This window comes from Geomicrobium sp. JCM 19055 (assembly GCF_000698185.1).
Taxonomy (GTDB): domain Bacteria; phylum Bacillota; class Bacilli; order Bacillales; family Marinococcaceae; genus Geomicrobium_A; species Geomicrobium_A sediminis.
In genome coordinates, this window is record NZ_BAXL01000010.1 from 57,672 (window position 1) to 115,342 (window position 57,671).

The window sequence follows — 57,671 nt, forward strand, 5'->3', positions numbered from 1 at the left end:
ACGTATGACTGCTGTTACCAGATAAAACCGTCGCGCGCACCATAATTTCTACAAGATCAACGTGAAGTGAACACGATCATCCTACTATATTGTATTCAATTGTTCCCTCGTCCAATTTGACATTATTAGACAGTTCTTACCGTATGTTACTATGGTGGTCGTGATTTCTCCGGTTTTTTCAACATCCTCTATTATAAACGTGATTCGTCTTTTTGTGAACGAAAACGCACAAATCTTTTTTTCCAATGTTTTTTTGTATACAATGAAAGATTGCTGGAAAACCCTTATGAAATCAAGACTTTCCCTTTTACGTATACATGATTCTTTTAAAAATTACCAGAAAAAACACCCCTCTTAGAACACCATCTAAGAGGGGAACTTTATCTTCGTATAACGATGAATCGGCCACTCGCAACCATTTTTTGAAAAAAAATGTCGTAAGAACCCTTTAATGTAAGCTCTTGAAAACGGGATGAGTAGAATAAATCCTATAAGGTCCGTCAAAAACCCTGGAGCTAATAACAACAACCCTGCGAGTAAGATACAAACCCCGTCGATTGCTGAACTTGTCGGAACTTCATGATTGTTCAGCTGCAGGTTAAATACTTGCCAAGCTTGTCTTCCTTCTCGTCTAGCCATCCATAAGCCGATTAAACTCGTTGCTAACATTAAACCGAGAGTTGGCCAGAATCCGAGCCAGCGACCAACAAGCCAAATTCCAGCGATCTCTATAATTGGTACGAGTAGCAAACCGACAAGCAGGAATCGTGCCATAATCACTCCCAACCCCTTCCATCAATTACAATACTCGAGCGTGACCTTTATATATGTCGCCTCTTGAACTGTCAACGGTTAGTTCTTCACCATCTTTAAAGATCTTAACCGCATCATGAACACCGACAATGACTGGAACGCTAAGTGAAATTCCTACCACTGCAGCATGACATGTTAAGCCACCTTCTTCGGTGATGACAGCCGCTGCTTTTTCAAATGCAGGCATCATCTCTTTGTCTGTTCCTGTCGTAATCAGGATGTTGCCTTCTTCCATCCTAGCATTTGCTTCTGCAGCATCTTTCACAACGACCGCTTTACCACTTGCAGTTGTGCGACCAATTCCTTGACCTTTCGCTGCGACTTCACCGATCACATGGACTTTCATCATGTTCGTTGTACCAATCTCACCGACCGGTACCCCTGCTGTTATAACGACAAGATCGCCGTGCTTGACTTGATTACTCTTGAGCGCAGCACTAACCGTTTCATCGAACATTTCATCTGTCGTCTCTACAGTGTTCCCAAGTAACGGGTGAACTCCCCAAACGAGAGTTAAACGTCGTTGCGCGCGAATGTTACTCGTCACGGCAACAATGGTCGCTTTCGGACGATATTTTGATACGAGTCTAGCTGTATAGCCACTTTCTGTAGCCGTCAAAATCGCAGGTGTATTTAACGTTAGCGCTGTTCTAGCTACTGCTTGACTGATCGAATTCGTAATCGTCGTCTGGCTTTCTTCTGTACGGATGTTAAGCAAACGATCAAAATCTAGTGCAGATTCAGCACGCTTTGCAATGTTACTCATCGTCTCAACAGCTTCAAACGGATAGTCACCTGCTGCTGTTTCACCTGAAAGCATAATCGCATCTGTACCATCAAAAATCGCATTGGCAACGTCACTAGCTTCTGCACGAGTAGGTCTAGGGTTACGCTGCATGCTATCTAACATTTGCGTTGCAGTAATGACCGGTTTAGCAAGATCATTACAACGTTGAATGAGTTTCTTTTGAACGAGTGGAACTTCTTCAGGTGGAATTTCTACACCTAAGTCCCCTCGTGCGACCATAAGCCCGTCAGACACTTCGAGAATTTCTGCGATATTCTCGACACCTTCTTCGTTTTCGATCTTCGGGATAATATACGTATCACCTGCGCCATGCGCTTCCAAAAGCTCGCGAATTTCGAGAACATCTGAAGCACGACGAACGAATGAAGCTGCAATAAAATCAACTTCTTCTTCAATTCCAAAACGAATATCGGCTGCATCTTTGTCTGTCATGCCTGGTAGATTTACTTTTACTTTCGGAAGGTTAACTCCCTTTTTGTTCTTTAACACACCATTGTTCATTACGGTTGTAACGACGTCTTTGCCTTCAATACGATCAACATGAAGCCCAATAAGACCGTCATCTAACAAAATTGTATTACCAACTGAAAGGTCTTCTGACAAATTCTGATACGTTACACCGATTCGATCCGTCGTACCGACCACTTCTTCACCAGTTACGATGAGTGGCTGACCTTTTTCAAGTGTAATTGCGTCATTTTCCATTGTATACGTGCGAATTTCTGGACCTTTCGTATCTAACAGAATCGAGACGGTCGTTTCAAGTTCTGCCGCTGCTTCTCGAATCGTTTTAATACGACTGCGATGTTCTTCATGTGACCCGTGCGAGAAATTTAGACGTGCCACGTTCATACCTGCTGAAATCAGGCGTTTAAGCATGTCTTTTTCTTCAGATGCAGGTCCGATCGTCGCGACTATTTTAGTTTTTCTCATCGAAAGATTCCTCCTTGTGTTGACTAAATGGACAGCTCTTGAGAGAGCTTGTACATGTTTTGATCTATCTTGTGTTTTTCTTCAAGCGCTGTTTGAATCGGCTTATGGACGACTTGATTGTTTACGAGCCCTACCATCTTACCTGATTCGCCTTCCAATAGAAGTTCAACAGCTCTTGATGCAAGTCGACTTGCCAACACACGGTCAAAGGCCGTAGGAGAACCCCCTCTTTGAATATGGCCAAGGACTGTCACTCTCGTCTCAAGTCCTGTTTCATCTTGAATTTCCCGAGCGACATCCACACCGCTACCGACACCTTCTGCAACGATGATAATACTATGCTTCTTCCCTCTGCGATGGCCTCTTAATAAACGTTCAACGATGTCCTCAGTCTCTTGAGGTTGCTCTGGGATCATGATCGTTTCGGCTCCATCAGCAAGACCAGACCAGAGCGCTAGATCGCCTGCATCTCTACCCATTACTTCAATGACATACGTTCGTTCATGAGAAGTAGCTGTATCTCGGATTTTGTCAATGGCATTAATGACAGTGTTTAATGCAGTGTCAAAACCAATCGTAAAATCGGTACCTGGTACATCGTTATCAATCGTTCCCGGAACACCGATTGTTGGTACCCGAGTGACGTCAATGCTTCCGCGCCGCGGAATGAACCATCCCCACCTACGACAACGAGCCTTCAATGCCCGCTTTGTTGAGGTTTTCAATGGCTTGTTGTTGACCTTCTTTTGTTTTAAACTCTTCACAGCGCGCTGTATAGAGCATCGTTCCCCCACGGTGAATGATGTCGCCAACGTCGCCAACTTCCATTTTCTCTATATGGTTGTTAATGAGTCCCGAATAGCCGTAGTAAATCCCGAAAACCTCAACGTCGTGATAGATCGCCTTACGTACAACTGCTCGGATCGCGGCATTCATCCCCGGGGAATCTCCACCGCTCGTAAGTACTCCGATTCGCTTCATGTTGATCACTCCTACCCTTTAACCTGCATGTCTTACATACCAATTTTACTGAACTTTTCGTAGCGTTGGTTTCTTATCTCTTCTTTGGATAGTTGCGTTAATTCGTCCATTTGTTGCTTTAAAACCGAGTCAATATACTCAGCTTGTTGCTTCACATTATGATGTGCCCCGCCTCGAACTTCACGAATCACGCCTTCAATAACACCTAATTCATACAAATCAGGTGCCGTAATTTTCATCGTCTCCGCTGCACGCTGAGCCTGCGTTGCATCTTTCCAGAGAATTGCGGCTGCGCCTTCTGGTGAAATTACAGAGTATGTGGAGTTCTCAAGCATAAACATGCGATTCACTACGCCAAGAGCCAATGCTCCACCACTTCCTCCTTCACCGATGACAATACCAATTGACGGCACAGTAAAGCTTGCCATTTCTAACAAGTTGCGCGCAATTGCTTCACTTTGTCCGCGTTCTTCTGCCGCTTTACCAGGGAATGCACCTTTTGTATCAATGAGCGTAATAATTGGGCGATTAAACTTATTTGCTTGATGCATCAAGCGTAACGCTTTACGATACCCTTCTGGATGCGGCATCCCGAAGTTCCGTTGAATATTCTCTTTCGTATTCCGTCCACGTTGGTGACCAATAACCGTGACCGGTTGCCCTTTATAAAACGCAACTCCACCGACAATTGCATCATCGTCTCCATAATAACGATCACCATGAAGTTCAATGAAATCGGTGAATAAATGCTCAATGTAGTCCAACGTTGTTGGTCGCTCGGCGTGTCTTGCGATTTGCACGCGCTCCCAAGGCTTTAAATTATCATAGATTTGAGATTCAACTTGTTGTAAACGTCCCTCAAGATGAGCGATTTCTTCTTCAAGATTAATATCTTTGTCTTGCGTGAAGTTTTTCAATTCATCTATTTTATTTTGGAGTTCTACAACAGGCTTTTCGAATGGTAACTTATGGGTCATGACGAAAGCTCGCCTCCTCGTTGATGCGAAGCTTGATGCATCTTCAAGATCGTTGTTAGTGTTGATTTCATCTCAGAGCGATGGATGACTTTGTCGAGTTGACCGTGTTCAAGTAGAAACTCTGCAGTCTGAAAATCTTCAGGTAAGTCTTCACGAATCGTCTGCTCAATAATTCTTCTACCTGCAAATCCAATTAACGCTCGTGGTTCTGCAAAATTGTAATCACCAAGCGACGCAAAGCTTGCGGAAACACCACCTGTTGTAGGGTGTGTCATGATTGAGATAAACGGCAACTGTTCTTCGTGAAGTCTTTGCAAAGCAACAGATGTTTTAGCCATCTGCATGAGACTAAGAACCCTTCTTGCATTCTTGCACCACCGGAGGCACTAAACATAATGAATGGCACCCGATCCTCTAGTGCTGTCTCAATTGCACGCTTAATTTTCTCGCCAACGACTGTCCCCATGCTCGCCATACGAAAACGTGGATCCATGACACCGATCACGACCGGCAAGCCTTCCATCTGCCACGTCCTGTAATGATCGCTTCATTCAAGCCTGTCTTTTGTTGATCACTCGCTAACTTTTCTTCGTAGTCGGGGAAATCAAGTGGATTCCCTGACAGAAGGCTTACATCAAGCTCTTCAAATGAGCCGACATCGATTACGCTATTAATTCGGTCTCTTGCAGTCAACCGGAAATGATGATCACACTTCGTACAAACATAATCATGCTTCTTTAATTCCCTTGAATACATAATCGTTTTACACGTTGGACATTTCGTCATCACACCGTCGTTCATCTTCGTCGGTTGTGTACGTTCAGAAGGGATCGTTGCATACTTTCTTTTCTTTGAAAATAAGTCTTTGAACACCTTATTCACCTCTCGTACCACACTAAAGGCGGCTTTCTCCAATAGGAAATAATAGGGAAAAACGATCGTCCAAAGAGACGATCGCTCCTTATCTTCTTATTCCTCGATCATAGCCATTTTTCTTGTTCGTGAAGCAACCTCTTCTGGATCAGCTTCCTTACGGGCAACACCAGTTCCATCGCTGTTTTTGCTACCGCAGCAGCAACAGCTGGTGCTACTCTTGTATCGAATGGTGCTGGAATGACGTAATCTCTCGTTAATTCTGATTCAGAAATAAGTTCAGCAATCGCAAAAACGGCTGCTTGTTTCATCTCTTCATTGATATGCGTCGCATTCACATCCAATGCCCCTCTGAAAATACCAGGGAATGCAAGAACATTATTCACTTGGTTAGGGAAGTCAGAACGACCAGTACCAATGACTGCCGCCCCTGCTGCTTTTGCATCTTCAGGCATAATTTCTGGGTTCGGGTTCGCCATCGCAAAGATGATTGCATCGTCATTCATGCTCTCGATCATCTCTTTTGTAAGTGCGCCTTCAACAGAAACTCCGATAAACACGTCCGTGTCTTGAATTACGTCTTTAAGAGCGCCTTCTTTCTTCTGGCTGTTCGTTACTTTAGCAATCTCATCTTTAATTGGGTTCATACCAGCTGTACGACCTTCAAAGATTGCTCCCTTACTATCACAAAGGATAATTTCTTTGACACCCATGCTTAGAAGCAGTTTCACGATTGCAATACCAGCCGCTCCAGCGCCGTTTAATACTACGCGCACGTCAGATAGCTGTTTGTTCGTTACTTTGAGTGCATTGATCAACCCAGCAAGAGTAACGATTGCTGTACCATGTTGGTCATCATGGAAAATTGGAATGTTTGTTTCTTTCTTTAAACGTTCCTCGATGATAAAGCAATTCGGGGCTGCAATATCCTCTAAGTTCACACCACCGAAAGTAGGTTGCATTAATTTAACTGTTTCAACGATCTTATCAGGATCAGAAGTGTCTAGACAGATTGGAAATGCATCCACACCTGCAAATGATTTGAACAGAACAGCTTTTCCTTCCATAACAGGCAATGATGCTTCTGGACCGATGTTACCGAGGCCAAGAACTGCACTACCGTCACTAACAACCGCAACCATGTTGCCTTTCATCGTATATTCAAATACCTTTTGCTTGTCGTTAAAAATCTCTTTACACGGTTCTGCAACACCTGGAGAATATGCAAGACTTAAATCTTTACTGTTTCTTACGGGAATCTTAGATTTCGATTCTAGCTTTCCTTGCTTCATTCTATGGATGTGTAGTGCTTCTTCTCTAGTCGTTGGCATTATTCCTGCACACTCCTTAACAAGTGGATCTCATCTTATATTTGATGAATCTTATGTTTGCGACCTATAGGACGCTGTTCGAACTATGAATGAATAAAAAAGGACAAACTGTATTAACTGTACATGTGCAATCTATTATAACAAAGTGTTCTCTTGCATTCACCCTTTTGCGTTCAAAAAGACGATCTCATTTTTTTGACAACGTTTTCTTCACCTACAATAAGGGTTAGACGTTCTAGCAATTCTTTTTTTGATGTGAACATGGTAACTCGCATCTAACTCATACAGCTTATGTTTTGATTCATGGTACACCTTCACACCGGCAAACCCAGAATGGTTGCGGAGCTGTCGTTTAATTGCGCTTAACGTCTTCGTAGAATTTAAGTGTTCAGGTATTTTGAGGTAGAGAGACGACGTCGATTCAGTCTTAGCATGGTCTGCTAGTTGAGTAAGCTGAGCGAGTATCTTTATTCGATTCGCATTGCTTTCCACTCTTCCAAAGACAACGAGAAGTTCTCCTTCAATAAGTTCATCTTTCATGTCACGATAAACATCTGGAAAAACGACAACTTCAATTCGACCTGTATCATCGCTAAGGTTCAAAAAAAGCCATTGATTGCCCATTTTTCGTTCGTATAGGCTTTATTGTTTCTAAAGTTCCAGCAATCCAAACGTATTGATCATGATGTTCTCCAGCAACTTCTCCAATGTCTATTGCTTTTGCGCTTGGAATAAGTGTAAATATTCATCAAGCGGGTGGCCACTTAAATAAAACCCAGTCGCTTCTTTCTCTTGTAGCAGTTTGTCGTGATGGGTATACGGTTCGCGTTCTGCATAACGAAAATCTTCATCGCGGCTTTTGAAAAGGGCACCAACATCATCTTCGAAATCAATGTACTCTCTCGCTCGATCAATTGATGCGAGCAAGACTGCGCGATGTTGCTCCCACTCGTCTAGTGCCCCTGAGCGGATGAGGCTGATCAGTTGATTTCTTTGCAAGCGAACAGGCTTCATTCGACGACAAAAATCTATAAAGTTACGAAACCTTCCATTTTCCTTTCGTTCAGAAACAATCGCTTTTGCTATGTTTCCTCCAACGTGTGCCACACTTTGAAGTGGGAAACGCACGCCCCGTTCATCTGCTGCATACGTGTAATCACTGTTATTGACAGACGGTCCAAGTATAGACAGCTCTTCGCGCTTCATCTCGGCTGCCGCGCGCTTCATCCGTTCTAGATCACCACTGATCATCGAAAAATACGCGGCATAGAATATCCCAGGAAAATGTGCTTTAAAGTAAGCAATTCGATACGCAATTAAACTATAGGCAACCGCATGACTTCGATTAAATCCGTAGTTTGCAAATTGTAAGATCCAATCAAACAACTGCTTGGCTACTGATTGAGCGTATCCGCTCGTGACTGCGCCTGCTAGAAAACGCTCTTCCTCTTGCATGAGTACGTCTTTGTCTTTCTTACTAATCACGCGTCGAAGAAGATCTGCATCTGCCAATGAATAGTTAGCCACTTGCACGGCCACTTGCATAACTTGCTCTTGATAAACCATAACGCCGTACGTTAGTGATAATGTCTGACGTAGCGATTCATGCAAATACGTGATGTTCTCTGGTGAACGCTTTCCGCGTATAAACGTATCGATATTGTCCATTGGACCTGGTCGATACAAGGCATTCACCGCAACAATATCTTCGAATTGACTCGGCTTTAACTTTCTTAAAACCGATTGCATGCCCGCCGACTCAAACTGAAACACTCCTGCGGTTTGACCACTTGCAAGCATTTGCATCGTTTTTTTATCATCTTTTGGCAACTGGTCGAATAATAGGTGTTGTCCTGTTTTTGAGAAGGTATCTTTTTGGAGGCGGTCTAAAAGTGTTAAGTTCCGTAATCCTAATAAATCAAATTTCAAGAGTCCGAAAGCATCAAGATCTTCCATCGGCAACTGCGTATACGCGAGCGCCCCTCTTTCACGCACAATCGGTACGACCGATGTTAACGGACGTTTACTAAGAACGATTCCTGCTGCATGCAGCGACGTATGCCTTGGCAACCCTTCAATGGCCAGCGCTCGATTAAACCATTCATGCACCTCATCGTTTTCTTTGTACAACCGTTGAAGTTCAGATGTATTGTTAATGACGGTGTTTAGTTCACCTGCTGTGCTCGGGATGAACTTTAGCACTCGTTGTAAAAGTGCATCACGAATGCCTTGAACTTTCGCTGTTTCACGTAATGAAGAACGGACGCCAAATGTTCCAAATGTAATAATTTGCGCAACATGCTCACTGCCGTATCGTTTAGCTAAATAATGGAACATTTCATCTCGACGATCATCAGGGAAATCAAGATCAATATCAGGCAATGATTTTCGTTCTGGATTTAGAAAGCGTTCAAAGAGCAACCCATATTCAAGTGGGTTCACATCGGTAATAAATAGGCAGTATGCTACGAGAGAACCTGCAGCGGAACCACGACCCGGACCTGTTAACATCCCTTGTTTTCTGGCATAACGCATATAGTCCCACACGATCAAAAAGTAATTGGAGAATCCCATGTTCTTAATCGTTTGCATTTCTTTTGCGAGGCGCTCTTTTACTTCAGTCGTTAGCTCAGGAAAGCGCACAGCTGCACCTTTTCTCACGAGTTGTTGCAAGTGCGTGGTTTCCTCCTCATCACTAACGCTTGGCAATGTCGTTGTTAGCGACTTTAAAGAAACGTCAACGAGACTTGCCACGTTCAAGGTCTCGTGTAGTGCTCTTCGTTCAAAGTCATTTTGCCACGTTGCCATCGCTTCTTCCTCTGACAACAAATGTGACTCAGCACGCCATTCAAATTGATTGACCTCTGCAACTGGAACATCGTCTCGAATGGCGTGTAAGCATTGCTTCACCCAATCATCACCTTGATTTAACATCGTAACGTTAGCAAGTGCTAGTGGCGTCAAATTCTGCTCGGTGAGAAACGTTACCCATGCATTGTGCTCATGAAAGTCCGTATGTGTACTCGGCAAAAGTCCACACCAATAATTGTCGTTTGGCAAAACGTGCTGCCATTGGCGAAGCTCTTTTATCGCACGCTCATATTGTTCGAGATTGATCAGCTTAGCGATTGGGTGTGTTTGCTCTGGAAAGATAAAAATAACGTCATCCGTTTGAATTTGAGCAAGTTGCTCAACATCCATTCGCTCGTCATTTGAAGTCGCAACAGTGGAGAGTGAGAGGAGTGTTTGGTACCCTTGTGCATTCTTTGCGTAGACGAGTACATTGCCTTCCACTCCGTTGCTAACGACATCAAGTTCAAGCCCGATAATCGGTTTTATACCTACGTTATGACACGCATCGATGAACTTTTTCACGCCATACATGACGTTGCGATCCGTAAGAGCTAACGTCTCATAGCCTAGCGATTTTGCTCTAGCAATAAGCGCATCAATCCGACAAGTACTTGTCAAAAACGAATACTCACTTTTCACTTGTAAATGTACAAAATTAGCCATGACTCTGTTCACTCCGATCGTTTTTAGATTGACTAGTCATAACTTGGACAAAGACTCGATATAAATGAAAGATAAGAGACTAGGTGATTCGTTTCAAAGAGAGGGGCATGCACCATGTTTAGCAGAGACTTTGCCGCTACACTCGTCATTGATTTTTTTTGTTGCCTTTGGCGTCGTTCTAGGTGGAGCACTGATCGGTGGAATTGGCGCTTTTATTATCGGAAAGCCACCACTTACGACCATTCAAGAACTTGCGAGCAGTTTAAAGATTTGGGCACTCGTTGCAGCCATTGGCGGGACATTTGATGCAATCACAAGTCTAGAGCGGGGATTGTTTGCAGGTACACACATTGACGTTTATAAGACCATCTTTATGATATTAAGTGCCCTCTCGGGTGCAAATGCAGGTGCACTCATTATTCAGTGGATTACTCAGGAACAGATGTATCCATGAGAATTCCACCTATTATAAGCGACCGGGTGGCAACGTTTTTTAGCAGGTCTATTTATCGGTGTTGTCATCGGTTGGGGGCTTTTCATCTTTCAATATGGTCAAGTCTATGAGCGAACCATTATAGAACTTAGAAAAAACGAACTCACCATTAATCAACTTGAAAGTCAAATAGAACTTTTGCTCGCACGAGAGCAAGAACAAGAAGATCTTGATGAAGATCAAAAACGTGTGGAAGTAGAGACCATTGAAATTCACTTTACAAATGAAAGAGAGAGCAGGCTCAGTGAACTTGCCCTCTATGACTTACGCCAACAAGCCGTCGATGAGTTAGAGCCTTTGCTTCATCAGAACTTAGAAAGTGTCGCTGAACAACAAGAGCTCGTCATTCGAACACTTGAAAACAAACGATTTGATGTGAACGAACAACAATTCAGCCTTGAAGTGACACGCGCCATCTTCTATAAAAAAATCGACCTTCATACGGAAATTGTTATTGAGTCCTCGAGCTAAACTGTTTTGCAGCTTCATTTAATTGTGAAATGATCGTGTCGATCTCTTCTTCACTATTCGCAGAAGCACCCGCAGCTAGCGGATGGCCACCACCGTTATGCTTCTCTGCAATCTTGTTCACAATAGGACCTTTAGAACGGAGACGTACGCGATACGTGCCATCCTCTTGTTCGACAAACATCCCCCACGTAAGCAAACCTTCAAGGTCGCTAATTGCGTTTACAAGCGCAGAAGATTCATTGACGCTTACTTCATATTGCTTTAGTTGTTCGTCAGACACACGGATCGCTGCAACACCGTACTCGCTTAAGCTCACCGTACGTAACAGCTCACCTTCAAGGCGTAAAAGTGGCAACGGCTTACGATATAGATTGCGAAACAGTTCAGGCAAATCAATGCCTTGTTCCATCAACACTCCTGCCGCTCTAAACGTATGTTCAGTTGTATTTGGATGACGAAAACGTCCGGTATCTCCGACAATTCCTGCATATAAAACCCTTGCACTCGTTTGGTTCATCTTCCATCCGTTTGGCTTTGCTGTTTCCTCAAACCATCTTGTTATCATTTCAGACGTTGAGCTATAGCTCGTATCGACCCATGATGCATCTGCATAATCATCAATTTCTGGATGATGATCGACTTTAAATGTTTCTTTGGCTAATGCGTACCGCTCTTCATCGATTCGTCCGCGGTTCGCTGTATCACAAATAATAACGAGGGCGTCTTTGAACGTCTCAGTATCCACTTCATCCATTGTCGCTAGAAACGAAAGGGATTTTTCGTCTTCTCCAACTGTGTACACCGTCTTCGTTGTGTTTTCTCGAATTAATTCTGCTAAGCCAAGCTGCGAACCAAACGCATCTGGGTCTGGTCGCACGTGACGACAAATGATAATTGTATCAAAGCGCTCAATTGTTTCTAATAGTTTTTCTTGCACTGTCACTTCTCCTCTGTTGTACATCGAACCCTTATCCTGTAAACTAATAACGAATGAAAAAAAGGGGGATATTCGATGGGATTTATTTCAATTGTCGTTACGTTGATTCTAACCCTAGCTCTTGCATTGTATGTTTATTATAAATATAAACGTTTCCGCGTAAAAGGCGAACGTTTAAAAGAATGGTATCAAACGAAAGCAATGACTGCTCTTGGGATCTTCATTCTATCACCAGGTCTATTGTTTATGTTCTCGTACCGAAGTTGGGTCGATATCGTTGTCGGACTCGTTTTTGCAATTCTCGGAGCTGTGTTCGTCTACTATGGAATTAAAGCAAATCGCATCATCACACCATTTGCAAAAGAAGAGTTACGCTCTCAAGAGAGTTAATGAAACAGCTGCCATTGGCAGCTGTTTTTTTTAACGTTCGAGCAGTTGAGCAGTCATGAGACCTTTGCCAACAAGTTCATCACTTGAGTACAATTCAACATCGACTTTACCACTCTTACGACTAACTTCAAGGATCTTACCCTTCATCTCAATCTTGCTTTCAATTTGAACTGGCTTTAGGAAATAGAGTGATAAGTTCTCAACAACCACATCTCCGCGTTTATGACGCCTTAACAATCGACTACCGACTTCGGTAATCAACGTGGACAAGACTCCGTACGAAATCATTCCAATTGGGTTTGTCATTTGTGGCGTTAAATGACAAACATAATCATAAACTGTACCTGTTGGCGCTTCTTCCACTTGTCTCGTGACAACATCATCAAGTGTGTCTCCAACATGTGGTTGACGTTGCGCCATTTGCAATGCCTTTAACACATCTTGGCGGCTAATGACCCCAACAAGTCTAGCCTCATCATCAACGACCGGTAATAACTCAATGCCTTCCCAAACCATAACGTGAGCAGCGGATGCAAGTGACATCGTCGCATGAACGGTAATCGGCTCTTTCGTCATCACCTTTTCAACGGGTGTACTTTCTTTCATTGAAAGAATGTCTTTCGCCGCCACCATACCTTGAACTTTCATTTCATGATTAACGACAGGATATCGACTATGGCTCGTTTTTGCATTTAGTTGATGCCACCGTTCAACCATATTGTCTGTCGTTAGAAAGTACGTTTCATTAAGTGGAATAAGAATGTCCTCTACGATGACGATTTCTTTCTTAATCAATTGATCATAGATTGCCCGGTTAATCATACTTGCAACCGTAAACGTATCATAACTCGTCGTTATGATCGGTAGCGATTGTTCATTGGCATACTGAATGATTTCTTCATTCGTACCGAAGCCACCCGTAATTAATACGGCTGCCCCGGCTTCAAGTGCCAAGCGGTGAACTTGATAGCGATTTCCGACGATTAATAAGTTTCCCGGTTCTACGTATCGCATCATCGCTTCCATCTTCATTGCGCCAATAACAAACCGTTGAAGCGTTTTATGTAAGCCACTTCTTCCACCAAGAACTTGTCCATCTACGATGTTGACGACTTCAGCAAATGTTAAATGGTCAATATTTTCTTTAAGCTTCTGTTCAACACGGATCGTCCCTACTCGTTCAATCGTCGTAACGAGACCTTGGTTCTCCGCTTCCTTAATGGCTCTATATGCTGTCCCTTCACTTACGTGTAGGGCTTTGGCAATTTGACGTACAGAGATTTTCTCTCCAACGCTCAATTGAGCTATGTAATCTAATATTTGTTCGTGCTTCGTACTCATTCAGGTCACTCCTTTTAGAAAAAGGATAATTACGATACAAAAAACTTGGCATAAAGCCAAGTTTTCGACTAAAGTCTCTTTAATTATATCGGTGTCGTTCGCGGACTTCAAGCTCGAAGACGAGCTGCCTTACGTTCAAGTTCCCGCTTGTTGATCTGTCGTGATGGGTGTTCTTCACCTTCATATACTCGAGTTCGGTTGTAAGCAAGCACTGCAAGGTTCCCCCCGATAACGAGGAAACAAAAACAAAAACCACGCAACAGAAAACCAACCATGAAGCCCAACGGTACCGATTGTAAATTGCTGTAAACCAAGATACAAAAGGAACGCAGCAACTATAAAAGAAATCCAAATTCTTAACCGGCGCATTTTATAACCTCCCAAATAAACCATACCTTGCAAACAGTTTATTCAAAAGGACGAGCCAATATGACTTGTCTACCTCTTCAGTTACGCCACAAAAAAAGATACCAGGTGATCTCGATGACCTCACCTGGCTCTTTATACATCACACTTCTGTAGACTCCCCTGGCTTTAAAGCATTTCCTTTAAGTGGCGCGATTGAATCTACAAAAGCATCTCCATCTTGTTCGATTAATGGGAATGTGTTGTAGTGAATCGGAATGACAACTCAGCTTGCAACCATTCAGCAGCAACCTTCGCATCGTCTGGCCCCATCGTAAAATTGTCTCCGATTGGAAGTAAAGCAACTTCCAGATCATGACGCTCTGCAATCAGCTTCATATCCGAGAATAACGATGTGTCTCCGGCGTGATAAATCGTTTTCCCTTCAGCCGTGAACAAAATTCCGTTCGGCATGCCAAGATAGATGATTTGTCCATCTTCTTCTTGGAATGAAGAACTATGAAACGCTTGCGTTAATCGCACATGACCAAATGGAAACTCATAGCCTCCACCAGTATTTAACGGGTGAGTCTCAAGTCCTTTTCCACCTAAATAGGTGGCAAGTTCATGAGTGGCTACGACGAGTGCGCCGCTACGCTTTGCAATCGCTTCTGTGTCTCCAAGATGATCCGCATGTCCATGCGTTAATAGAATCGCATCAGGGTTTACGTCTTCAGGTTTAATTGTGCACGTATCGTTTCCAGTAATGAACGGATCAATTAATACGGAATACCCGTTCGTTTCAATTTCAATAAACGATTGTCCATGGAATGTTAGCTTCATTGTTTATCCACCCTTCATCGACTTTCGATTCACTAAACCTATTACCGATTTTGACTAACGTTAAACGTTTTCTGAAGGTAAAACGGCTTCAATTGGCGTAAATGGTAAGTCCATTGCAACGGCAACTGCCTCATACGTTAATTTACCATCAATCGTATTTAATCCCTTTTTAAGGTTCAGATCTTGCTGAAGCGCCGGTACTAAACCTTTGTTCGCAATCGCTGACACGTAAGGCATCGTTACGTTTGTTAAAGCGATTGTTGATGTTCTAGGAACAGCACCTGGCATGTTCGCTACGGCATAATGCAACACATCATGCTTTGTATAAACTGGATCATCATGTGTCGTAATGCGATCTGTCGTCTCGAAGATTCCGCCTTGGTCGATTGCAATATCGACAATCACCGAACCTGGTTGCATCTTCTTTATCGTTTCTTCTTTTACGAGCTTAGGCGCTTTCGCCCCTGGAATGAGGACCGCCCCAATTACAACATCCGCTTCAATAACCGATTGTTCAATCGTAACCGGATTAGAAACGAGTAAGTTCACAGAAGAACCGAACAGATCATCAAGTTCACGTAGTCGTTGTGGACTTAGATCCAAGATCGTTACATTCGCCCCAAGTCCTAATGCAATCTTGGCAGCGTTCGTTCCTGCAACACCCCCGCCGATAATCGTTACTTTTCCACGACTAACTCCAGGTACACCTGCAAGTAAAATTCCTTTTCCACCTTTAGTTTTCTCAAGGTATTGAACGCCCATTTGCGTTGACATTCTTCCAGCCACTTCACTCATCGGTGTAAGTAGTGGCAATGAGCGGTCCGGTAACTGTACCGTTTCATAGGCAACTGCTGTCACTTTGCTTTCAAGTAACGCCTTCGTTAGCTCTTCTTCTGCAGCCAAGTGCAAGTATGTAAACAACTGTTGGCCTTCTTTGAAATAGCCATACTCCGATTGAACAGGCTCTTTCACTTTCACGATTAATTCTTGATTCCACGCTTCTTGAGCAGAATCAACGATTACAGCACCTGCTTCGACGTACTGTTCATCCGTAAATCCTGATCCAATCCCTGCAGACGTCTCAATAAACACTTGATGCCCGTCACGCTTTAAAAGCACAACGCCTGTTGGTGTCATTGCGACACGATTTTCTTGGTTCTTAATCTCTTTGGGTACGCCAATATTCATAAGCCCCACGCCCCTATTCTAGTTATGGTATAAAATAAAAAATTAGTCTACCTCAAAGATAGACTAACAGTAGTGATTAATCAACCAACACTTGCTCACTTTTCCACCGCCACGTATAAAGCTCACCTTCTCCGTTCTTCCAACGAACGTCCATCTTGCGTAGCTTTGGAAAATGTTGCTTAATTCTTTCTGCTAATTGATCTGCTGTTACCTTTTCATTCACATGCAATTGTTTACTCATATTCTCGACATGTTCTTTCGCATCTTCTGAGCGCAGCACCCGATCACCATCTTGAAATTCATAAAGATCTGGACTATCAAATCTCCATTGATATCCCCCATCTTTCGTTTCAATGGTCACACGAAGCCCAAAGCTTTCCATTAATTCATCCGCTTCTGCTCTCTCCAATGTCCCTACACTTACCATCATAACTAGCGCCAACACAGCTATAAGTACCTTTCTGATGACCGATCACCTCACCCATAGCATGGCTTTGAAATGACTTCCTATTCGTGTCGGTTTTGGTGTAGAACATCAACGCCACCAGTCACTTCAATAATAGCACCTGTCACAAGGTCTGCGTGTTCATCCGCAAGAAACATAACCGTACGTGCAATGTCGCCACCAGTCCCAGGTCTACCGACCGGAGTCTCGTCATCTTGATGCGTTTTGCCAGTCTCTATTGAAGCTTCTTTCATGTCACCAACGATCTTTCCAGGGCAAACCATGTTCGCTGTAATGCCGTATTCTGCTTCTTCAACGGCTACTGACTTAATTAAGGACGCAAGCCCTGCTTTTGCAGCGCCATATGCGCTCCGGTACAACCATGCAGGTGCATTTCCTACATCTTGAAAACCGTAAGCAATAATTCGACCATAGCGTTGTTTACGCATGATTGGCAAAGCTTCTTTTAATAAATAGAACATACTTGAAAGATTTCCTTCAATCATCGCATGCCATTCGGATGGCTCGTAATCATAAAGCTTCTTTCGTTCAAAAATATATGGACCTGCGTTATTGACGAGTACATCAAGACGGCCAAATCTCTCAATCGCCTGTTGAATAAGTGAGATCACATCTTCACGGTTCGTCACATCCGCTTGAACGGCAAACAATTGCTTTTCATCAATGCCCAACTCTTCACGCAACCTCAGAACAGATGCATAATCACTTCGATAACTAACCGTGACAGAGTAGCCCTTTTTTATGAAGGCTTCAGTTACTTGTTTCCCTAATCCTTTTGATCCCGCTGTAATAAGTGCGTGTTTCATACAGAAAACCTCCAGGTCCTGTTCGTCTATTTGATCTTACTATTTTTTTTGAAAGACGAAAAGCAAGTCGCTCATTTGTTTCGTTAGACCCATACTTAACTTTCGACAAATTCGTTAACACAGGGTAAAATGGACTCAAATGAGGTTTAGAATATCCCTTTAAAGGAAACAGCTATTCTGAAGAGATATTCAATTGCTTTTATCGATTTATACTTATGTACGAACCATTTGAATAAAGGAGGAGACCATTATGCGTCGTTACCAGAAAATTCTAGTTGGGGTAGATGGTTCAACCGAATCCAACTACACATTTGACCAAGCTTGTGAATTTGCAATTGATCAAGGAGCCAAGCTTTTTATCGTGACTGTAATTGACACGAAATCGTTCGCTACGATTGAACGTTTTGACCGCCAAATCGTAAAGCGTGCAGAAGAACAAGGAAAACAAACGCTTGAGAACTACAAACAACAAGCGTTGGATAAAGGTGTCGAAGAAGTCGAGACAATTCTTGATTTTGGATCACCTAAAGTTCGCATTACACGATATATCGCACCAAAATATGAAATTGACTTAATCATGGCTGGTGCAACAGGCGCCAATAAAGTAGAACGTATCGTGATCGGTAGTGTTTCTGAAGCGATCGTACGCCAAGCGACTTGTGACGTTCTGATCGTTCGTCGTAAGTAAAGAAGAAGTTCTTAAAAGCGTCCTGCAAAGTTTTTACTTTGCAGGACGCTTTTTGACTTAATGCCACCTCAATACAATAAGAGAAAATGACATAACTCCATCACGAGTCATGCCATTTTCCGATCTATAGTGCTTTTATTGTAACTTTGCTTTTTGGAAAGCAATACTCTCTTTCACTTTTGTAAAGCCAGTACACCTGCGCTCAACCTTCTTGCAACTGCTTCATAAGGGTCTAACGCAGTATAGATGTCCTCTTCGAAATAGTGACTCGCATCCTTGAACGTGTCAAGCGAGAGCCCACTTAACACTTTGTTTTCTTGAATGCACTGAAGAACAAGCTTTCCGACAACTTCATGCGCCTCACGGAACGGCATTCCTTTTGTTGCTAGGTAATCCGCAAGCTCTGTTGCATTCGAAAAGTCGGACTTTGTCGCTTTTTCAGTTTCTTCTTTTTTGGCAGTCATCGATTCGATCATACCGATAAAGATCTTTAATGATCCTTTAACAGTCGTTACAGCATCAAAAATTCCTTCTTTGTCTTCTTGCATATCTTTGTTATACGCAAGGGGAAGGCCTTTTAACGTTGTGAGCAACCCGACCAAACTGCCGTATACACGTCCTGTTTTTCCTCGAACGAGTTCAGCCATGTCTGGGTTTTTCTTTTGTGGCATAATGCTACTTCCCGTTGCAAATGCATCATCCAACTCAATAAAGTTAAACTCATGACTTGACCATAAAATGAGCTCTTCAGAGAATCTAGAAAGGTGCATCATAATTGTTGACGCAACACTTAGAAATTCAATGAGAAAGTCCCGGTCACTGACCGCATCCATACTGTTCATATAAATGTCGTCAAACCCGAGCGCTTCAGCTGTTTCGTAGCGATTAATTGGGAAAGTTGTCCCTGCTAAAGCACCAGCTCCAAGCGGCGAAAGGTTTACACGTTTCAAACTGTCTTGTAGCTTGTCATAGTCACGATCAAACATCGACACATAAGCGAGCATATGATGTGCAAAAGAAATTGGTTGAGCACGTTGCAAATGAGTGTAACCAGGTAAGAGCGTTTCAACATGCTCTTCGGCTTGCTCTAATAAAACGAGCTTTAAATTGTTCAAAAGTGTCATCAACTCATGCGTTTCTTTTCTCATGAACAGATGGATGTCCGTTGCGACTTGGTCGTTACGACTACGCGCCGTATGCAACTTTCCAGCTACGTCTCCAATCTCGTCTTTTAGAAGCTTCTCTAGATTCATATGAATGTCTTCGTACTTCACGTCAAAAACGAGTTCATTACGTTTTGCTTTTTCTAAAAGGGACTTTAAGCCTTTTTGAATGAGTGATTCATCTTCGGCTGATATAATGCCACAATTCGCAAGCATAGCTGCATGAGCCATGCTACCTTCGAGATCTTCAAAGACGAGCTGTTGATCAAAGCCGATGGATGCACCAAATGCATCCACCCACTCTTCTGCTTCTTTTGTAAATCTGCCGCCCCAAAGCTTGGTCATAGTTTCACACCGTTCTTCATTACTTGGCTATGCACCTTCGTTGGAAGTCCCCAAAGTTGCGTAAACCCAACTGCTGCATTGTGATCAAACTCATCTTCTTTCGTATACGTAGCAAGCTTCTCATCATAAAGAGAGAATGGTGATTTACGTCCTTCTACAATCGCATGACCTTTAAAGAGCTTCACACGAACTGTTCCTGTTACGGACTTTTGTGATTCCTTCAAAAACGCTTCTAGCGCTGGACGAAGCGCAGAGAACCATAGGCCTTGATAAATGAGTTCCGTTAATTGCTTAGAGACAATCGGTTTAAAGTGCGCAAGTTCTCTTGGAAGTGTTAAGTCTTCTAGTTCCTTATGCGCTTTAATTAACGTTGTTGCGCCTGGTGTCTCATACACTTCACGTGATTTAATCCCAACGAGACGATTCTCAACGTGGTCAATTCTTCCGATGCCATGTGCACCCGCGATTTTGTTTAGATGCATGATCAATTCATCTAATTCATAATGAACGCCATCAACTGCAACTGGCTTGCCTTGTTCGAATTCAATTTCAATCGTATCTGGAGTATCTGGTGTTTCTTCAAGTGGCTTCGTCAGATCATACGCACCTTCTGGTGGTGTCGCCCACGGATCTTCAAGAATGCCACACTCATTACTTCTCCCCCACAAGTTCTGGTCAATCGAATACGGGTTATCCAAATCAACCGGGATCGGAATGTTATGCTCTTTTGCATATTCAATCTCTTCATCACGGGACCAACCCCACTCACGAACAGGTGCTAATACTTCGAGATCTGGATTTAGCGCTTGAATTGACACTTCAAAACGAACTTGGTCGTTTCCTTTACCAGTACACCCGTGCGCGACTGATCCTGCACCCGTTTGTTCAGCAATCTCAACGAGCTTCTTTGCGATGAGTGGTCTTGATAACGCTGATACGAGTGGATATTTATCTTCATACATTGTACGCGCTTGAAGTGCAGGCAATACGAACTCTTCTGCAAATTCTTTCTTTGCGTCAATTGTATACGACTGGCTTGCGCCGACGTTAATCGCTTTTTGTTTTACTGTTTCTAAATCTTTACCTTCACCAACATCTAAGCCAACTGCAATGACTTCATATCCTTGATCCATTAACCATCTAACTGCAACTGACGTATCTAAACCACCTGAATAGGCTAAAACGACTTTTTGTTTGTTCATATTGATTGAAAGGGATCTTTTCCCTTTCATTCACCTCCGTGTATAAAATTTCGGTACGAATAAACATGCTATCGATATTATTATTATGCATTAATTAGTAAAAAAATATAAGAGGATCGCCCTCTCTCAATGTCTAAATATACTGTAACACCATCTTTAATGAACATCAATAGTTATACATACATTTTATAAAAATGTAATAACGTGACGTTCGCGATTCAACGATTTGTTTAAAAAAAGACCAAGTACTTGATTTATACAATGAATAAACTCCATTACTGGCGGTTGCTTCCACGCTTCGCACTAGAGCAACACGGTTCAACGTGTTTTCATTATCACTGGTGACAACCCTAAAATCTTCGGTCAATTACATAGTCATGTAGAGTTGCTAACATAACTAACCTATGCAAAACAAAAGCGGCTGCTGTGGCAAAGACGCCTGCGAGAGTATAGTTAGCTGAAGATCATCAGCTGACAACACCCTTGGCAAGCGTAACCACATAAGCCGCTTCATCCATTTATGAGTACTTCATTTATTAACAGCCTGAAGCGACGTATGATAGCTACTTTCTTCTATTGTAAGATTTCTTCTAAATAACGTCGCTCATAATAATGTCCGGCAATCGTTGACACTTGCCTTGCCAATTGATAATTGCTGTACGCCCCCACTGCAATTCCAGCAATAGGAATGCCTTGAACCATCTTCTTTCTTAAAACAGAAATTATCATTAACTTCGCAATTTGGCGCAATGGTTGTTGGAACCACTCTGCAGATGTAACTTCCTCATTGCCACCATAAAAACAGGAAAGCGCCCCATCCATATTTCTTTTTCTGCTTGTAGCTCAGTCCAACCTTCATATTGCGCTTTTCTCGGAAGCGTAGCAACGTGGAAGGCTTTTAAGGCAATCATCATTTCTCTTGGATGTCTAAGGTCATTGCCAAACGACATTGCTGCCAATTGAACCGTGCGTAAGTTAGTAGCAAGCATTAGCGGTAAGTCTGCTGCTAATAAAAACGGTCCACCAAGACCCGTCAAGCCACCTTGTCCAAACGACAATAAGCGTTGTTTGGCCGTTTGTTGTTCAAGGATGAACTTGTTCTGTTCAAACGAAAGTTGATTCAACTCAGAAATGTGTTCAATGCGATGATTAAACACTTTTGCAGTGGATAAGATACGTTGCTCCGCTTCAACTTGTGCACTCGAGTTCAAGATGAGTGTTTGTGTATAAAACATAAAGCGATCAACAAGTTCTACGAGCTTTTTTTTCATAACGCTTTGGTAACACATCTTGACTGTTCGTTAACTTACGATGTCGAATCTCTTCAGGGAAATATACATCTTCCCATTCATACAACTCACGAAGTCTCTCGTGAAGCTTTGCTTCATCCATGCCATCACCTTCAGTTATAAATGTGATCAAACCATTCGTTAATTTTAGCCATCATGTCTGTCATCGCTTCTGCACGCGTAAACGATGGAAGTTCTGCGAATAAAGCTTGTTGTGGTGCCACAACATCTGGGCCTTGCTTTTGTAGCATCCAAATGCTCTTACCATGCCGTTCAGCTTTAAACATCGTATCAGGAAGTTGCAACATTCCAAGTGTAATCGTCTCTTTTCTCATGAATGTACGGAACGCTTCCGAATGTTCTCTTGTAAACATATCATTTGGAATTAATAAAAGCATAACTCCACCTGGCTTTAATGCACGTAAGCTGTTTTCAATGATTGCATATTCTGCCGGCATTCTTCCTTCACTAGGTTTCGTATTGAACGACTCCACGACCTCATCGTTCGTATAAATCCCATTTGGAAGGTCTGATACAATCACATCAACCGTTGGTATACCTTCTTCTTTCACACTGTCCATATTGTACAGTTCTAGTTCATATTGCTGTAAGTTCGACATAACGAACGCAAGGCGGATTAGTGACTCATCCACGTCCGCTCCAATTGCACGTTCGATGCCTTCTGTATGGTTCATCATAGCAGTAAGCATGTTTCCTGTTCCTACAGCAGGGTCGTAAACACTCACCCCTAATTGATCTTTTAATAAACGCTTTAACAAATACGACATAAAAATAGCAATACCATCAGGTGTCATCGCATGATGGGGTTGCACGGCTTGCTTCATCCCTTTAATGATCGCAAGTTGAAATGCCTTTCGAACGGTTTCGCGTTCCATTGTCATTTGATCAATCTTTTTAAATTGCTCTTCCATTTTCTTAAAGGCAACATCGGAGAGCGGTTGTTGCATAATGCTTCCTTGGAATAAATTATCTCCAGCAAGCGCAAGTGTCTCCAAATAACTGCCATGCCCTTCATTACTTAGCGTTTCAGCCATTTCATCCAGTACGTGAAACAACTGATCTGTATCTATTTGACGTTCCATCTTTTCACCTCGTAATACAATCTTGTTCCAGTTTATCACGTTCGTTCCCTACATCTCTACCTTCAGTAGAGGAGCACACAAAATAATCCATTTTCATACAATGATTACGCATTGCATGAAATGACATTCTGTGACAAGATAAAGGTCTGACTGTCCACATGTAAAATGACGTAACGAGGTGCTTCCATGTTGAAATCTAATAAAGTCCGCCATTTAATGCTCGGCACAATGAAATCTGCGAAATCTGCTCATTTATTGATGCACGGGTATCAATTAGATGAACAAGGGAAGAAGTTTTAACGTTAAAACCAGAAACAGACCTTCGAGACGGCGCTTTCGTTTCTTCACGTGCACTACATACGAAACGCCCCGCACACATTATCCCAAAGTACGATGATGGATCTTATGTACAATCGATTATTGAGACTGAACGGCCTGAAGTGATTCTTGTGGATGAATTACAATTTTTCACAGATGAACAAGTTGAAGCGTTAGCGAAAGCTTCCATTCGCTTTGACGTAGCGATTCAAGCGTACGGGCTCATGATTTCATATACAGGTGAAATGTTCTCTCCGATTAAGCGCGCGATGGAATGTGGATTTACGATCCACCACCTTTCCATGCCATGTGCTCACTGTTCTCAAGATGCGACTCACCACCTTCTCTATTTAGATGGTGTTTTGCAAACGTCTGGTTCACCCATTAATGTTGAAGATTATGCGGATGCAACCCAAATCTATGAATCTGTTTGTTATGACTGTTATACAACGGCCATTCAAGCAGCTTATGCTTAACAACCACTGAACTGTTCTTCAGTGGTTTTTTCGTTATGAATTCTTTCCGCTAGAAAAAAAACGGACTTTTGTGTCATAGTAAATAAACTTACATTATTTCATGAACGGTGATCTTGACTTTATTTGCAGAGGAGATGGGCGTGTTGGTTCGTATTCAAAAAGGTACAGTTATCGTATTACACCGAATGCAGCCAGATACGTACAGAATTGAAACAACGTACGGGGAAGTTCTCATTGAAGAAAGTCAGAATTATACGATTTATCTAACCGATGCGAAACTCTATCGCAATGGAAGCATTCGCGGGGTCTATTTAGGTCAAGGTGGGAAAGAGCTTATACGTGGGTCTAGTCGAACGCTTTTCTATGACCCTGTCTATGGGTATACGCTTCGAAACCGAACGGTCGTCCATAAAGGCCGTCTGCTTACGGTTGAGAACAAGCAACTTGCTGTGATGATCTTGCAAGATCCACCGACGAACAATTTCGCTTATGTCCTTCCTTATGACCTACCGACCATTACACGGTTCCGCGTAGGTGATCAAGTAACTGTCCGGTCGAACCTCGTCGTTGGATGTGACTATTACAATGAAGATTCCAATACGTATGATACGTTCACTTCTCACATGGAACCTTTTAAAGGCCAACCTGGAAACGTAACTGAAGTCGATCGTAATGGGAAGTACCGACTCACACTTTCAAGTATGTACCAATTTACAGATGAGATGCTCGTTGATGCTCTTGCGACGAAAACGTACACACAAAACGTCGAAGTGGAAGAAACCATTCATACGGTTCAATCAGACATGATTAACGCAAAAATTGACCAAGCACTTGATGAGCGTCTTTACCTTACTGACCCAAGCGCTTTTCAGAAACTCGTTGACGAAAAAAAAGGGCTCACTTAAACATAACCAACATAGGGAGATAAGGAAATGAAAAACGTAGCATCCTTTAATCTTAGGCAGATAACGTTTTCTGTAGTTCTGACGTGAAAACGTTAAGATTCTTTATCGTTACGTTGCTATTATTGCTTGTATTCGTGGCTTATATTAATTCTAATGCTGATCCAACAGATCACGACGAGACGCTTTTGTATATCGAGGGTGTAACCTCAGACATCAATAGAATGGGCTTTTCCTTCACGATTGATATTGAAGAAGATCCTCATTTATCAGACACTGTCATCGTGCGAATTCCAGCGAGTCATGTTTTTAGATTCGCTCAAGTTAAAAAGGGCGCTTCGATTAGAGTAGGGTATGATGGTTAATGATGGAAAGTTATCCTGTTCAAATTACTGCAACAACTTTTGAAGTCATTGATCATTAGCATAAATTATATAGGAGCAACGCCTCTAGATCTGTTTTCAAATAATAAGGCTGTTTACTTATGACAATGCATTGTCATAGTCGGGATGCAATATTCTCAAGTAGCGGTAACTCTTTGATCGTACTGAACCGACTCTTTTAGCGACTAAATTTTTCCTAATGAATATACAGCTGTATTCAACATCTCGTCCATCTCTTTTGCCATTAATAGAACTTAGGTTTATTACTTTATTTATCTTTATTGATTAAAAGTGGCTTATGACTTACGATTATACACACCTAAGTTACTGCTTAATATTACTATTTTTTCACTTGAATTTTCTTTTATACTATCACAGAAAGAGGAGAAAATATTTGCATACTGTTGAATCTGTTAAGCACCGTTTTAAAGAAGTAGGAATCAGCGATACCTTCGGAACTAAAAAAAAGAAATAAAAGAGCTTCCTAAAATTCTTCATGATAATGAGGTTGTTAATTACGCTACCAGTGGATTTTTAGAAGGGAACACTTGGCTAGTCGTCTCAACGAACCAAAGGGTTATTTTTATAGATAAAGGTATGGTTTATGGCATTAAACAAAAAGAAATATTATTAGAAAAAAATTAATTCTATCGCTCAAAAAAAGAGGGATGGTGTTCGGCGAAATTCACATTTGGGATGGAGCAGATAAATTTATAATTAAACAGTGCATGAAAGCCACTGTACAACCATTTATTGATGCGACAAACGAAGCTATTAAAAAAAGTTAAAAGGGCAACTATAAATTCTACTCATGAAATAGAATTAAGTAATTACGCTAAAATAAAAGAATTGAAAGAGCTATTGGATATTGGGGCAATTTCAGATGAAGAGTTCCAAACGGAAAAAAAGAAACTATTAGGATAATTAATATACAAATACATAACTTTTCTTAACATCCTTTAAGACGTAAGAAAAACGACACATACAAGTATACGTCATCAGAATGTCAAAATAGTGTTGTTCTAGTATAAATAAGAAGTGGAAAGTTAATGAACTTGTAGAGTTTAAAGCATCAAAGTAATACATTTTAATTTAGCATTTGTAAAACTTCAACATGTCATAGTAAAGCGGCTGTCGTGGCGAAGACGCCTGCGGGAGAAGCGTTAGCAGAAGATCATCGTGCGTAGCACGATAGCTGAGGCAACGCCCGCGGCAAGCGTAGCCACAGAAGCCGCTTACTCATTTACGAGAACATTTTCTAAACAGCCTCTGGCTCATCATTAGATGATGAGCCAGTTTATTGTGTTCTATTACTTAATAAGACTATTCACTTGTGCCAATGCATTGTCATAATCAGGGTGATTAGTTGCCTCTTCAACATACTCAGCGTGTTGAATTGTTCCTTTATCATCAATGACGAAGACAGCGCGAGCGAGTAAGCGGAGTTCTTTCATACCTAGACCGAAGCTTTGTGCAAATGAGAAGTCGCGGTGGTCTGAGAGCATTTCAAGATTGTCGACGCCTTCCGCTGCACACCAGCGCTTTTGTGCAAATGGAAGATCTGCGCTAATTGTGAGGACTTGAACGTTATCTAATTTAGCAGCTTCTTCATTAAAACGTTTCGTCTGTTGTTCACAAACGCCTGTGTCGATGCTTGGAATAACACTAATTACGATCGTTTTGCCTTCGTAATCTGCAAGTGTTTTCTCTTGTAGACCTGAATCAAGTACGGTAAAATTCGGCGCTTGTTCGCCTACTTTAACTTCATTTCCTACTAGCGTCATTGGGTTACCTTTAAATGTTACTTTTGCCATGTATAATCCTCCTAGATAGATCCTTTACATCTAGTCTAATCGGAATTGGCAATGTCTGCAAATTTAAAAAGGCGGAGTTTCCTTTTTCGTTACATCAATTGGCGATAAACTTTGGTCTTCAACGTGCTCATTCCCTTGAATGAGATCCTTGATTTTCTCTACGACTTGAGGAGTAAGTTCAAGTAATTTCTCATAAAAGTGTGTTCCGTTATTTAAATGAATCATCTTAACCCCATGCGTTCCAACAATTAAAAAGGCAACTGGCGTAATGGACACACCGCCACCACTACCTCCCCCAAATGGATGACGTTCTTCTTCATCCATCGCATGTCCAACATTCATTTCTGTACCACCTGCTGCAAACCCAAAGCCTACTTTGGAAACAGGGATGATGACATTGCCATCTGGTGACTCAACGGGATCACCAATAATCGTATTCACATCGACCATTTCTTTAATGTTTTCCATTGCTGTTTTCATTAAACCTTGAATAGGATGTTCTGCCACGGCACGTTATGCCCCTTTCGTTACATGTTCCGTACGTTCATTCCGAGAGGATGTTTTTTGTAGCTTTTTGCTATGCATCCACATTTTAAGTAATGCTCGTATAGCGTGTCCGATTTGGAAAGTAACTATGCAACGAACATCCATATAAAAGACAGGCGCCTGATAAAAGGGCGTCACTTGAAAATGTGGTCTCTCTCGTAACTGTGTATACGACGAAACGAGTTGAAGCATAAAGGCTTTCAACGTCCAAGCAACTCCAGCAGCAATGCCTGTTGCTGCCGCATCCCCTGTTCCAAATGTTGTTGCCCATTTCCACTGTTCGACTTGAACGGTTGCTAAAAACTTACGTAGAATCGTCCCTAGGTGGGAAATACCCTCAATAAGTTCTTTAGAATCCTTCAGCCTATTCTCGATATCCCTCGGGGTCTCTTCTTTGACTTTTTTTTTGTTTACGTTTTGAAAACAGCTTTGTCTCATCTTCCACATATACAAAAGAGAGGTTCTTTTCATCAAAACGGATTGCGGGTACGTCCCACGTTTTTTTTAGTAAGCCGCGTAACAGTTTCACTTGCAGTTCGCCGTTAGTATGTAAATTGGCTTGGAGTACATGAATATGGCATGACACACGAAGGAAGTACGTCACTACCCCGATCCCTAACAAAATGAGCGTTACGGCACATATGATAAGCCAAACCATCATTTCCCTCATTCCTTAAACACTAATGATGATAGTATCGACAAAACGCTAAGCGTATAAACGAAAAAAACCGATGCAACATCATTGCACCGGCTTTAAAACTATTCGTCGTCTTCTTCATCTTCTTTGTCAGCAGGAATTTTCGTATCACGAATCACTCTCGTATCAGCAAGTAAATCATGAACGCCAGCCTTTTCAGGATGCACACCTACGACGATGTACATTAAGTTCGTAATTCCAAGTACTCGGTGAATCATTCGCCCCGGTACTTCACGGAAAAACACATCTGACCAACTGAGCTTTGTTCCGTCTGCTCGAACGACCCTTAACCCAAACACCATCTTTCCAAGCGTTTGACCGAGGTATCTCGTCATAATTGCAAAGTATACATAAGCCATTATCGCCGTTAATAATCCTTGGATCGTAAAGACGCTTAACAACGTAGGGTTTGAATCCATAAACATAAAGATTGGTGTAATGAGTATCCCATTTACTGCACCAACAATGAGCAAGTCTAATAAATACGCCCAAAGACGAATCCAAAAACCTGCATAAATGCTCTCTTCAACCGTTTTTTGCATTGCCTCTTGCCTAGGAGGTTCATGATCGGTTTGATGAGGCTGTCGATCGTATCGATTTTCTTCATCGTATGTGTAATCCATCATTCCACTCCTTTAGTCTTGATAGAGATACATTAAGCGTGGTGCATTCGAATGTGTAATCAGCTGCTCGAGTTGATTCATTGTCACTCGCTCACTCGCAAGCGTTTCAGCCGCAAGGCCCCAAATGGATCCAACGCCAAAATCATTCGTATAGTGTACGACTGTCGCATTAATGCCTAAGTTCTCTTGCATATGATCAATCGTATGCTCAAGATCACCAATGCCATCAATCAAGCCATTTTCTAATGCTTGGTTCCCTGTAAACAGTTGACCTTGAGCGAGCTCTTGTACTTCACTTTCTGATAGATCGCGACCATTGACGACAACCTCAGTAAATTCTTCGAACATGTCATCGACCATGTCTTGTAATAATTGCTCTTCTTCTGACGTCATTTCACGAGTCGGACTCATAATGTCTTTGTACTCGCCAGATTTAATGACGTTGTGGCTAATTCCCCACTCTTCAGCAAGCTCGGCAAAGTTGATGCTGTCCATAATAACACCGATTGAGCCGGTAATCGTGCCGAATGTGCCGAGATGTAGTCTGCAGGTGCAGCGATGTAATAACCGCCAGATGCAGCCATACTACCCATTGATACATATACTTCTGTATCAAATTCTTCTTGTGCACGTACAATTCGATCGTGGATCGCCGCACTTTCAACGACACCTCCACCAGGGGTGTTCACATTAATAACAATGCCATCGACGCTAGCGTCTTCGGCAGCAACTTCTAACATTTGCATAAATACACGGTGGTCATAGCCTCCACCTGCAAAAAGGCCTCCTTGAGAACCTGTATCCATAATCATTCCATCTAAATCAATAACGGCAATTTGACCGTCTGTTCCTGTTTCCAAAATCTCTTGACGAAAATCACCTCCGTCAAGATCGAACATGTCAGAAAAGTTCGTTGAAGCAATTGCACTAAAAAAACTGAAACCCTGCTGAAACAAACAGTACAATTGCTGCAACAGCAAGAGCAATCCAACGTTTTACTGTCACAGTATTTCCTCCTCTAAGTTAAACCTCTTTTGCAAACACGACTTTGTCGTTAACGATCGTATAAGCGACCTTAAGATCTAAAAGCTCATCGTACTGATCCTCCGTAAATTGAAAAGGATCTTCATGAAACACGGTAAAATCACTTGCATACCCAGGCGCTAATTGTCCAAACTGCTCTTCTTTCCCAATTGCAGACGCACTACCGGACGTATAAAGGCGAAACGATTCGTAAATGGATAAGCACTGTTCAGGCTTAAAACGGGCACTCGATTCTCCTCTTGCTCTCCTAGTCACAGCAGCGTGAATGCCAATTCTAGGGTCTGGAATTTCAATTGGTGCATCAGAACCCCCTGCACAAGCAATTTTATTCACTAGTAGCGTTTTCCATGCATACGCGTGCTCAAGCAACGCTTCATCGACAATCGTACGGACCCACGGAAAATCAGAAACTGTAAATTGTGGTTGAAGATCAAGCACAACTGGCATTGCTTTTAATTCTTCCATAAGGTCGGCTCGAACGATTTGTAAATGAATCAGTCGATCTTTTTCCGGGTATTTCGGTGGATGCTTTTTAAGTATACGAATCGTTTGGTCAAGTGCTTGATCTCCAATTACATGTACGGCGATCGTCATTGATAAGTTTCGCGCTTTTACAATTAGCGCTTCTAATTCATCATCTCGATGAATGGGCACTCCTACATTGCTTTCTTCTCCAACGTAAGGCACTGATAGCCACGCCGAGTGTCCCCCAAGAGAGCCGTCCGCAAAAATCTTCATGCTCCCAAATGTTTGGTATTCATTTGCGAGTTTCGTTCCCCGTTTTAATTCAAGCCACTCATCCACCGCATCATGATGCACGAGGTGGTGAACACGGAATCTGCGAGTGTCTCCTTCAATGACCTCACGATAAGTGTCAATGACAGACGCAGGAGAATTGTAATAAGCTAAGTCTTCAGTATGTACCCCAGTTAGGCCCATTGTAACCATCTGCTCATACGCTGCTGTTAACGCACGTTTCATCGTGTCGTTCGTATACCTTGGTCGCACAGCATGTATTATATCTTGCGCCTCTTCAAGAAGCAAACCATTAAGCCCATCTTCATCACGACCGATAACCCCACCACTTGGATTCGGAGATTCGTTGGTTAATCCAGCAAGCTCTAACGCTTTTGAATTAACAATCATCGCATGACGACAAATGCGAGTGAGCATAACTGGCCGATCTGGAAATCGTTCATCGAGTTCTCGTCGGTGAATAACCGTACGAACTTCCCACTCGTTCTCATTCCAGCCTTCAGCAATTAACCAGTCGCCTGATTGTAACGTTCGTGCCTTCTCCTCTAACTTCAAAAACACTTCCTCACGACTTTTCACTTGAGAAAGATCAAGGCGTAGCTGTTGAAAGCCATACCCTAACATATGTGCATGGCTGTCTACGAGACCCGGAATAATCGTTTTCCCTTTATAGTCGAAGTACTCGGTCACTCTGTCATAATATTTCGCTTGAAGGTCTTCTTTCGTTCCGAGTTCTACAATCGTCCCGTCTTCTGAGAACAACGCATCAAATCTAGAATGTTCTGACGTTAATGAATAGAATTTACCATTAAAATACAGCGTACCCATCATTTCCTCCTCAATGTAAGGTGCTTGGCAACCAAAAAGGTCGCCAAGCTACTCACCCTTTATAACAAATCATCAAACTCATCCGTGCTGTCTTGATGTTTAATGAGCATCGTCTCTTTTCCTGCAAGCGATTGACTTACTAAATCTTCAATATCAAGGTTCGTCTCGAACATTTTTGCTTTTTCAAGCTTCGGCTTTGTTTTCGATTCTTGAGGTAAGAAAATTGTACAACAATCTTCATACGGTAAAATCGACGTTTCATACGTGCCGATTTCCATCGCGATGTCCATCACTTCGGTTTTGTCCATTGTAACGAGTGGACGCAACACCGGAAGCGAGCTTGCTTCTTCAATGGCGTGGATGCTTTCTAGTGTTTGTGATGCGACTTGACCGAGGCTCTCGCCATTTACGAGCGCGAGTGCTCGTTGTTCACGCGCGACTTGTTCTGAAATTCTCATCATCATCCGTCTCGTGATTGTCATCGCATAATAAGATGGAATCTTTTGATGGATATCTTGTTGCACCTTTGTAAAGGGAATAAGGTGTAACCGAACGGCACCACCGTAAGCAGCCATCTGTTTTGCCAGATCTATCACTTTTTGTTTCGCTCGCTCATTCGTATACGGAGGACTATGAAAATGAACAGCTTCTACAACCGCACCACGCTTCATTGCTAGGTACCCTGCAACTGGACTATCAATTCCGCCAGATAATAGAAGCATCGTCTTACCTGAACTTCCGACAGGAAGCCCTCCTCGTCCCATCACACGACCTGCACTCAAGTACGTACCGTGCTCGCGCACCTCAACGTGCAATTCAACATCGGGGTTATGAACATCGACCGTTAGATGCTCTGTATTTCTTAAGACATACGAACCGATTTCGTAGTTCATTTCTTGTGAGTTTAACGGCGTTTGTTTATAAGAACGCCTTGCCGTCACTTTAAACGTTTTTGCGGTCAAGTCTTCGTTCATCATATAAAGCGCTGCTTTTTGAATATCTTCAAGTTCTCGCGTCGTTTTTACCGCTTTTGATAATGAGACGATCCCGAATATATTTTGAAGACGCGCCATGATCTGGTCAGCGTCGTCTTCATCGCCCACTTCAACGATCAAACGGCCAAAAATTCGCTTTGCACGTGCAGAACCAATTTCCCGTAATGCTTGATTGATGTTCCCTTTTAAAATTTGTTCAAACTCATTACGATTTTTGCCCTTAAGGGCAATTTCACCGTAACGAACGAGTATATGATCGACTTTCACAACTTCACTTCCTTTATCGTTCGAACTTCAGCTACAATTTCATCAAGAGCTTCTAGGAAAGTCACAATTTCACTTTTCGTCGTTTCATACGAGAGGCTCATGCGAAGTGCCGTAGAAGCCCTTGTTAGATCTTGAAACTGCTCATATAGTACAGCACTTGCACTCTTTTGCTTTGATGAGCATGCCGACTTTGAAGAAACATAGATGCCTTGTTTGCTTAATGCTTGAATGAGTACTTCTGGTTTTGTTCCATCAATTGATACGTTTACGATATGAGGTGCACTCCGCTCGTTTGGCGTGTTTAAGTGCATACCCATACGTTGTCGCAATTGCTCCATTAAGAATGTTTTTAGTGCTTGTACATGTTGAAGCTGTTCGTCACGCTTCATTAAAGACAAGCGAATCGCCTTCGTTAATGCCGCAATCGCAGGAACGTTTTCGGTTCCAGAACGTACACCAAATTCTTGACCGCCACCGTGAATAAGAGGAACGAGCGTAACAGTATCTCTCACAAATAAAAAGCCGCTTCCTTTCACACTGTGAATCTTATGACCAGATATCGTACATAAATCGATTCCGGCTGCGTGAAAATTAAGAGGGACTTTTAAGAAACCTTGCACATGATCAACATGAAAGCGTATCTTTTCAATGTCTTTTAGCTTTTGTCCGATCGCTTCTATTGGTTGAACGGCTCCAGTTTCATGATTCACATGCATGATGGATACGAGGATCGTTTCGTCTGTGATTGCATCGATAACAGATTGAACGGATACAAGACCTTCACGATTAACCGGCAAGTACGTAACTGTAAAGCCTAGCGATTCTAGGTATTGAAACGTTTCTAATACCGAAGGATGTTCAATTGCAGTTGTAATCAAGTGCTTTCCACGATCTTGCCTTGTAAAAGCTGCCCCTTTAATCGCGAGGTTGTTCCCTTCTGATCCCCCAGAAGTAAACACGATCTCTTGAGGGGAAACTGATAACTGCTTTGCAATTGATCGCCTTGCTTCTCTAAATAGTTGCTCGCTCTTTGACCCTTGATTGTGCAATGAAGAAGGGTTACCAAAATAGTCGATGCTTGCTTTCGTAAATGTATTCATAACCTCATCGTACGGTTTCGTCGTTGAGCTATTATCTAAATATATCATTGTGAAGCCACCTCACAAATGTCGCTTTCTATCCAGCAGAACATTATAACACACTTTTTAGTCAAAGATAAGCGCGGGACGAATGGCCCCGCGCTACGTTTATACGTTTTGATATTGTTTCGTTTCTTCTTTGTCTGTTTCCTCATCCCATGCTGATTCTAATTGGCTTAGTGCAACTGGAACGTGGCGATTTAAAACATCTGTTAATCGCTCAATAGCCTCTTCATAGAACCCATTTCTAAACTCCCATTCACCGGCATGAAGTTCGTCTAGAAGCGCTGGGTATTGATTGCGGTACCGGTTTCCAAATTGCAACAAGCGCTCTGCCCACGCAGCCGATTGAATGGTTGTTTGTACTGTCATAACCGCTTTCCCTACTTGATGTTGACCAAGCTCTAAAGCGTCCTTTACAGCCTTCATTTCAAGTGGAGTCATTTCTAATAAAGCAGTTGCCTTCTCTAATTCTCTCTTCGCTTGATCAAGTTCTGATACGAGCGCCTCAGGTACGGCTGGTAAGTGGCTTTTTTGTATCTTCATTTGCACTTCCATAATTTTCTTTCGAAGAAGGGCAAGCTCTTCATAAGCTTTCAATTCATCGCTTCGTAACTCTTCCAATCGAACCATTGATTCTTTCACATCGTTTTCAATCGTTACAATTCTCTCTTCATGACGAGAAAGTGTTGCTTTTAAGTCAATAAACGACTGTTTACGATGTTCATGAAGATCTTGAAATACTCGTTGCTCTTTTTCAGTATCTTGCAGTTCTTTAAGAACTTGCTCGTACACATTGTTTTCCCGTTCGGGCAAATGGTAGCTTTCTTTCACCCTACTTTGTTCTTGCTCTAACTGCACGATGCCCTCATTCACTTGAATGAATCGCTTACGAAGCTCTTGTACTTGCTTTTCAACTACGCTTCTAGCATCTACTTCTTGCTCAAGTGTATCGTACATTTCTTCAATCTGCTGTTTAATAACTTTAATCTTCTCTTCAGCATAATCAACGTGCAACTTCTCCGTTTCATCTTTGATGTTTGGTAGAAGTTCACGCAATTCCGCTACGTCTTCTTTGAGTGTGAAATGGCTTAAATCAAAACCGTTTTCTTCCATCTCATCCATTCCAGCGACGATCTGATTCAATTCACTAGGAATGTTGACATTAATCTCGACTAGTTGACCAGGAATGGTTTCTAACCACGTATTCACCTGGTTGATCTGTTCTGTTATGGCAATGAGGCGTTTGCGGGCACTCATATAGTTCCCTGCCTTCGTATCTTCGAAATACGCTTCCAGTTCTTCTTTGCATTGCTCAACGTGCTCTTGAATCGTAGTGCCTGCTTCACCTAAGGCGCGGCTCTGTCTTGATAGTAACGCTCTCGTATCTTTAAGGCGATCAGATACATCACCGATTTCATTGCGATTTTGTTGCTCACTACTTACGAGCTCATCGACTTCACTTCGAATTAAAGCGATCTCGCTTTCGACATGGTCGAGGTTCTCTGATGCGCGGTCAATTGCTTCATTCGCTTTTTTGAATTGATATTTGTTGGCCGCTTCTTCAATGTCAAAAAGCTGAAGCTCTATTTCTTGAAAACGATCTTCGACGATCGTATCCCAAGCGCTACGCCAGCGTTCAAAGTTCTGCTCGGTTTCTCCAGAAATCGTTAGTCCTTTCACACGACTAATCTCATCTGCAATTGGCTCATTCATAACCGCATTCTTCCGCTTATCAAGCGCATCAACACGTTGATAGATTTTCCGTCTAAACCAAGCGCCATAGGCAATTCCAGCAACTAAAAGGAGTCCGATGGCGATGACTATAATCGTAAACATTTCGCTCACCCCAATATGTTCATACAACTGATCGTTGTGTGATGTTCAATCGTACTTTATTCCGTTTTATGTAATTATAAAAACCCTATTTATCATTATCGTTAGTGAGAATCGTAGAAATCTTTTATGGTAATCTTTGTGTCTATTTACTATATTAACATGTAAGCTTCATAAATAGGAAAACAAAAGCCGAATAGGAGGAATTTTTCATATGTATGATGGACATGTTCATACACCTTACTGCCCCCATGCAGTTCAGCTTCTTTCATAGATTATGTTGACGCGTTGAGACGTCAAGGGTTTCAAGGGGCTACTTTCTGTGAACACGCTCCTTTGCCTCACTCATTTGTTGACCCGACGCCAGAACAAGATAGTGGGATGTCACTTGCACAACTTCCTCATTACTTAGAGGACTTGCAACAGCTCAAGAAAGAATATGAACATCATTTCACGATTAATATCGGATTAGAAGTCGATTTTATTGAAGGGTATGAAGAAGAAACGAAGGAATTGTTGGATGAATACGGGCATAAACTTGATGACGCAATTCTATCGGTCCATTTTGTAAAAACGAAAGATTACTACCACTGTATTGATTTTAGTGAACAAGCTTTCCAACTTTTCTATGAACAAGCAGGTTCGGTCGAACGGGGCGTTCGTCGTTATTATGAAACTGTCACGAACTCTATTCATGCAAATCTAGGTCGTTATAAACCGACCCGAATTGGCCACCCGAGTCTTGTAAGAAAGTTCCAGCGAAATTTCGCCCTTCCTAATGACGAAGCTTGGCTTTTACAAGTGTTACATCAAATCAAAGCATACAATTACGCAATTGACGCCAATGGGGCAGGCACAATCAAACCAAAATGCCTTGAGCCTTATCCTCCGACGTTTATTCTGAATGAAGCAACGAAACAGAGGATTCCACTCGTTTATGGCTCTGATGCCCACCATCCAACTGGCATTGCCCAAGGATACGAAACGTTACGTACTTTTTCACTAGGCTCACCGACACTGTATTAAATCGTCATCGGTATAGGCAAGTCCTTCGTTTTATGATCTGTGCACAATTGCAGTTCAATGAACTGCTTCACGTGTTTCATGTAGTGCATAACAAAGGTGTCGTCATTGGGTTCTAAATGAAACACTTCACGAATGTATTGCGCATGAAGAAATGGCATTGTAATCATGCCACGCAAGTGTAGAATGGCCCATTCCTTACGCATTTGTGTAAAAACACCTTGCTTTCGACCTTGCTCATATACAAGTGAAAAATAATGCTTTTCTTTCATAAAATAACTTGCCATCACTTCGCGAACGAGCATTGAATCGAGTGTCATTTCGCGTAAAACAAGTCTTGCTTTGCGGTGGTGGGTTCGTTGGTATTCCATTGCCGACTCGACCATGGCGAGCAATCGATCAAAGCTTGATGTCTCACGTCGAATTCCATCTTCAATGGCTTCTAAATAGCCAATTAAATAGTCATTTAAAATCGTTTCTAACAGACCTTTTTTTCCCACCGAAGTAATAGGAGATTAATGCGACATTGACCTTCGCTTTATCTGCAACCGCTCGTACAGAAGTTCCGTTGTACCTCGTGTCATAAAGAGGTCTACTGCGGCTGTAATCACCGCTTCTTTTGTTTTCGTGCTTGCGGCATTCGTCAATTCAAACACTCCTCTCAATAGATGACCGTATCGTTAATCATTCTTTTTGAAAGGCATACTTCCTGCAAAAGCTTTACGACTATATGTCTGCTCGTTCTACATGTTATAATTCCTTTAGACAAGAAAGAAATGGAGAGGGGTACTTTTTATGTTTGAACCTGTCACTTATGATGGAAGTTTGCAAAAAAAATACGAAATGCTTTACAAGCAATTGGATGCATTACTTGAAGATGAGACGGACAATACTGCCAACATGTCAAACGCATCCGCACTGTTAAATCAATTTCTAGATCGTACGAATTGGGTCGGATTCTATCTAATGAAAGACGGAGAACTTGTATTAGGTCCTTTCCAAGGCTTACCTGCTTGCGTACGCATTGCTGTAGGTAAAGGGGTTTGCGGAACAGCTGTAGAAACGAAAGAAACGCAAGTCATTCAAGATGTTCATCAGTTCCCTGGCCATATTGCATGTGACGCTGCTTCACAATCGGAAGTCGTCGTTCCCATCGTCGTAAATGATGAGGTAATTGGTGTACTCGACATTGATTCTCCAGAAAAATCACGCTTTACTGAAGAAGAAGGCGAACTACTCACACGCTTTGTTGAGCGCTTACTCCCACACATTACTCATTAATTCATGATTTAAACCGAAGTGATCGACAACACCTTGGCGTCGATCACTTCTTTTGTGTCAACGTTTAGGTAGGTAACGCTGTAGAAATGACGTGCTCCCACGTCTCTTCTTTTGTTTTATAACCCGCAAATTCCTCGGAATGCTCAGCTAATTTTAGCGCGGTTGTAGCGTTAAACACCGTCGTCAACGGTTCTAACAGACCAATCATCGCTAAGTATCCTTCTATCGGTTTCGTGTTCCCACTTTCTTTTTCTTTAAATGCATAGGACATGTAATGCCGCAAGTAATTGTGGGCAAATGTTGGATCGCTCAACTTTCCATCACCTACATAGTGCACGCCAGACCATTGCAAATCAGACAACCCACTCGTCCACCACGCAGGAGCAATGACACGTTGCTGCATTTGCTCGAAAACATACTTCGTCCACTGAGGTGTTTGCACTTTCAAGCATTCATCTAATACTTCAGCTTCCATTGCCGCAACGCTAATCCCTTGCCCAAACAAAGGGTCAAAATTACAAAAAGCGTCTCCAAGAGCAAGTAAACCTTCAGGCCAAATCTCTGCACGTTCATAGTGTTGCCTCACACACTCTTTAATACGATAGCCTCGTGGTGCTGACTCCGGAACGAAAGGTTCGGAAAGTTCAGCAATCTTCAAGCTTTGAAGCTCGTTAATTTCATTTTCGAATGCCTCTTCGTCCGTAGATGGATAACGCGCACCTCCTGCAAAGTAAAGAATAATCCCTGCACGACCGTTTTCTTGATGAGATAACAGCCCAGAACCGACATGTTCCCCTGGATTCCCGTGGCTAATAATATCGGAATAAGCAGGCGACTCATTTTTATGAGGATAAGAATAATACCGTGTTGTATAACCGATATTCGTCATTAGCTTTTCAGGAGTCGGGGGCGATAGGTTCAAGTCACGGAGCCATTGAGGGAGTTTTGTTGAAATCCCTGATGCATCGATAACAAGATCTCCGGTAACGTGTAATTCTTTTCTCGTTTGCCGATCTTCTACTCGAACTCCGGTAACGGCTTGATGATTGTTTGTTGTCGTTAATCCAATAACATTCACTTGTTCCATCCACGTCACGTTACGATGTTTTTTGACGCGTCGTCGCAAGATCGATTCTAATAAAGCACGACTCGCACCTGCATCTTCCATCTCAGCAGGAATTTCCATTGAACCGAAAGGATTATCAATATAGCCTGGAAAACTTGAAGAATGAAATGCGCCCTCGTCAATCATTTCTTGAATAAAGTCTGGAAAGTAACGATTCATCACTTCAATTCCTTTCGGAAGTAAACGATGAATATGAAACGACTGCGGGGTTCCAGGTCGATTCTTCGCCTCGTTTGGAAGCCTATCACGATCAAGAACAATCACTTTTTCATATACAGGGGCTAAGACGTTGGCGGCAAAAATCCCCGCAATACTACTCCCAATCACAATTGCCGTATTTTTCTTCATAATGTCCTCCTTCTATGCTAGAAACAAAAGACAGTATATGCGTAGCGGTTTCACCAATATTCTAGAGGAATAGAGCAATTATCGATATAGGTACATCCGGCAATCTAAGTAAGGAGATGCTCAAACCTCCCAACAAAAAGAACCGTCTGCCTGAAAGCGAGACGGTTCCTTACGAGCGATCACTCTATAACCCAGACATGCCTGACATGCCGTAGTATTTGTTTATTCCCTTCTTATGCTCATCTGTGAGTTGCTCATGAGTTGGGGCATCTTTCAGCTTCTCTAGGTCAATATCAACGTGTGCACGTTCTGTGGTTGGATCAAATTCTTTAAACTTCTGGACTGGAATGAGGTGGTGGGTTTTCTTCAGTGCCGAACCTGTGTTCACTTCAATAAATTCAACTTGCCACGTTCTACTATCGAACACAATATCATCAATTTTGCCGATCTTCTCCCCACGGGCATAGACCGAATAAGACGTTAAATCTTTAGAGCTTTGTAAATGATAATTCACGTCTTCCGTCGGTTCTTCTGAGATTTGAGCTTCTTCGCTCTCAATGACAGCCTCGACTGCAACCGGGGATAGGGGACCTACAGTCGGATAAGGGTGTGTGCCATTTTGCGCCATACCGCCTGGAGCCGTCCAATAATAAGGTAGCCCGTAATGACTTAAAATCCTCTCTTCATGCGTCCTTGAAATCGGTTCTTTTTCATCAGGCTTAGGCTGTCTTTAATTTCTTCTTTTGTCGCTGAAAGGTGGAGAAGCTGAGCGTCTATGTCCATTCGCTCCACACTGTCAGGACTTAGTATCACTTTGCCTCCGAAAAACCAAGGTCTTGTATCTGCAATGATATAACGTACTTTCCAATTTCCAACGCTGTCAAAATAAACATCATTTACCGTTCCAAATTCATCGTCAGTCGTTGATAAAGCAAACTTTGTAAACGCATCGACTCGGAAATTCAAGTTAAAAACCTCCTAGTATACTTACATAGTAGTCAATACCTCTTTTGGTTGTCCTTTAAACCAATGAACAAATCGACTCCTGATTGCACAAAAAAACTCCGCTAACGTTGTTAGCAGAGCCTGTGTAATTAATAAGTTGATTGTGATTGTCCACCTGAAACAATTGCAATTCCTGAGCTTGTTCCAATGCGGTCTGTTCCTGCATCGATGTATTCTTTCGCATCATTTGCGTTCTTCACTCCGCCTGACGCTTTTACTTTAGCATGACTGCCGACTGTTTCCTTCATTAAACGAACGTCAGAAAGAGTCGCTCCACCTGTATGGAACCCAGTAGATGTTTTCACAAAGTCTGCGCCAGCTGCTACGGCACGCTCACAAGCCACTACCTTTTCTTCATCCGTAAGTTGACTCGTTTCAATGATAACTTTTACGACTGCACGTTTGTTACTCGCCTTAACGACAGCTGCAATATCTGCTTCCACTTCATCAACGAGACCAGACTTCAACGCACCAACGTTAATGACCATATCAACATCAGATGCTCCGTGTTGGATCGCTTGCTCGGTTTCAAATGCTTTCACTTCTTTTGTTGTCGTGCCGTGCGGGAACCCGATTACTGTCGTCACGCCAACCTCAGTGCCTTCAAGCGCTTTCACTGCCGTCTTCACCCAGTACGGATGAACGCATACCGTTTTAAAGTGGTAATCTTTCGCTTCCTGACATAATGCTACGATGGCCTCTTTCGTTACTTCTGGCTTCAATAGCGTATGATCAATATAAGATGCTAGCTCATTAGCATTCATTCAGGTCACACCTTCCTTAACAGTTTCCTACCTACTATATCATGATTTCCATCGTAATCGAGAGGTTGACTTTTCATCCTGATCTTTATACAATGGTAGTTGTGTTAAAAGGCAGCCTAGGTGAACTTATACGTGCTCATTTTGTTCCTCAACCGTATTTCTATACATGAAGAGGTGCATCACTAACTCCTCGCTGTCGGAGCGAAGATGTGTGAAAGCAAAATGTCCGAATAAGAGATTGCCACTGTCCGTCTTTTTCACGCAAATTTATCGTGATGAAGGAGGAGCTATTACTATGGCTCGTTATACAGGTCCAGCTTGGAAAAAGTCACGCCGTCTTGGAATCTCTCTTAGCGGTACTGGCAAAGAATTAGAAAAGCGCCCATATGTTCCAGGTGAACATGGTCCAACTCAAAGAAAGAAACTTACTGAATACGGTGTTCAGCTTCAAGAGAAGCAAAAACTTCGTTTCATGTACGGTTTGAATGAGCGTCAATTTAAGCGCACATTCGATAAAGCAGGTAAAATCGACGGAGTACACGGTGAGAACTTCATGATCCTTCTTGAATCTCGTCTTGACAACCTCGTTTACCGCGCTGGTCTTGCTCGCACTCGTCGTGGAGCTCGCCAACTCGTTAACCACGGACACATCACTGTTGATGGTAAGCGTGTAGATATTCCTTCTTACACACTTAAGCCAGGACAAGTATTCGGTGTTCGCGAAAAGTCTCAAAACCTCACTTCAATCAGTGAAGCACGTGAATCAATTGCTTTCACACCAGAATACGTAAACGTAGACGGTGAAAAGCTTGAAACAACATTCACTCGCCTTCCTGAGCGCTCTGAGCTTTCTTCTGAAATCACAGAAGCGTTAATCGTTGAGTGGTACTCTCGTTAATCTTCCTAGATTACAGAGTTATGTTAAAAGCCCCCTTAGGATGTTGGTTGATCAACATCCTAAGGGGGCTTTTTTTATATTTATCTATTTCGTTATGCTAAACAGCAAATTGCTGAAAGCTCTAACACCTTAATCAATGTTTAAACTGTACTCATTCAGGTTATGAATGAAAGATATCTGTTTTTGAGGGAGGAACCTTAGCAATGAGCTTAACGCTAAAAGAAAAAAAATTGGATTTGGTACTGCACCACTTGGAAACATGTTTCGTGATATACCAGAGAAAGAGTGGATGGAAACGGTTCAATCCGTCTGGGATCACGGCATTCGTTATTTCGATACTGCCCCACTTTACGGTGCTGGGTTGTCTGAAATTCGCTTAGGTGAAGTGTTATCTAATTATAATCGTGATGACTATGTATTAAGCACAAAAGTCGGTCGTCTAATCTCTGACGAAAAAAACAGAAAATGGCAAAGGGTTATTTGAACACGGTCGTAAAAATAATGTGATTGATGACTACACAAAAGATGGAACGTTACGTTCCATTGAACAAAGTCTAGAGCGTTTAAAAACCGATCGCCTTGATATTGTTTACGTTCATGACATTTCACCAGATTTTCATGGTGATGAGTGGATTACGAAATTTGATGAAGCGAGAAACGGTGCATTCCGTGTACTCACTCAGCTCCGTGATGAAGGGGTCATTGGCTCCTGGGGACTTGGTGTAAACACAACGGTGCCAATTGAACTGGCAATGGAGCTTGAAGATGCTCATCCTGATTTAAGCTTATCCGCTACACAATATACATTAATGCAACACGAACGAGCGTTAGAAAGAATGATGCCGACTGCTCAAAAGAAAGGCATGGGAATTGTGATTGGTGGTCCATACAATTCTGGCGCCTTGCTAGGTGGAGAACACTTTGATTATGTAGAAGCAACACTAGAAATTAAAAAGCACGTCCAACAACTAAACGAGGTCGCACAGCGTTTTAACGTGAGCTTAAAAGCTGCAGCGCTTCAATTCTCAACCGCTCACCCAGCCGTTGAAGCCGTCATTCCAGGTTCAACTCGACCGGAACGAATAAAAGAAGATTTAGATGCAATGAAAGAAACGATTCCTACACAATTTTGGGACGAGCTCATTGAACGGAAGTTACTTTCACCAAATGCACCATTACCGAAGTAAGCGAACGTTTTAATTCAATGGATAGATTGAAGAAACGCACACGAAAAGTTTTCGTGTGCGTTTCTTTTTTTTGTATTCCCTATATACACGAAAGAAGGGCAACGCTTCCGTTACCCATCCTTCGTATGTGTGTTTGACTTGCCGTACTAATCAGTAACTCTAACACGTTTACGGATCGTACTCAAGGTTAATGCGAATTTTTATGAATCGTACGCATTTAAAGCGTTGACGCCGTGAGCGAGTGCAGAACCTGCTTTTAACGCAGTCGCAACCATCACTGCTTCTGCTACTTCTTCTTTTGATGCTCCTGCTTTTTTTTGACACCATCTGTGTGCAGTTCAATGCAATACGGACATCCCGTCGTGTGCGCGACCGCAATTGCAATTAATTCTTTTTCCTTCTTCGTGAGTGCACCTGGCTTTAACGCTTCTTGGTCAAACTCAATAAAGGTCTTGAACGCGCCAGGACTAAGCTCTTTTAGCTCTGGTAATCGTTTAAAGTAGGAAGATTCATAAAGCGAATCTTCAGTAAAGTCATCATACGCGTTTAACGCATTTACACTATGCGCAATCGCTGAGCCTGCTTTTAGTGCTGTTGCGACCATCACAGCTTCTGCCATCTCACCTTTTGTTGCTCCTTTTTGCTTCACTTGGTTTACATGCAGCTCAATACAATAAGGGCACCCCGTCGTATGGGCAACAGCAACAGCGATGAGTTCCTTTAACTTCCCATCTAATTGACCTTCTCGTAGCGCTTGTTGATCAAACGCCATAAATGCTTCAAAAGCAGCCGGAGCAAGTTCTTTAAATTCTCCTAAGCGACTAAAATATGATTTGTTATACATTCGTCTCACTCCTAAATAATAGCTTTGTCGATCTATTCTTACAATTTACCATAAAATACGCACCGGGGACAGTCCCCCGGTACGTTAAAGCGCTGGGGGACTGTCCCCCGTGTGTTATACGGTTAGTTTCGCGAATTTACGTTTTCCGACTTGAACGATCATCTCGTCTTCTACGGTTATTGTCGTTTGAATATCCTCTTGCTTCTCTTCATTAATCTTCACGCCACCGTTTTTGATCATTCGGCGCGCTTCACCTTTAGAAGGCATCATGTTCAATTCTACGAGAAGGTCAATCAGTGAAATTTCACGATCTTTCTCCCATTTCACGACCGGCAAATCTTCTGGGAGCGCGCGCTTTGTGAAGACCGTTTGGAAGTAACGTTGCGCTTCTTCTGCCGCTTCTTTGCCATGGTACATTTCAACAAAGTGTTTCCCGAGGTTTTGCTTTGCATCTCTTGGATGGACTGAACCGTCCGCTAATCCTTTTTCAAGAGCTTCGACTTCTTCTAATGGAATGTCAGTCGCAAGCTTGTAGTATTTAATCATTAATTCGTCTGGGATACTCATTGATTTACCAAAAATCTCGTTAGGCTCTTCGTCAATGCCAATGTAGTTGTTCAATGACTTCGACATCTTACGTACGCCGTCTAGCCCTTCAATTAATGGAAGCGTCAAGGCAACTTGCTTTTCTTTGCCGTATGCGTCTTGAAGTTGGCGCCCCATCATTAAGTTAAACGTCTGATCCGTACCGCCCACTTCAATATCTGTATCCATCGCAACTGAATCATACCCTTGCATTAATGGGTAGAAAAATTCATGAATTGAAATCGGTAAATTGTTTTTGTAACGGTTATTAAAATCTTCACGCTCGAGCATCCTTGCAACCGTTAAGTTCCCCGACAACTGAATTACATCTTCAAAGTTTAATTTACTTAACCACTCAGAATTGTAGTAGAGTGTCGCTTTGTCCATATCAATAATCTTACCGTATTGCTCCACGTACGTTTGTGCGTTTGCTGCAACTTGTTCGCTCGTGAGAACTTTTCTCGTTTCTGACTTTCCACTTGGATCTCCAATTCGTCCGGTAAAATCCCCGATTAACATTTGCACGTGATGACCGTATTCTTGGAACTGACGTAATTTGTGTAGCACAACCGTGTGACCGATGTGTACGTCAGGTGCTGAAGGATCCATACCTAATTTAATATTTAGTGGCTTACCTGTAACGACACTTTTAGCAATTTTATCTCGAAATGCCTCTTTTGGGACGATCTCAACGATGCCACGCATCAAATCTTCCACTTGACGGTCCACAAGCTCGGTTTGTTCTGGTGTTAAGCTCCATTGCTCTGACATGTAACTTCCTCCTAATTAAAATTAAACATAAAAAAAACGCCACCCCCAAAAAAAGGGACGAACGTGTCGCGGTACCACCCTTGTTGAGAATAGCATCTCTATTCTCCACTCGGCTCTTTAACGCAGAGTTCACGTTCACTTACGGGAAAGTTCGGGCAATGTAATTCATTTAACGTTTTGGATCGACTCACAGCAACCGTCGACTTTCTGTACCAATAAGCGCTAAACTACTTCGTTACCGTCATGACTTTTATGTTATAGCGATGCTTCATGTTATATCACGAGGAATTCATCATGTCAACTGTATGCTCTATCGCCTTTATGGAAAACTAACGGGAAATCGGTAACAGGAAAATGTCTAACATTATCGAATTTGTACTAGAGCTGTTGATTAGTATGTTAAAAAGTATGCTATAATATGCGTGATTTTGTATGGAGGTGAGTGATGAAGTCTCGTATTCAGCAATTGAATAACTGGCTTGATTCTTTACGCGATAAACGGTATATCCAACGTATTAATTTGACAAGTTTAGTTCTATGGAATTTATTTATTATCATAACCGTCACGTTACTACTCGGAACAACCTTTGTAGGAGCAGCTGGGGCTGGATATTTTGTTTCTCTCGTTGAAGGAGAACCTGAATATACAGAAGCACAAATGAAAGAAGAAGTGTACAACTATGAAGAAACGAGTGAAGTGTACTTTGCCAATGACGTTTACTTAGGTGAGCTTCCTTCTATATTAGAGCGCCGGGAAGTCGAACTTGAAAACGTTTCAGACTATGTACAAGCAGCACTTATTTCTACAGAAGATGAATACTTCTATGAACATAATGGAATTGTTCCGAAAGCAATCATGCGAGCGACATTCCAAGAGTTTGTAGACACTGGCATGCAAACTGGAGGAAGTACGCTCACACAACAAATTGTCAAAAATCAAATGCTATCCAGTGAAGTTTCTTTTGATCGTAAGGCAAGAGAATGATGATCGCCATGCGTCTTGAGAATTATCTTGATAAAGACGACATTTTAGAAGCGTACTTAAATATCGTTCCTTTCGGACGCAATGCAGGGGGGACTCAGATTGCTGGAATTCAAGCAGCTGCCAACGGCATTTTCGACGTTGAGGCTTCTGAATTGAATTTACCGCAATCTGCGTTTATTGCAGGAATTCCTCAAAATCCATTTTCGTACACACCTTTTGATGGGAATGGAGATTTAAAAGAAGACCTCACGGCGGGTCTTAGTCGAATGAATACCGTTCTTTATCGAATGGTCGATGCGGGTATGATTACCGTAGAAGAGTACGAAGAAGCGAGAGACTATGACATTGTCAGCGATTTCACAGACTCAGCACCTCGCAACAGCTTTGAACGGTATCCGTACATTACGAATGAATTGGAACGACGTGCGATTCCAATCTTACGTGATTACTTCTTGGAAAAAGATGGCGTTGACTTAAGTGAGTACGAATCAGAAGAACGTGAATCCATTCGCAGTGATTATTACGCCAGAGCTGAGACCCAACTTCGATTAGGCGGGTATCGCATTCATTCTACGATTAACAAAGACATCTATGATGCCATGGAAGAAGCTGTTGAAAACGGCAATTTATTCGGTCGAATTCGAATGATGGACTCATCGAGCAAGTCGGTGCCGTTATGCAAGATAATGAAACTGGCGCCATTTTAAGCTTTGTTGGTGGTCGTGACTTTGAAGAAGAATCGTTTAACCTTGCTACGCAAGCGAGGCGCTCTGTCGGTTCAACGGTAAAACCGTTAATGCCTTTCGCTTCGGCAATGGAGCGAGGTATCGTGCAGCCTGGTGTTGTTGTTCCAGACGTACCGACAAATTACCGTGGCGGTGGAACGTTTAGCAACTTTGGCGGTGGCTATGCAGGCATCCCATCGGTGCGAGATACGATTACAAACTCTCGAAACACCCCTTCTGTGCGAACGTTATGGGAGTTGCCTGAAGAAGAAACGTACGATGAACTTCTACAACTCGGATACAGACCACAAGAAGATCATCTTTTGCAATCCTATGCACTCGGTTCATTTACTGCAACGGTAGAACAGAACACGAATGCGCTGTCTACGCTAGCAACTGGGGGAACTCGAAATCATTCCTACATGATTGACCGGATTGAGACTCATACCGGTGAAATTATTTATGAACATGAATCAGAACAAACCGATGTGTTCTCGCCGCAAACGGCGTACCTAGCCATTGATATGATGCGAGATGTCGTTTCAAGCGGTACAGCATCTAGAATTCCTGGGCTTACGAACTTTGGTGGCGATTGGGCTGGTAAAACCGGAACGTCTCAATATACGTACGACTATTGGTTTGTCGGCATGAATCCTAAAGTAAGCTTTGGCGTCTGGCTCGGTTATTCTGAGCATCGATCGCTACAAGGCGATTACGCGCCTCGGAATCAACGCTTATGGGCGACACTAATGAACGCTGCGGTTGAAGCTGATTCTGATGCAGTTCTTACGGATGATCGCTTTTCACAACCCGATGGTATCGTTCGTCAATCGATCTGTGGAGTAAGTGGATTGCTTCCGTCACAAGCGTGTTATGATGCAGGTCTCGTCAATACAGACCTCTTTAACAGCGCCCATTTACCAACAGAATATGACGATTCCTTAAGTGGCACTCGATACGTTACAATTAGCGGTCAAAGCTATCTTGCGTATGACGATACGCCGAGTGAATTTACAGATACTGGCTTCTCCGTTAACTCTACATTCTTTAGTGGTGTTGACATTAGTAACTACTTGCCAGAAAGCTTAAGCGGTAACCTCGTTCCAGAACGGGATGCCCCAATCGTAGATGGGAATCCATCTGAAGTAACAGGTGTTAGCTCGAGCGGCGGTACGATTAGCTGGGCCCAACATGGCGCAGGAGATATTGTCGGCTATCGAATTTATACAGCGAGTGGCGAACATGTCGCTAGCGTAAAAGGCAACACAACAACGAGCTACTCAGGGGTTTCATCTGGTCAAAGTTACTATGTAGCTGCCGTAGATACATTAGGACGTCAGTCAGGAGCTTCATCAGTCACAGAAACCGAACCTGATGAGCCTATTGAAGAAGAGGAACCACCAGAGTCTGATCTTCCAGAAGAAGAAGCTCCTAGCGAAGGCGACAACGGGGACGGTGAGGACACGGAACCACCAGAAGAAACACCTCCTAATGGAGATGACGGTGACGATGAGCCAACTGAACCTGAGCCTGAACCTGAACCAGACGATCCACCTACAACGGATACGTAAAATAAAAAACCGCACCCTCGGGGGTGCGGTTTTATTCGTGATTATCAATCATCATCCATTGTAGACAAGTCACCTGTTGGTAAATCTAATTCCCAAGCTTTCAAGACGCGGCGCATAATCTTACCACTTCTCGTCTTCGGTAGTTTGTCACGGAATTCAATTTCACGAGGTGCAGCGTGTGCTGCAAGCCCTTTCTTCACGAACACACGGATGTCTTCTTTTAGCTCGTCACTGACTTCATGGCCTGAACGTAATGCAACAAATGCTTTAATGATTTCTCCTCGAACAGGATCTGGCTTCCCGATTACACCCGCCTCAGCGACTGCAGGGTGTTCAACGAGCTTGCTTTCTACTTCAAACGGGCCAACTCTCTCCCCAGAAGTCATAATCACATCATCCACTCGCCCTTGGAACCAGAAATAACCGTCCTCATCCATGTACGCAGAATCACCAGATACATACCAACCGTCGATTTCAAAATAACTTTGATACTTTTCTTCGTTCTTCCAAATCTTGCGCATCATCGATGGCCAACCTTTCTTAATGGCAAGGTTACCCATACGGTTCGGAGGAAGTACATTCCCTTGATCATCAATAATTGCTGCTTCAACACCCGGGAAAGGTTTCCCCATTGACCCTGGCTTAATTGTCATTGCCGGGAAGTTCGTAATCATCATGCCGCCAGTCTCTGTCATCCACCACGTATCATGGATGCGTTGACCAAACGCTTCCGCTCCCCAACGAACGACTTCTGCGTTTAACGGTTCACCTACACTAAGAACGTGACGTAAGCTCGAAAGGTCATACTGCTTAATTACATCTTCTCCAGCACTCATGAGCATACGAAAAGCTGTAGGGGCACTGTACCAAACCGTTACGTTGTATTTCTGAATGGTACTATACCAATCTTCTGGGCTAAAACGTCCTCCACGAACCACGTTTGTAACTCCGTTTAACCAAGGTCCAAAAATACCATAAGATGTTCCTGTCACCCAACCTGGGTCAGCTGTACACCAGTACACATCGTCTTCTTTCAAGTCGAGTACCCATTTCGCTGTTTGGTAATGTTGAAGCATCGCACCGTGAACGTGCAATACCCCTTTAGGCATTCCCGTTGATCCTGACGTGTAATGTAAGATTAAGCCGTCTTCTTTATCGACCCACTCAACTTCAGCATCTTCAGAAGCTTCATTCAGCTTCGCTTGGAAATCAATAACGCCGTCCTTCTCATCAACGTCTTTTCCTTGAATAAACACATGCTCTAAAGCTGGAAGTTCAGAGACTGGAACTCGCTCAATCAATTCTGGTGTTGTTACGATCGCTTTCGCCTCACTATTCTCAAGGCGATCACGAACCGCACCTTCCATAAATGCTTCAAACAACGGCCCAATAATTGCACCAATCTTAATTGCACCGAGTGCTGCAAAATACAATTCTGGAGAACGGGACATGAAAATAAAGACACGATCTCCCTTTTTAATGCCAGCTTCCTTAAACACATTTGCCGCTCGGTTCGACATCCGCTTCATTTCTTCAAATGTATACGATTCATCGCGATTTGCATCGCTATATAAAAGCGCAATTTTATTCTTCGTTTGCTCATCTTCTGCGTAGCGGTCAATGGCTTCATAGGCCAAGTTCACCTTACCGGTTTGATGGAAAGAAAAATGTTTTTCAACTTCAGTCCAATCGAATTGTTTCACCATTTCGTCATAGCTTTGTAGATTCGGATTGCCACCTTTTGGTGGAAGCGTTTGCATTTCCATGTTTATCTCTCCTTCTTTAATGGTAAATTAGCCATATACACTATTTTTGTGTACCACCATCGATTAATTCTCATTATACGCACTATTCTTATATGAATCAATTTATAATGTTGATAATTTGTCAAATTTTTTACAAACAATTGTTAGATTCACCTAAGCGGATTCCGATACTTCTTCTTTCAGTATGTAGTATAATAAAATTAACTACTTGTAAAGGTGATGGCATGATTCATAAAAAGACCTATTATTCTGAAGAGCTTAACGTTAATGACAATCTCGTCTTATTAGAAGGTCCAATATGCGGAGCACACCTTAAGAATTATGATTTCCATCCAGGGTTAGTAGCGTTTCGACAACCTGAAGCACAGAAAGAAGCTCTAGTCGGAATTGCTGATTTACCTGAAGGTCGAATTATCGCCGCAGTACATCGCAATACCGTCGTAGGTTACGTTACATTTGTTTACCCAGACCCACTTGAACGTTGGTCTGAGAGCCCTCTTGACAATTTATTGGAGCTCGGAGCAGTTGAAGTCGCATTCGAGTATCGCGGAGGGAAAGTTGGAAGTAAGTTAATTCAACTTGCAATGCAAGATGATGCAATGGAAGACTACATCATTATTACGACTGAGTATTATTGGCATTGGGATTTAAAGAATAGCGGCCTTTCCGTTTGGGATTATCGTAAACTTATGGAGAAAATGATGAACTCCGGTGGGCTTTATTGGATGGCAACCGATGATCCAGAAATCAGCTCTCACCCTGCCAACTGTTTAATGGTTCGTTTTGGAAAACGTGTTCCGATGGAGGACGTGCAAGAATTCGATAACATTCGCTTCGTTAACCGTTTTATGTATTAGAACTTATCAGAGGTGATCAACGTGCTAGTTGAGGATATGATGAGAAAACCGATTCATACGCTACAAGAGACGAACTCGATTGAAGACGCTGTTAAGATGATGGAACGTGAACGAATTCGTCATATTCCAATCGTCAATCAATCCAATGAGCTAATCGGAATTATCTCAGATCGAGATATTCGCGACAGTAAGCACTCCATCTTTCTTCGAGAACAGTCGGACGAACTTCTTTCAAGGCCTCTTCACAACATTATGAAGCGCGATGTGTTTACCGCGCATCCCCTTGATTTTGTGGAAGATATCGCGAGTATGTTAAGCGAACAACAAATTAGTGCCGCACCTGTAACTGTCCAAAAGCAACTCGTTGGCATGATTACAGGTCGCGACCTACTAGACACACTCGTTCGGTTAACCGGTGCAGATCAACCGAGCAGTCAACTTGAAATTAAAGTAAAAGACTTCAGTGGGACCCTCGCTGAAGTCGCAACAATATTCCATAAACATGGGGTGAATATCACGAGTGTTCTCGTGTACCCTCATAAAGATGGCATTTCTAAAGTGTTAACATTTCGAGTTCAAATCATGGATCCAAGACCGGCCATACAAGAACTCAAAGAAAAAGGGTACGAGCTTATGAGCCCGTCGGTACCAGGGTTATTCGATGAGTAAACGCGATGCCATTTTCATTTATAATCACGAACAATTGCCGTACGAATTCTCAAAAGAACATCCGTTTAGTCCATTGCGTCAAGTACTCACCGTTGATTTACTCCGGTCGTTAGGTGCCATTTCTGACGATGATATGATTCACTCGAAATCAGCAAGTGACGAACAAATTTGCTTGTTTCATGATCACTCATTTATGGAAGCGGTTAAACACGCTGGTACTGAGAGTCTTGGCAACGGAAGCTTAGAGAAGTATGGGCTCGGTACAGAAGACACACCGGTTTTTAAAGACATGCATCTCGCAGCTTCTAACCTCGTTGGCGGTACCATTCGTGCGGCACATGAAGTTATGGAAGGAAGAGTACTGCACGCAGCTCATTTAGGAGGCGGTCTGCACCACGGCTTCCGAGGGAAAGCATCAGGGTTTTGCATTTACAACGACACTGCCATTGCGATTCGCTATTTGCGTGAACGCTATGATGTGAAAGTACTCTATATCGATACGGACGCTCATCACGGGGATGGTGTACAATGGGCGTTTTATGATGATCCGAACGTTATGACCCTATCCATTCATGAAACTGGGCGTTATTTGTTCCCTGGTACTGGAGCAATCACGGAAAAAGGCAATGGTAAAGGTTACGGGTTCTCACTCAACATTCCAGTCGATGCTTTCACTGAAGATGAATCGTTTATTCATTGTTATGAAACGGCGGTACGAGAAGCTTGTCGATTCTTTAAGCCAGATATAATCGTTTCACAAAACGGTGCCGATGCTCACCACTTTGATCCATTAACACACTTATCAACATCGATGGAGACCTTTTACGCTGTGCCCCGTCTAGCTCACGAACTTGCACATGAATATTGTGGAGGTCGCTGGGTCGCTGTTGGAGGTGGTGGCTATGATTGGTGGCGCGTCGTTCCAAAAGCTTGGTCGCTCGTCTGGCTTGAGATGACGAATCAAACATCTAAAGCTACGGGTAACTTACCAGAAGATTGGCTAGCGAAATGGCAAGATCGCGCTCATCCAACAAAGTTGATCAATACGTGGAAAGAACCTTCTTCTATGATGCCGAACATTCCCCGTAAGCTTGAGATCGAAGAGAAAAATAACAACACACTAGAAAAAGCACTATATTATATACGTGAAAACCAATAAGCATCCGCCTAGATAGGCAGATGCTTATTGGTTTTCATCAACAGCTGTACGGTCTGTAATCATGACGACAACACGCCGGTTTTTCTGCATGTTCTCTCTTGAATCATTCGGTACAAGAGGTCGTGTATCCGCATATCCTGTCGCTCTAAAACGCCCAGGCTCAACCTTTTCACTACGTTCTGTAATGTAGCGAATCACACTGCTTGCCCGAGCTCCTGACAGCTCCCAGTTCGAAGGATAACGATACGTTTCAATTGGACGATTATCTGTATGTCCTTCTACTTCAATATAATAATCAGGGATTCCTTTTACGATGCTGACGATTTGATCTAGAAATGGCTTGGCTTCTGACAAGATGAGCGCTTCTCCGGAATTAAATAAAAGCTGTTCTTGCAAAATTAATGTGATACCACGATCATCTTGAATCGTTTGAATCATGTCACCAAGATCATGTTCGATCAAGTATTCGTCGATGTATTCTTTTACTTCAGTAAAATGATCAACTTCCTCTTCTTCTTCAATGAGCTGCTCAATTTGCTCATCTTCAAATTCCGTAATTGAGGATAGTTCATCCATAATACTCGTTCCAGAAAATGACTCTGACAAAGCTTGGAAGCGTTGTGCATCGACATTAGATATGGAGAATAGCATGATGAAGAAGACGAGAATGATGAGCACCATATCTGAAAATGTAACGAGCCAGCCTCTTCCTTGATTGCTCTCTCCACCCTCTGATCTACGCCTCATTTACGATCGCTCCTGAGCCACTTAAGTTCTCAAATCGATGCTTTTCTTTACGCACAAATGCTTCAAGCTTCTCTTCAAGAATCTTAGGATTCTGACCAGACTGAACGCCAATAACGCCTTCAATAATAATTTCTTTCGCAAACACTTCTGCTTCGGTTTTTGCTTGCAGTTTACTTGCAAGTGGATTAAAGAATAAGTTCGCTGCAAGTGATCCATAAAGCGTCGTTAACATCGCTAATGCCATACTTGGTCCAAGGGCTGCTGGGTCGTTCATGTCATTTAACATAATAACAAGTGCCACAATGGTTCCGACCATTCCCCAAGCAGGTGCATACTCTCCTGCTTTCTCAAGCATTCTTCTGCCTTTTCGGTGTCTTTCTTCAATTGCAATCACTTCAGCCATCATAATGTCTTTAATGACTTCTGGCTCAACACCATCAACGGCAAGGCCAATTCCTTTTTTTATGAACGGTTGTTCTACTTCATTCTCAATATGTAAATCTAACGATAATAATCCTTCACGTCTCGCCTTCGTTGAAAGGTCGATAAACGTTTCATTTAGCTGCTCGAGATTCATTTCGTCTCGTCTAAAACCTTCTCTTAACACAGACGGCAATCTCTTCAAATCTTCCCAAGTGAAATTGACGAGAAGTGCAGCAAACACACCACCCACAACGATAAAAATGGAGGCTAACTGAATGAAAAGAACTATTCCGTCTAACCCAGTAATGGAATAGATCGCGAGCGTTACGACGACAAGCCCAGCAAGTAGACCAATAGGCGTTAGGATATCAAATTTTCTTGTCATGAATGTAGCTCCTATTTCTTGGTGAAGATTATGCTTTTGTCGAATTTCGGTACTCTAGACGGTGCGGAAGTACGACAACTCCATCAGAAACTTCTTCTTTATTCATATACTTTGTTAAAAGTCTCATAGAGACAGCGCCGATATCATACATCGGTTGAACGACTGTCGTTAATGTCGGGCGAACCATCGTTGCAAGACGAGTATTATCAAATCCTACAACTTCAACGTCTTCAGGTACGCGAATTCCTTGGTCTTGAAGACCATGAATCACACCTAGCGCCATTTCATCTGTCGCAACGAAAATTGCTGATGGGCGATTCTCTTTAGAAAGTAGCTGTTGAACAGCTTCAATGGCAGAGTCATACGTATAATCGCCGATCGCAATAAGTGACTCATCGAATTCCTTTCCTTTACTGCTTAACGCATCTTTGTATCCTCTAAACTTCTGATAGCCGTTTACTGGATCTTCAAGTGAGCCCGATACCATACCGATTCTTTCGTGCCCTTTGTCGATAAGCATCATAACAGCATCTTTGGCTGCTTGTACGTAATCAATGTTTACAGATGGAAAATCTCCATCTTCATGGAACGTTGCAGCAAGGACAACTGGTACGTGCGAGCGATTTAATTGCTCAGCGTGCTCTTCAGTAATCTCTCCACCCATAAACAGAATTCCATCGACTTGCTTTTCGAGCAAGGTGTTTACGAGGTGGATTTCCTTTTCCTTGTTGTTATCCGAATTACAAAGAATAATATTATATTTGTACATCGTTGCAATGTCCTCAATCCCTCTTGCTAACTCTGAGAAGAAGATACTTGAGATGTCCGGAATAATTACACCAACAGTCGTCGTTCGTTTGCTGGCAAGACCTCTTGCAACGGCATTCGGTCGGTATTCTAGTTTCTGAATGGCATCAAGAACTTTCGTTCTCGTTGCAGGTTTCACATTTGGGTTTCCATTCACTACGCGCGAGACGGTAGCCATTGAAACACCAGCTTCCGCTGCAACATCATAAATTGTCGTACTCAATGGTAGACCTCCTTAAATACAAGCTTTCATTTCGTTTTCATAGGATAATCATACGATAACTAATAGAGGTCTGCAAATGCTTCTTTGTTTTATATCGACAAGAGAAGACAGATGTTTAGCCCTCATTCATTACATCCACCTTCTATTATTTCCTGAAAGCCTTCCATGCAAACCTGTTAACGTATGAGAGCCATGAAAACGGTCCATACTTTAAGATGTGACAATTACGAGACATTTCATCAATTTAACTGGAATCGATGCATGTCTTAACGTAAAACTGGTATGATAGAAAGTGCTTTGAAATCAAACTAGAGGTGATGGAGATGCCTCCAATTGTTCTTTGGACAGTATTTAACCCTTTAATTACATTTTTGGTTGGTTTTGTAATCGGAAATATACTTACTGATAAAAAAAATTAAATGGGTCGTTGGTGTTATTTTGTTCACAGCTTTTCATCTGTTTATCGTTTTTGTAAATCGACTTGATTTTGCAGATGTTAGCACGTGGATCTACTTAATTTTATACAACATTACAGGGTTCGTTGGAATCCAGTTGGCAGCTTTTCGTAAAAAGAAATATTCGTAAGTTAACTTGGAATGACACTAAAAAGGGAAACCATCAAAGCGATGGTTTCCTTTTTTTTCATTAAATCGATGCTTTTGCTGCAACATCTTTGAGTAAGTTAGACTCTCGAAGCGTCGTTACGAACTCGTTAAATTCTGCGATATCCATTTGCTGTGCAGAATCAGATAATGCAACAGCAGGATCTGGGTGAACTTCTGCCATTACTGCGTCTGCTCCAATAGCGAGAGCTGCTTTTGCTGCTGGTAACAACAAGTCTCTTCGACCCGTTGAATGCGTAACGTCAGCAGCACTGGTAAATGGGTTTCTTGCTTTAAGATTGGAATTGCTGAAATGTCTAATGTGTTCCGTGTCGCTGTCTCGTACGTTCGAATACCACGCTCACAAAGCATGAGGTTTGTGTTCCCTCTTGATAACACGTATTCAGCTGCGTGAATAAACTCTGAAATCGTAGCAGATAATCCCCGCTTTAATAATACTGGCTTATCCGTCATCCCAACTTCTTTAAGAAGCTCAAAGTTGTGCATGTTTCTTGCACCAATTTGAATGACATCGACGTAGTCGAGTGCTGTTTCAATATCATTTGGTGAGACAATCTCACTGATTACTGCCATGTCGTATTGATCTCCGGCTTTTTTTCAAGATCTTCAATCCTTCAAGACCTAATCCTTGGAAATCGTATGGAGAGGTTCTCGGCTTAAATGCGCCACCTCTAAGTAACGAGATGCCACGTTCCTTAAGTGCTTTCGCTACCGTCAACACTTGCTCTTCGCTTTCGACCGAACAAGGACCCGCGATTAACTTCTGAACGCCGTCTCCAATTAATGTGTCTTTAACATTAACGACTGTGTTCTCAGGATGTTTCTTTCTAGAAACGAGTAATGTCTTTTGCTCGTCTTCACCCATAAGCTCAAGACTTGCTTTGAATACTTGCTTGAATAAATGTTGCAATGTTGTTGTTTCAAATGGTCCTTCATTTTCTTCGGCAATTAAATCAAGCATCTTCCGTTCACG

The 57,671-nt window shown here is 42.5% G+C and carries 49 protein-coding genes, 11 pseudogenes and 1 other annotated feature (1 of these 61 only partly in view); of the genes and pseudogenes, 18 read left to right on the forward strand and 42 right to left on the reverse strand.

The annotated features are described in order from the left end of the window. Positions 1-366 precede the first annotated feature (366 nt). The 8 genes and pseudogenes from JCM19055_RS10115 to JCM19055_RS10145 form a co-directional block, all read right to left on the reverse strand. Entirely contained in the window at positions 367-774 is a 408-nt protein-coding gene (locus tag JCM19055_RS10115) for an FxsA family protein (RefSeq protein WP_052366178.1), read from the reverse strand. 25 nt (positions 775-799) lie between these two features. Then, complete coding sequence (gene pyk / locus JCM19055_RS10120) at positions 800-2,554, reverse strand: pyruvate kinase (RefSeq protein WP_042359656.1); 1,755 nt, start codon at positions 2,552-2,554, stop codon at positions 800-802. Between the two features lie 23 nt (positions 2,555-2,577). Continuing rightward, positions 2,578-3,535 (reverse strand): annotated as a pseudogene (gene pfkA, locus JCM19055_RS10125) (6-phosphofructokinase). Between the two features lie 32 nt (positions 3,536-3,567). Beyond that, positions 3,568-4,512 (reverse strand): acetyl-CoA carboxylase carboxyl transferase subunit alpha, encoded by a 945-nt coding sequence (gene accA, locus JCM19055_RS10130; RefSeq protein WP_042359657.1) that lies wholly within the window; start codon positions 4,510-4,512, stop codon positions 3,568-3,570. After that, positions 4,509-5,385, reverse strand: a pseudogene (gene accD / locus JCM19055_RS10135) (acetyl-CoA carboxylase, carboxyltransferase subunit beta). Before accD ends, accA begins: the two are co-directional and overlap by 4 nt. Before the next feature lie 96 nt (positions 5,386-5,481). Next, a pseudogene (locus JCM19055_RS10140) lies at positions 5,482-6,716 on the reverse strand (NADP-dependent malic enzyme). A gap of 210 nt (positions 6,717-6,926) precedes the next feature. After that, positions 6,927-7,340, reverse strand: coding sequence for an OB-fold nucleic acid binding domain-containing protein (locus JCM19055_RS23525; RefSeq protein WP_052366179.1), 414 nt, complete (start codon positions 7,338-7,340; stop codon positions 6,927-6,929). 87 nt (positions 7,341-7,427) lie between these two features. Beyond that, positions 7,428-10,232 carry a DNA polymerase III subunit alpha gene (locus JCM19055_RS10145; RefSeq protein WP_052366180.1) on the reverse strand — a complete coding sequence of 935 codons (2,805 nt, stop codon included), beginning with the start codon at positions 10,230-10,232 and terminating at the stop codon, positions 7,428-7,430. A gap of 64 nt (positions 10,233-10,296) precedes the next feature. On the opposite strand from JCM19055_RS10145, the gene JCM19055_RS10150 reads away from it, so the two are divergent. Beyond that, positions 10,297-10,686 carry a YtrH family sporulation protein gene (locus JCM19055_RS10150; protein WP_081833598.1) on the forward strand — a complete coding sequence of 130 codons (390 nt, stop codon included), beginning with the start codon at positions 10,297-10,299 and terminating at the stop codon, positions 10,684-10,686. Between the two features lie 33 nt (positions 10,687-10,719). Continuing rightward, positions 10,720-11,196, forward strand: a pseudogene (gene ytrI, locus JCM19055_RS10155) (sporulation membrane protein YtrI); the annotation flags it as partial. Here ytrI and JCM19055_RS10160 read toward each other — a convergent pair. Then, on the reverse strand, positions 11,177-12,133 hold the full coding sequence (locus JCM19055_RS10160; RefSeq protein ID WP_042359660.1) for a bifunctional oligoribonuclease/PAP phosphatase NrnA: 957 nt from the start codon (positions 12,131-12,133) through the stop codon (positions 11,177-11,179). The pseudogene ytrI and the gene JCM19055_RS10160 overlap by 20 nt on opposite strands. Positions 12,134-12,208: 75 nt before the next feature. Here JCM19055_RS10160 and JCM19055_RS10165 point away from each other — a divergent pair, with 75 nt between their 5' ends. Continuing rightward, entirely contained in the window at positions 12,209-12,523 is a 315-nt protein-coding gene (locus tag JCM19055_RS10165) for a YtpI family protein (RefSeq protein ID WP_042359661.1), read from the forward strand. Positions 12,524-12,553: 30 nt separating this feature from the next. Here JCM19055_RS10165 and JCM19055_RS10170 read toward each other — a convergent pair whose 3' ends face one another. From JCM19055_RS10170 to JCM19055_RS10190, 5 genes and pseudogenes are all read right to left on the reverse strand, one after another. Beyond that, complete coding sequence (locus JCM19055_RS10170; RefSeq protein ID WP_042359662.1) at positions 12,554-13,864, reverse strand: DRTGG domain-containing protein; 1,311 nt, start codon at positions 13,862-13,864, stop codon at positions 12,554-12,556. A 508-nt stretch (positions 13,865-14,372) separates the two neighbouring features. Then, a pseudogene (locus JCM19055_RS10175) lies at positions 14,373-15,052 on the reverse strand (metal-dependent hydrolase). A 60-nt stretch (positions 15,053-15,112) separates the two neighbouring features. Then, positions 15,113-16,240: an alanine dehydrogenase gene (gene ald, locus JCM19055_RS10180; RefSeq protein WP_042359663.1), complete on the reverse strand. Its 1,128-nt coding sequence runs from the start codon at positions 16,238-16,240 to the stop codon at positions 15,113-15,115. A 76-nt stretch (positions 16,241-16,316) separates the two neighbouring features. Then, a complete protein-coding gene (locus tag JCM19055_RS10185) occupies positions 16,317-16,682 on the reverse strand; it encodes a hypothetical protein (RefSeq protein ID WP_042359664.1) in 366 nt (121 codons plus the stop codon). Positions 16,683-16,747: 65 nt separating this feature from the next. After that, positions 16,748-17,512 (reverse strand): SDR family oxidoreductase, encoded by a 765-nt coding sequence (locus tag JCM19055_RS10190; protein WP_042359665.1) that lies wholly within the window; start codon positions 17,510-17,512, stop codon positions 16,748-16,750. Positions 17,513-17,762: 250 nt separating this feature from the next. Between JCM19055_RS10190 and JCM19055_RS10195 the strand changes: the two genes are divergently transcribed. Continuing rightward, the gene (locus JCM19055_RS10195) at positions 17,763-18,200 is read left to right on the forward strand and encodes a universal stress protein (RefSeq protein WP_042359666.1); all 438 of its coding nucleotides are present in this window, start codon (positions 17,763-17,765) and stop codon (positions 18,198-18,200) included. A 135-nt stretch (positions 18,201-18,335) separates the two neighbouring features. Here the strand turns inward: JCM19055_RS10195 and argH are convergent. The 6 genes and pseudogenes from argH to JCM19055_RS10215 all read right to left on the reverse strand — a co-directional run bounded on the left by argH (position 18,336) and on the right by JCM19055_RS10215 (position 23,302). Further along, positions 18,336-19,708, reverse strand: a pseudogene (argH, locus tag JCM19055_RS10200) (argininosuccinate lyase). Beyond that, positions 19,705-20,910 carry an argininosuccinate synthase gene (locus JCM19055_RS10205; RefSeq protein WP_042359668.1) on the reverse strand — a complete coding sequence of 402 codons (1,206 nt, stop codon included), beginning with the start codon at positions 20,908-20,910 and terminating at the stop codon, positions 19,705-19,707. The pseudogene argH and the gene JCM19055_RS10205 overlap by 4 nt, the downstream one beginning before the upstream one ends. Before the next feature lie 573 nt (positions 20,911-21,483). Beyond that, complete coding sequence (locus JCM19055_RS31595; protein ID WP_081833599.1) at positions 21,484-21,732, reverse strand: EcsC family protein; 249 nt, start codon at positions 21,730-21,732, stop codon at positions 21,484-21,486. Then, positions 21,639-22,145, reverse strand: a complete 507-nt coding sequence (locus JCM19055_RS10210) for an EcsC family protein (RefSeq protein WP_265182010.1) — start codon at positions 22,143-22,145, stop codon at positions 21,639-21,641. Before JCM19055_RS10210 ends, JCM19055_RS31595 begins: the two co-directional genes overlap by 94 nt. Positions 22,146-22,152: 7 nt before the next feature. Then, positions 22,153-22,302, reverse strand: coding sequence for a hypothetical protein (locus JCM19055_RS27315; RefSeq protein WP_193745384.1), 150 nt, complete (start codon positions 22,300-22,302; stop codon positions 22,153-22,155). 10 nt (positions 22,303-22,312) lie between these two features. After that, complete coding sequence (locus JCM19055_RS10215; RefSeq protein WP_042359669.1) at positions 22,313-23,302, reverse strand: class I SAM-dependent methyltransferase; 990 nt, start codon at positions 23,300-23,302, stop codon at positions 22,313-22,315. Positions 23,303-23,649: 347 nt separating this feature from the next. Between JCM19055_RS10215 and JCM19055_RS10220 the strand changes: the two are divergent. From JCM19055_RS10220 to JCM19055_RS25405, 5 genes and pseudogenes are all read left to right on the forward strand, one after another. Next, positions 23,650-24,096: pseudogene (locus tag JCM19055_RS10220) on the forward strand (hypothetical protein); the annotation flags it as partial. Positions 24,097-24,239: 143 nt separating this feature from the next. Continuing rightward, positions 24,240-25,001 (forward strand): hypothetical protein, encoded by a 762-nt coding sequence (locus tag JCM19055_RS10225; RefSeq protein WP_042359671.1) that lies wholly within the window; start codon positions 24,240-24,242, stop codon positions 24,999-25,001. A gap of 83 nt (positions 25,002-25,084) precedes the next feature. Then, a complete protein-coding gene (locus JCM19055_RS10230) occupies positions 25,085-25,363 on the forward strand; it encodes a hypothetical protein (protein WP_042359672.1) in 279 nt (92 codons plus the stop codon). A 507-nt stretch (positions 25,364-25,870) separates the two neighbouring features. Then, positions 25,871-26,026 (forward strand): PH domain-containing protein, encoded by a 156-nt coding sequence (locus tag JCM19055_RS31600; RefSeq protein WP_370543077.1) that lies wholly within the window; start codon positions 25,871-25,873, stop codon positions 26,024-26,026. Between the two features lie 111 nt (positions 26,027-26,137). Next, positions 26,138-26,305 (forward strand): SHOCT domain-containing protein, encoded by a 168-nt coding sequence (locus JCM19055_RS25405; protein ID WP_081833602.1) that lies wholly within the window; start codon positions 26,138-26,140, stop codon positions 26,303-26,305. Positions 26,306-26,691: 386 nt separating this feature from the next. Here the strand turns inward: JCM19055_RS25405 and tpx are convergent, their stop codons facing one another. From tpx to JCM19055_RS10280, 9 genes and pseudogenes are all read right to left on the reverse strand, one after another. After that, positions 26,692-27,195: a thiol peroxidase gene (tpx, locus tag JCM19055_RS10240; RefSeq protein ID WP_042359673.1), complete on the reverse strand. Its 504-nt coding sequence runs from the start codon at positions 27,193-27,195 to the stop codon at positions 26,692-26,694. Positions 27,196-27,258: 63 nt separating this feature from the next. Further along, positions 27,259-27,702 carry a GerW family sporulation protein gene (gene ytfJ, locus JCM19055_RS10245; protein ID WP_042359674.1) on the reverse strand — a complete coding sequence of 148 codons (444 nt, stop codon included), beginning with the start codon at positions 27,700-27,702 and terminating at the stop codon, positions 27,259-27,261. A 6-nt stretch (positions 27,703-27,708) separates the two neighbouring features. Continuing rightward, positions 27,709-28,188, reverse strand: coding sequence for a DUF2953 domain-containing protein (locus tag JCM19055_RS10250; RefSeq protein ID WP_265182011.1), 480 nt, complete (start codon positions 28,186-28,188; stop codon positions 27,709-27,711). 312 nt (positions 28,189-28,500) lie between these two features. Then, on the reverse strand, positions 28,501-29,061 hold the full coding sequence (locus JCM19055_RS10255; protein ID WP_081833603.1) for an RDD family protein: 561 nt from the start codon (positions 29,059-29,061) through the stop codon (positions 28,501-28,503). A 12-nt stretch (positions 29,062-29,073) separates the two neighbouring features. Next, a pseudogene (sppA, locus tag JCM19055_RS10260) lies at positions 29,074-29,960 on the reverse strand (signal peptide peptidase SppA). A 124-nt stretch (positions 29,961-30,084) separates the two neighbouring features. Continuing rightward, on the reverse strand, positions 30,085-31,689 hold the full coding sequence (locus tag JCM19055_RS10265) for an amidohydrolase (RefSeq protein WP_042359675.1): 1,605 nt from the start codon (positions 31,687-31,689) through the stop codon (positions 30,085-30,087). A 59-nt stretch (positions 31,690-31,748) separates the two neighbouring features. Further along, complete coding sequence (thiI, locus tag JCM19055_RS10270; protein WP_042359676.1) at positions 31,749-32,951, reverse strand: tRNA uracil 4-sulfurtransferase ThiI; 1,203 nt, start codon at positions 32,949-32,951, stop codon at positions 31,749-31,751. Beyond that, positions 32,948-34,099, reverse strand: a complete 1,152-nt coding sequence (locus JCM19055_RS10275; RefSeq protein WP_042359677.1) for a cysteine desulfurase family protein — start codon at positions 34,097-34,099, stop codon at positions 32,948-32,950. The genes thiI and JCM19055_RS10275 overlap by 4 nt, the downstream gene beginning before the upstream one ends. A 99-nt stretch (positions 34,100-34,198) precedes the next feature. After that, positions 34,199-35,929 carry a septation ring formation regulator EzrA gene (locus tag JCM19055_RS10280; protein WP_042359678.1) on the reverse strand — a complete coding sequence of 577 codons (1,731 nt, stop codon included), beginning with the start codon at positions 35,927-35,929 and terminating at the stop codon, positions 34,199-34,201. Between the two features lie 285 nt (positions 35,930-36,214). Here JCM19055_RS10280 and hisJ point away from each other — a divergent pair, with 285 nt between their 5' ends. After that, positions 36,215-36,952: a histidinol-phosphatase HisJ gene (hisJ, locus tag JCM19055_RS10285; RefSeq protein WP_370543071.1), complete on the forward strand. Its 738-nt coding sequence runs from the start codon at positions 36,215-36,217 to the stop codon at positions 36,950-36,952. On the opposite strand, the gene JCM19055_RS10290 is transcribed toward hisJ, so the two are convergent. Then, positions 36,949-37,449 (reverse strand): hypothetical protein, encoded by a 501-nt coding sequence (locus JCM19055_RS10290; protein ID WP_052366184.1) that lies wholly within the window; start codon positions 37,447-37,449, stop codon positions 36,949-36,951. The genes hisJ and JCM19055_RS10290 overlap by 4 nt on opposite strands. Next, a complete protein-coding gene (locus JCM19055_RS25410; protein WP_081833609.1) occupies positions 37,412-37,597 on the reverse strand; it encodes a TetR family transcriptional regulator in 186 nt (61 codons plus the stop codon). The genes JCM19055_RS10290 and JCM19055_RS25410 overlap by 38 nt, the downstream gene beginning before the upstream one ends. A 147-nt stretch (positions 37,598-37,744) precedes the next feature. On the opposite strand from JCM19055_RS25410, the gene JCM19055_RS10295 reads away from it, so the two are divergent. Beyond that, positions 37,745-38,230, forward strand: coding sequence for a GAF domain-containing protein (locus JCM19055_RS10295; RefSeq protein ID WP_042359679.1), 486 nt, complete (start codon positions 37,745-37,747; stop codon positions 38,228-38,230). Positions 38,231-38,294: 64 nt separating this feature from the next. Here JCM19055_RS10295 and JCM19055_RS10300 read toward each other — a convergent pair whose 3' ends face one another. The 4 genes from JCM19055_RS10300 to deoC form a co-directional block, all read right to left on the reverse strand. Beyond that, the gene (locus tag JCM19055_RS10300; RefSeq protein ID WP_052366185.1) at positions 38,295-39,704 is read right to left on the reverse strand and encodes an NAD(P)/FAD-dependent oxidoreductase; all 1,410 of its coding nucleotides are present in this window, start codon (positions 39,702-39,704) and stop codon (positions 38,295-38,297) included. A gap of 184 nt (positions 39,705-39,888) precedes the next feature. Further along, a complete protein-coding gene (locus JCM19055_RS10305; protein WP_042359680.1) occupies positions 39,889-40,332 on the reverse strand; it encodes a PRC-barrel domain-containing protein in 444 nt (147 codons plus the stop codon). Between the two features lie 41 nt (positions 40,333-40,373). After that, positions 40,374-40,670, reverse strand: coding sequence for a PRC-barrel domain-containing protein (locus JCM19055_RS10310; RefSeq protein ID WP_042359681.1), 297 nt, complete (start codon positions 40,668-40,670; stop codon positions 40,374-40,376). A gap of 128 nt (positions 40,671-40,798) precedes the next feature. Further along, positions 40,799-41,473, reverse strand: a complete 675-nt coding sequence (deoC, locus tag JCM19055_RS10315; RefSeq protein ID WP_042359682.1) for a deoxyribose-phosphate aldolase — start codon at positions 41,471-41,473, stop codon at positions 40,799-40,801. A 295-nt stretch (positions 41,474-41,768) separates the two neighbouring features. Here deoC and rpsD point away from each other — a divergent pair, with 295 nt between their 5' ends. Next, entirely contained in the window at positions 41,769-42,371 is a 603-nt protein-coding gene (rpsD, locus tag JCM19055_RS10320; protein ID WP_042359683.1) for a 30S ribosomal protein S4, read from the forward strand. 259 nt (positions 42,372-42,630) lie between these two features. Then, positions 42,631-43,558, forward strand: a pseudogene (locus tag JCM19055_RS10325) (aldo/keto reductase). A gap of 286 nt (positions 43,559-43,844) precedes the next feature. Here JCM19055_RS10325 and JCM19055_RS10330 read toward each other — a convergent pair. Further along, positions 43,845-44,402 (reverse strand): carboxymuconolactone decarboxylase family protein, encoded by a 558-nt coding sequence (locus tag JCM19055_RS10330; RefSeq protein ID WP_370543072.1) that lies wholly within the window; start codon positions 44,400-44,402, stop codon positions 43,845-43,847. 114 nt (positions 44,403-44,516) lie between these two features. Further along, positions 44,517-45,758 (reverse strand): tyrosine--tRNA ligase, encoded by a 1,242-nt coding sequence (gene tyrS / locus JCM19055_RS10335; RefSeq protein WP_042359684.1) that lies wholly within the window; start codon positions 45,756-45,758, stop codon positions 44,517-44,519. A gap of 50 nt (positions 45,759-45,808) precedes the next feature. Next, positions 45,809-46,012: a binding site (T-box leader), on the reverse strand. A gap of 404 nt (positions 46,013-46,416) precedes the next feature. On the opposite strand from tyrS, the pseudogene JCM19055_RS26360 reads away from it, so the two are divergent. Both JCM19055_RS26360 and JCM19055_RS26365 read left to right on the forward strand, forming a co-directional pair. After that, positions 46,417-47,450, forward strand: a pseudogene (locus JCM19055_RS26360) (transglycosylase domain-containing protein). Continuing rightward, positions 47,420-49,039 (forward strand): penicillin-binding transpeptidase domain-containing protein, encoded by a 1,620-nt coding sequence (locus JCM19055_RS26365; protein ID WP_052366188.1) that lies wholly within the window; start codon positions 47,420-47,422, stop codon positions 49,037-49,039. The pseudogene JCM19055_RS26360 and the gene JCM19055_RS26365 overlap by 31 nt, the downstream one beginning before the upstream one ends. Positions 49,040-49,083: 44 nt before the next feature. Here JCM19055_RS26365 and acsA read toward each other — a convergent pair whose 3' ends face one another. Then, the gene (acsA, locus tag JCM19055_RS10345; RefSeq protein WP_042359685.1) at positions 49,084-50,805 is read right to left on the reverse strand and encodes an acetate--CoA ligase; all 1,722 of its coding nucleotides are present in this window, start codon (positions 50,803-50,805) and stop codon (positions 49,084-49,086) included. A gap of 224 nt (positions 50,806-51,029) precedes the next feature. Here acsA and JCM19055_RS10350 point away from each other — a divergent pair, with 224 nt between their 5' ends. The 3 genes from JCM19055_RS10350 to JCM19055_RS10360 are packed head-to-tail and all read left to right on the forward strand — an operon-like array spanning position 51,030 to position 53,490. Beyond that, on the forward strand, positions 51,030-51,662 hold the full coding sequence (locus JCM19055_RS10350) for a GNAT family N-acetyltransferase (RefSeq protein ID WP_042359686.1): 633 nt from the start codon (positions 51,030-51,032) through the stop codon (positions 51,660-51,662). A 21-nt stretch (positions 51,663-51,683) separates the two neighbouring features. Then, complete coding sequence (locus JCM19055_RS10355; RefSeq protein WP_042359687.1) at positions 51,684-52,331, forward strand: acetoin utilization AcuB family protein; 648 nt, start codon at positions 51,684-51,686, stop codon at positions 52,329-52,331. Next, positions 52,324-53,490, forward strand: a complete 1,167-nt coding sequence (locus JCM19055_RS10360) for an acetoin utilization protein AcuC (protein ID WP_042359688.1) — start codon at positions 52,324-52,326, stop codon at positions 53,488-53,490. Before JCM19055_RS10355 ends, JCM19055_RS10360 begins: the two co-directional genes overlap by 8 nt. A 24-nt stretch (positions 53,491-53,514) precedes the next feature. On the opposite strand, the gene JCM19055_RS10365 is transcribed toward JCM19055_RS10360, so the two are convergent. From JCM19055_RS10365 to JCM19055_RS10380, 4 genes and pseudogenes are all read right to left on the reverse strand, one after another. Further along, the gene (locus JCM19055_RS10365; protein WP_042359689.1) at positions 53,515-54,237 is read right to left on the reverse strand and encodes an OmpA family protein; all 723 of its coding nucleotides are present in this window, start codon (positions 54,235-54,237) and stop codon (positions 53,515-53,517) included. Further along, entirely contained in the window at positions 54,227-55,045 is an 819-nt protein-coding gene (gene motP, locus JCM19055_RS10370) for a flagellar motor protein MotP (protein WP_042359690.1), read from the reverse strand. The genes JCM19055_RS10365 and motP overlap by 11 nt, the downstream gene beginning before the upstream one ends. Positions 55,046-55,073: 28 nt before the next feature. Then, a complete protein-coding gene (ccpA, locus tag JCM19055_RS10375) occupies positions 55,074-56,075 on the reverse strand; it encodes a catabolite control protein A (RefSeq protein ID WP_042359691.1) in 1,002 nt (333 codons plus the stop codon). A 645-nt stretch (positions 56,076-56,720) separates the two neighbouring features. Further along, positions 56,721-57,671 (reverse strand): annotated as a pseudogene (locus JCM19055_RS10380) (bifunctional 3-deoxy-7-phosphoheptulonate synthase/chorismate mutase) (it continues 147 nt past the right edge of the window).

What these genes read in the sequence shown, in the direction of transcription:
- JCM19055_RS10210 (WP_265182010.1), bottom strand. Translation starts at nt 22,145, where the DNA reads ATGTTTTATACACAAACACTCATCTTGAACTCGAGTGCACAAGTTGAA.
- JCM19055_RS10365 (WP_042359689.1), bottom strand. Translation starts at nt 54,237, where the DNA reads ATGAGGCGTAGATCAGAGGGTGGAGAGAGCAATCAAGGAAGAGGCTGG.
- motP (WP_042359690.1), bottom strand. Translation starts at nt 55,045, where the DNA reads ATGACAAGAAAATTTGATATCCTAACGCCTATTGGTCTACTTGCTGGG.
- JCM19055_RS10170 (WP_042359662.1), bottom strand. Translation starts at nt 13,864, where the DNA reads ATGAGTACGAAGCACGAACAAATATTAGATTACATAGCTCAATTGAGC.
- rpsD (WP_042359683.1), top strand. Translation starts at nt 41,769, where the DNA reads ATGGCTCGTTATACAGGTCCAGCTTGGAAAAAGTCACGCCGTCTTGGA.
- JCM19055_RS10150 (WP_081833598.1), top strand. Translation starts at nt 10,297, where the DNA reads ATGAAAGATAAGAGACTAGGTGATTCGTTTCAAAGAGAGGGGCATGCA.
- JCM19055_RS10115 (WP_052366178.1), bottom strand. Translation starts at nt 774, where the DNA reads ATGGCACGATTCCTGCTTGTCGGTTTGCTACTCGTACCAATTATAGAG.
- pyk (WP_042359656.1), bottom strand. Translation starts at nt 2,554, where the DNA reads ATGAGAAAAACTAAAATAGTCGCGACGATCGGACCTGCATCTGAAGAA.
- JCM19055_RS10255 (WP_081833603.1), bottom strand. Translation starts at nt 29,061, where the DNA reads ATGGATTACACATACGATGAAGAAAATCGATACGATCGACAGCCTCAT.
- tyrS (WP_042359684.1), bottom strand. Translation starts at nt 45,758, where the DNA reads ATGTCAGAGCAATGGAGCTTAACACCAGAACAAACCGAGCTTGTGGAC.
- deoC (WP_042359682.1), bottom strand. Translation starts at nt 41,473, where the DNA reads ATGAATGCTAATGAGCTAGCATCTTATATTGATCATACGCTATTGAAG.
- acsA (WP_042359685.1), bottom strand. Translation starts at nt 50,805, where the DNA reads ATGGAAATGCAAACGCTTCCACCAAAAGGTGGCAATCCGAATCTACAA.
- JCM19055_RS10250 (WP_265182011.1), bottom strand. Translation starts at nt 28,188, where the DNA reads ATGTGGAAGATGAGACAAAGCTGTTTTCAAAACGTAAACAAAAAAAAA.
- JCM19055_RS10295 (WP_042359679.1), top strand. Translation starts at nt 37,745, where the DNA reads ATGTTTGAACCTGTCACTTATGATGGAAGTTTGCAAAAAAAATACGAA.
- JCM19055_RS10145 (WP_052366180.1), bottom strand. Translation starts at nt 10,232, where the DNA reads ATGGCTAATTTTGTACATTTACAAGTGAAAAGTGAGTATTCGTTTTTG.
- JCM19055_RS10165 (WP_042359661.1), top strand. Translation starts at nt 12,209, where the DNA reads ATGGGATTTATTTCAATTGTCGTTACGTTGATTCTAACCCTAGCTCTT.
- JCM19055_RS27315 (WP_193745384.1), bottom strand. Translation starts at nt 22,302, where the DNA reads ATGGATGAAGCAAAGCTTCACGAGAGACTTCGTGAGTTGTATGAATGG.
- JCM19055_RS10330 (WP_370543072.1), bottom strand. Translation starts at nt 44,402, where the DNA reads ATGTATAACAAATCATATTTTAGTCGCTTAGGAGAATTTAAAGAACTT.
- JCM19055_RS25405 (WP_081833602.1), top strand. Translation starts at nt 26,138, where the DNA reads ATGCGACAAACGAAGCTATTAAAAAAAGTTAAAAGGGCAACTATAAAT.
- JCM19055_RS26365 (WP_052366188.1), top strand. Translation starts at nt 47,420, where the DNA reads ATGCAAGATAATGAAACTGGCGCCATTTTAAGCTTTGTTGGTGGTCGT.
- tpx (WP_042359673.1), bottom strand. Translation starts at nt 27,195, where the DNA reads ATGGCAAAAGTAACATTTAAAGGTAACCCAATGACGCTAGTAGGAAAT.
- JCM19055_RS10195 (WP_042359666.1), top strand. Translation starts at nt 17,763, where the DNA reads ATGCGTCGTTACCAGAAAATTCTAGTTGGGGTAGATGGTTCAACCGAA.
- JCM19055_RS23525 (WP_052366179.1), bottom strand. Translation starts at nt 7,340, where the DNA reads ATGGGCAATCAATGGCTTTTTTTGAACCTTAGCGATGATACAGGTCGA.
- JCM19055_RS10360 (WP_042359688.1), top strand. Translation starts at nt 52,324, where the DNA reads ATGAGTAAACGCGATGCCATTTTCATTTATAATCACGAACAATTGCCG.
- ald (WP_042359663.1), bottom strand. Translation starts at nt 16,240, where the DNA reads ATGAATATTGGCGTACCCAAAGAGATTAAGAACCAAGAAAATCGTGTC.
- JCM19055_RS10280 (WP_042359678.1), bottom strand. Translation starts at nt 35,929, where the DNA reads ATGTTTACGATTATAGTCATCGCCATCGGACTCCTTTTAGTTGCTGGA.
- JCM19055_RS10350 (WP_042359686.1), top strand. Translation starts at nt 51,030, where the DNA reads ATGATTCATAAAAAGACCTATTATTCTGAAGAGCTTAACGTTAATGAC.
- JCM19055_RS10215 (WP_042359669.1), bottom strand. Translation starts at nt 23,302, where the DNA reads ATGGAACGTCAAATAGATACAGATCAGTTGTTTCACGTACTGGATGAA.
- JCM19055_RS31595 (WP_081833599.1), bottom strand. Translation starts at nt 21,732, where the DNA reads ATGGATGGGGCGCTTTCCTGTTTTTATGGTGGCAATGAGGAAGTTACA.
- JCM19055_RS10190 (WP_042359665.1), bottom strand. Translation starts at nt 17,512, where the DNA reads ATGAAACACGCACTTATTACAGCGGGATCAAAAGGATTAGGGAAACAA.
- JCM19055_RS10275 (WP_042359677.1), bottom strand. Translation starts at nt 34,099, where the DNA reads ATGATATATTTAGATAATAGCTCAACGACGAAACCGTACGATGAGGTT.
- JCM19055_RS10205 (WP_042359668.1), bottom strand. Translation starts at nt 20,910, where the DNA reads ATGAACAAACAAAAAGTCGTTTTAGCCTATTCAGGTGGTTTAGATACG.
- JCM19055_RS10305 (WP_042359680.1), bottom strand. Translation starts at nt 40,332, where the DNA reads ATGGCGCAAAATGGCACACACCCTTATCCGACTGTAGGTCCCCTATCC.
- JCM19055_RS10265 (WP_042359675.1), bottom strand. Translation starts at nt 31,689, where the DNA reads ATGGGTACGCTGTATTTTAATGGTAAATTCTATTCATTAACGTCAGAA.
- JCM19055_RS10300 (WP_052366185.1), bottom strand. Translation starts at nt 39,704, where the DNA reads ATGAAGAAAAATACGGCAATTGTGATTGGGAGTAGTATTGCGGGGATT.
- accA (WP_042359657.1), bottom strand. Translation starts at nt 4,512, where the DNA reads ATGACCCATAAGTTACCATTCGAAAAGCCTGTTGTAGAACTCCAAAAT.